The sequence below is a fragment of the Streptomyces flaveus genome, from assembly GCF_014647675.1.
Taxonomy (GTDB): Bacteria; Actinomycetota; Actinomycetes; order Streptomycetales; family Streptomycetaceae; genus Streptomyces; species Streptomyces flaveus.
Genome location: NZ_BMPQ01000005.1, coordinates 228,937 through 285,203, shown reverse-complemented (window position 1 = coordinate 285,203; position 56,267 = coordinate 228,937). Strand labels below are relative to the sequence as shown.

Here is a 56,267-nt window from a genome sequence, read left to right as displayed (position 1 = left end):
GCGGCATCTGCCGGGAAACGCGTTGATCAAGGCGTTGATCTCCATCGTGCTGGTTCTCGCGGTGGTCTATGTGCTGTTCCAGTACGTCTTCCCGTGGGCCGAACCGCTGCTGCCCTTCAACGATGTGACGGTGGACAACCAGTGAGCGCGCGGATTCTCGTCGTCGACAATTACGACAGCTTTGTCTTCAACCTGGTCCAGTACCTGTATCAGCTGGGCGCCGAGTGCGAGGTGCTGCGCAACGACGAGGTATCGACGGCGCATGCCCAGGACGGCTTCGCCGGTGTGCTGTTGTCGCCCGGACCCGGCACTCCGGAGCAGGCGGGCGTGTGCGTCGACATGGTGCGCCACTGCGCGACGACCGGCGTACCCGTCTTCGGGGTCTGCCTGGGCATGCAGTCGATGCAGGTGGCGTACGGGGGTGTGGTGGACCGTGCGCCCGAGCTGCTGCACGGCAAGACCTCGCTCGTCGAGCACGAGGGCCGGGGTGTCTTCGCGGGGCTGCCGTCGCCCTTTACGGCGACGCGTTACCACTCGCTGGCCGCTGAGCCGGGGACCGTTCCGGACGAGCTGGAGGTCACGGCCCGTACGCATGACGGGATCATCATGGGGCTGCGGCATCGTGAACTGCCGGTCGAGGGTGTGCAGTTCCATCCCGAGTCCGTGCTGACCGAGCACGGTCACCGCATGCTGGCCAACTGGCTCGCAGTGTGCGGTGATCCGAGGGCCGTGGCGAGGTCGACGGGGCTTGCCCCAGTGGTGGGCAGGGCTACGGCGTGACCGCCCTGCGCCCCGAGCGCGACAGCGGCGCCCCGTACGGTGAGGACACCGTGTACGGGGCCGCTGGCGCGTATGGAGGCGCTGCGGGGCCGGAGCAGGAGTGGTACGACCCCGAGGGGTATGTGCGGGACTGGTACGGGGAGCAGGCGGCTTCGTCGTCCGCGGAGTCTCAGTCTTCGCCCTCGTATGACGAACCCTCTTACGGCGAGCCCTCGCCCGGGAGGCCTTCGCGCGGGGAGCAGCGGCATGGGGAGGCGTGGCAGGAGGAGGCGTACTCCGAGCCGTACGAGCCCGCTCCGATGCCCCCGATCGATGAAGAGACCGTCGCGCTGCGCGTACCGGACAGCGAGTCCATGCGGGCGGCCAGGTCTGCCACACCCGCCCTTGGCCCCGCCGGCGGCCGTGCGGCCCGGCGTAAGGCCGCCAAGCGGCATGGGCGGCATGGTGGGACGGTGGAGGAGCCGTCGGCGGCGGAGCCGGGCGCGACGCCTCTCTCGCGGGTGGATGCGCGGCGGGCGGCGCGGGCGCAGAGGCCGGGGGCGGCGGTGATGGCCAGCCGGGCGATCGGTGAGGTGTTCATCACCACGGGCGTGCTGATGCTGCTGTTCGTGACGTACCAGCTGTGGTGGACGAACATCCGGGCGGAGGCCCAGGCGGGCAGTGCGGCGAGCAGTCTGCAGAACGACTGGGCGGCCGGTAAGCGGAAGCCGGGGGCGTTCGAGCCGGGGCAGGGCTTCGCCCTCCTGCACATTCCGAAGCTGGATGTGGTGGTGCCGATCGCCGAGGGCATCGACAAGAAGCGGGTGCTGGACCGCGGCATGGTCGGTCACTACGCGGAGGACGATCTGAAGACGGCGATGCCGGAGGCGAAGTCGGGCAACTTCGGACTTGCCGGGCATCGCAACACCCATGGCGAGCCGTTCCGGTACATCAACCGGCTCCAGCCGGGCGATCCGATCGTCGTGGAGACGCAGGACCAGTACTTCGTCTACAAGATGGCGTCGATTCTGCCGGTGACGGCGCCGAGCAACACGGCCGTCCTGGACGAGATCCCCAAGGGATCGGGTTTCACCACGGCGGGCCGCTACATCACTCTGACGACCTGCACTCCCGAGTTCACCAGCAAGTACCGGATGATCGTCTGGGGCAAGATGGTCGAGGAACGGCCGCGCAGCCAGGGGAAGCCCGATGCGCTCGTCAGTTAAGGACAGATGAAGAGTGGCAGCGACGACCGACCACGAAGAGCAGACCGCCGTGCCGGCGCGCTCGCCCGCGCCGCGCCGCCGCGGCCACGGCCGGATCGCGATGGCCGTCAGTGTCTTCGGTGAGCTCCTCATCACGGCCGGACTGATTCTCGGCCTGTTCGTGGCCTACTCGCTGTGGTGGACGAACGTCGTCGCGGACCGCGAGGCGGACAAGCAGGGCAGCAAGGTACGTGACCACTGGGCCGAGGACCGCGGCCCGGTCGGCCTGGACACCAAGGACGGCATCGGCTTCCTGCACGTACCCGCGATGACGAGAGGCGAGGTACTGGTCAAGAAGGGCACCGACGCGAAGCTCCTCAACGACGGCGTCGCCGGCTACTACACCGCCCCCGTCAAGTCCGCGCTCCCGCAGGACAAGAAGGGCAACTTCTCGCTGGCCGCGCACCGCGACGGGCACGGCGCGAAGTTCCACAACATCGACAAGCTGAAGAAGGGCGACCCGATCGTCTTCGAGACCAAGGACGAGTGGTACGTCTACAAGGTCTACGAGATCCTCCCCGAGACCTCCAAGTACAACGTCGAGGTCCTCGCTCCCGTCCCCAAGGAATCGGGCAAGAAGAAGGCGGGCCGCTACATCACGCTGACGACCTGCACTCCGGTGTTCACCTCCAACTACCGGTACGTGGTGTGGGGGGAGCTGGAGCGGGTGGAGAAGGTGGATGATGAGCGGACGCCGCCGGTGGAGTTGCGCTGAGCGTGACTGAGCTCCTTCAAGGAGCTCAGTCGTCTAGCATGGCGGAGGCCCGAAGCCGCAACTATCTCTTGCGACTTCGGGCCTTTTCCGTGAGGCGCCAGCTGGTCAGCGCAAGGCGGACAGTTCTGTCCCCCTGCTCCATGCCGCGAGCAAGCTTCGGTCCACCAGTGTGATGCCGCCATCAGCCGCGACGTTCATCGCATCGCGAGTGAAGGTGCATGTGGCCACGTAGAGCGCCACGTCCGCGTTGTACAGGACCTTGGCCGCCCCGATGAACTTCTGGACGTGGGAGCTGGTCACGGATACGTAGGGCGCGAATCTCTTGCACTGGACGGCGATGTGTCGGCCGTCGGGGGTACGTCCCGTGATGTCTACGCCCCGGTCTCCACCTCCGCCTCGTACGACGACAGCGGTGCAGCCGTCACGGCGCAGCAGTTGAGCGACGTGCTCCTCGAACTCGCGCCCGCTCATGGCGTCCATGTGGGCCATGAAGCGGGCGAGGGGCCAGTGTCGAGGGCCTTCCAGCCGCTGCAGTCGGGCGTTGTGCTGTTGGAGCTTGCGCTCGATGCGCTGGACGCCGCTGCGCAGGGCGATCAGTTCCCGGCGGTGCTCGCTCGATGTCTCGATCAGGGCGTTGAACATCGGGACGACGGTCCTGCCGAGGACGTGGCTGATGCGTTGATCGATGCGGTCGTCGAGGGAGGGGGAGGCGGCGTCCCTGTGGACAGGGTTATCCACAGGCTGGGTGCGCGCCAGATCCTCCATGTTGAGGAGGTACGTACGTACCTGACGTGCGACTTCGCTGTCGCGGAGAAGCATGGCGACGTTGAGGACGGTGCGGCGGGAGAAGAGCGCGAGGGCTCGGGATCGCGACTGGATCCCACTGGCCCTCTTGAAGAGGGCCAGTGGTGTACCTGTCAGGACCTGGTAGCCATTCGCCTCCAGTTCCTGCTTGTGGTCTTCGATGAGTGACTCGAGTGTCTTCACGCCCACTTCGAAGTACGTCGCGACCATCGCCGTAGTCACATGCATGCCGTCCGGCAGCAGCGACAGTGCCTTGACTCTGTCGAGCACGTCCGTGCGCTCCAGCACGCTGTCGCGCAGGGTCTTCGACTCCAGTAGAGCCGCTTCGTTGATCATGTTCTGTCCTGTCTGCTCGTGGTCCGGCCGTGCGGCCAGGGCGAAGCTCCGATGCCCCACCTCATAGATCAACGAATCGTCACGTATGAAGACACGATCTACGTGCGAGCAGGTGTTCAACGAGGGCGTTCGGTGACACGTCAGAGCCCCGGCACCCAAGTTCAGCTTGGGTGCCGGGGCTCTGACGTATGCGGTTGTACGCGGACGGGGTGGGCGTCAGTCCTCGGTGCGGGCGGAGGCGCCGTTGGCGCCGCCCAAGAAGCCGCCGCCTCCGTTGTCTCCGCCGCCGTTGTTCTGGCCGGCGGTGGTCAGGTTGACTGCGGTGCCCTCGGCGACTTGTTGACCGGGGTCCGGGTCCTGATCGAAGACCAACGCGTTGCCGTCTTGAGAGTTGACGTTGCCGACCTTCAGGCCCGCGCCCTCAAGGATCTGCCTGGCGTTGTCGAGGGTCTGACCGACCACGCCCGGAACCTGGACCTGCTGCTCCTCGTCCTCGGCCTCCTTGCCGATCTGGATGTTCACCTGGGAGTTCGGCTCGACCCGGGAGTTGGCGCCGGGGTCGGTGGAGATGACCTTGCCGACCAGGTTGTCGTCCTCGGTCTCCACCTCGGCGCAGACGCCTACGAGGTCGTTGGCCACCATCTGTGCCTTGGCCTCGTCACAGGTCCTGCCCGCGACGTCGGGGACGATCGACTGGTCCCTTTCCTTGGCGATGGTGAGGGTGATCTTCGATCCCTTTTCCACTTCCTCGCCGAATGCGGGGTCCGTCTCCAGGACGGTCCCGGGCTCCTCGTCCGACTCCTTGGTCTTCGTGTCGACGTCGAACTGGTAGCGCTCGTCCTCGAGCTTCGTCGTGGCGGCGTCTTCCTTGTCTCCGATGACGTTCGGCACCGCCACCTTCGGCGCCCCCGTCGACACCGTCAGCGTGATCGTGTCGCCCTTGTTGACCGATTTCTTCGCCTCCGGGTCCTGCGCGCAGACACTGCCCTTCGGAGTGTTCTCGCAGGCCTTCTCGGTCTCCGTCACCTTCAGGTCGACGTTCTTCGCCATGTCCCTGGCGTCCGGCAGGGTCCGGTTGACGAAGTTGGGTGCCGGGAACGACTCGTTGCCCGCGCCGCCCGTCGAGCTGAACACCCACTTCCCGATGAGGACCGCGCCCACCAGGACCAGGACACCCGCGACGACCAGCAGGATCGTAGAGGCGTTGCTCTTCTTCGGTCGGCGGCGGTCGCCTCCGTCGTAGCCGAAGCCGTCGCCGTCCGGGCCCATCGGGGGGAGCATGGATGTCTGCTGGCCGCCGGGGGTGGGGCGCAGGGCCGTGGTCGGCCTGTCGTCCGGGTAGCCGCCGTAGCCGACGGAGCCCAGGGCGGCGGTGGCCGCTACGGGCTGGCCGTCGAGGCAGGCCTCGATGTCGACGCGCATCTCGTCGGCGGACTGGTAGCGGTAGTCCGGGTCCTTGACCAGGGCCTTGAGGACGATGGCGTCCATCTCGGACGTGATCTCGGGGTCGAAGTTGCTCGGCGGCTGCGGCTCCTCGCGTACGTGCTGGTACGCGACGGAGACCGGGGAGTCTCCGACGAACGGCGGCCGGACCGTCAGCAGCTCGTAGAGCAGGCAGCCGGTGGAGTACAGGTCGGACCGGGCGTCGACCTGCTCGCCCTTGGCCTGCTCCGGGGAGAGGTACTGGGCGGTGCCGATGACCGCGGCGGTCTGCGTCATCGTCATGCCGGAGTCGCCCATGGCGCGGGCGATGCCGAAGTCCATGACCTTGACCTGGCCGTTGCGCGTCAGCATGACGTTCGCGGGTTTGATGTCGCGGTGGACGATGCCGTTGCGGTGTGAGTACTCGAGGGCCTGGAGGATGCCGATGGTCATCTCCATGGCGCGCTCGGGCAGCAGTTTGCGCCCGGAGTGCAGCAGCTCTCGCAGCGTGGACCCGTCGACGTACTCCATCACGATGTACGGGATGGAGATGCCCTCGATGTAGTCCTCACCCGTGTCGTACACGGCGACGATCGCGGGATGGTTGAGCGAGGCGGCCGACTGGGCCTCCCGGCGGAACCGGGCCTGGAAGGACGGGTCGCGCGCGAGGTCCGCGCGCAGCGTCTTCACTGCCACGGTGCGTCCGAGCCGTGTGTCATGGGCGAGATGTACCTCCGCCATGCCACCACGGCCGAGCACCTGGCCCAGCTCGTACCGGCCGCCGAGGCGACGCGGCTCTTCCATAGCTACCTACCAGCCCTCTCCGTCGGTTCCGACCGCACCCAGTTGTGTGGTCCGGCGGTGTGCTGTCCGGGCATACCGTACCCGGCTCGCCTTGACTGACCTGGCCACAACCGTCACCCGATACAGGACCGGTATCGCAACGTGCACCGATGTGAAGGGGACGTGAGCGGGGTCACTTGCTGTCGAGTACTGCTTTCATCACGTCCTTCGCGATCGGTGCGGCGAGACCGCCGCCGGAGATGTCCTCGCGTTCGGCCTGGCTGTCCTCGACGACGACGGCGACGGCGACCGGCGAGCTGCCGTCCTCGCCCTTCGCGTACGAGATGAACCAGGCGTACGGCGCCAGCTCGTTGTCGACGCCGTGCTGGGCGGTACCGGTCTTGCCGCCGACCTTGACGTTCGGGATCTGCGCCTTGGTGCCGGTGCCGTCCTCGACGACCGTCTCCATCATCGACTGGAGCTTCTGGGCGTTGTCCGCGGAGAGCGGCTCGCTCATCTTCTCCGGTTCGTGCTGGTCGATGGCGTCCAGGCTCGGGGCCGTCAGCCGGTCGACCATGTACGGCTTCATGAGCGTGCCGTCGTTGGCGATGGCCGAGGCCACCATGGCCATCTGGAGGGGGGTCGTGGCGGTGTCGAACTGGCCGATGGAGCTGAGCGCGGTCTGCGACTTGTCCAGGACGGTCGGGAAGACGGAGGCGCTGGAGCGGGTCGGTACGAACTGCTCCTTGTTGAAGCCGAACTTCTCGGCGGTCTCCAGCATCTTGTCCTTGCCGAGATCGGAGCCGATCTTGCCGAAGACGGTGTTGCAGGAGTACCTGAGGGCGTCGCGGAGTGTGGCGTTCTTACACGGGATGTTGCCCTCGTTCGGCAGCTCGGTGGTGGTTTCCGGCATGATCCACGGGTCCGGCGAGTCCGTCTTCGCGTCGGGGTCCTCGACGAGGCCGTGCTCCAGGGCTGCGGCCGCGGTGACGGCCTTGAAGGTGGAGCCCGGCGGGTAGGTCTCGCGCAGTGCCCGGTTGAGCATCGGGTCGTCGGGGTTCTGCTTCTTCTGGAGCTTGGTCCAGGCCTTGGTGTCGGTGTCCGTGGAGTTCCCGGCGAACGTCGACGGGTCGTACGACGGCGTGGAGGCGAGCGCCAGGATCGCGCCGGTGGACGGGTCGATGGCGGCGACGGCGCCCTTCTTGTCGCCGAGGCCGTCGAAGGCCGCCTTCTGAGCGGCGCCGTTGAGGGTGGTGACGACGTTGCCGCCCTCCTGCTTCTTGCCGGTGATCATGTCGAGGGTGCGGCGGAAGAACAGCCGGTCGTCGTTGCCGGTGAGGATGCCGTCCTCGATGGATTCCAGCTGGGTCGCGCCGAAGGCCTGCGAGGCGTAGCCCGTGACGGGGGCCCACATTTCGCCGTTCTTGTAGGTGCGCTTCCACTTGAAGTCGCTGCTCGAGGTCTCGGTGGAGCCGGTGATCGGCTTGCCGTCGACGATGATGTCGCCGCGCGGCTGGGCGTAGCGCTCGATGGAGACGCGGCGGTTGTTCTTGTGCTTCTGCAGCGCGTCCGCCTGGACGTACTGGATCCAGTTGTCGCGGATGAGCAGGGCCATCACGAGGAGCCCGCAGAAGATCGCGATGCGGCGCAGGGGCTTGTTCACGGGCGGACCACCTGGGTCATTTCGGCGTCGGGGTTGGAGGCGGGGGCCGGTGCCGGGCGGCGTGCGGTGTCGCTGATGCGGAGCAGGATGCCGACCAGGGCCCAGTTGGCGATCACGGAGGAGCCGCCGGAGGCGAGGAACGGCATCGTCATGCCGGTGAGCGGGATCAGGCCCATGACGCCGCCCGCGACGACGAAGATCTGCAGGGCGAAAGCGCCGGAGAGTCCGGTGGCGAACAGCTTGCCGAAGGGGTCGCGGGCGGCCAGCGCGGTGCGGATGCCCCGCTCGATGATCAGGCCGTACAGCAGTAGGAACGCCATGACTCCGGCCAGGCCCAGCTCCTCGCCGACGGTGGCGAAGATGAAGTCGGAGTTGGCGGCGAAGCCGATGAGGTCGGAGTTGCCCTGGCCGAGGCCGGTGCCGAGTACGCCGCCGGAGCCGAAGGACATGATCGACTGGCCGATCTGCTCGCAGGCCCCGGAGGTCTCGTAGCAGCCGAAGGGATCCAGCCAGGCGGTGACACGGACCTTGACCTGGCTGGCGAAGGTGGAGACGACGACCGCCCCGCCGGCGGACATCAGCAGGCCGATGACGATCCAGCTGGTCCGCTCGGTGGCGACGTACAGCATGATCACGAACATGCCGAAGAACAGCAGCGATGTGCCGAGGTCGTTCTCGAAGACGAGGATGAGCAGGCTCACAGCCCAGAGGGTGAGGATCGGGCCGAGGTCGCGGCCTCGTGGCAGGTACAGGCCCATGAAGCGGCGGCTCGCGAGAGCCAGGGCGTCTCTCTTCACCATGAGGTACCCGGAGAAGAAGACCGCGATGATGATCTTCGCGAACTCGCCCGGTTGGATGGAGAAGCCGCCGATGCTGATCCAGATCTTGGCGCCGTTGACGTTGGCGCCGAGGCCGGGAACGAGGGGCAGGAGCAGCAGGACGATGGCGGCGGCCATGGAGATGTACGTGTAGCGCTGCAGGATGCGGTGGTCCTTGAGCAGCATGAGGACCACCACGAACAGCGCGATGCCGAGCGCCGAGTAGAGCAGCTGCTTGGGGGCATCCGGACTGAAAGATCCGAACAGGGATTCAGCACGCTGCTGGAGTCTGGGCGACTGGTCCAGGCGCCAGATGAGCACTAGCCCGAGCCCGTTGAGTAGCGTGGCCAGCGGCAGCATCAACGGGTCCGCATACGGCGCGAACTTCCGTACGACGAGATGGCCGACGGCGGCGAGCAGGCCGAGGCCCAGGCCGTAGCCGAGCAGGCCGGAGGGGACCTGGTCGTTGATGGCCAGGCCCACGTTGGCGTAGGCGAACACCGGGATGACGACGGCGAACACCAGCAGCGCCAGCTCGGTGTTGCGCCGGCTGGGCGCGCCGATGGCGCCGATCGTGGACGTATGGTGCGTCGATGGGTTCGTTGTACTGCTCATCGTGTAACGGGGCCTCTCACAGCGTGCGTTGCTTACTGCTTACCGCACAGCGAGACCAGCTTCTGCTCTTCCTCCGAGAGGCTGGGACCGGGTGTGGGAGTGGGTGCGGTGGGGGACGGGTCGGCGGACGGTGACTTCGACGGGTTCGGCGTCGGTGTCGCCTTCGACGCCACGGAGGTCCTTGTGGTTCCCGTGGTGCCGCCTGCTTCGCCTTCACCCGTCTGAGAGTTATTACGGCTCTCGGCCTGCCTGCGTTCGGCGTCTTTCTTGCAAGCCGACGCCTGCGTCGCCAGATCCTCGATTTTCGACCTGGCGGCGGTGAGGCCGCCCTCGGCGATCGTGGCCTCGACCTGCTTCTGCTGATACGGCGGCAGGTACTTGAGTTCGATCTCGGGGTGGTCCTTCTCCACCTTCGACAGCGAAACCCAGGCCAGGTCCTGGCTGATACCGCGGTACAGCGCGACGTGCTCGCCCTTGGTGCCGACGTAGTACTGAGTCTGTGTCCAGCGGTATCCGCCGTACAGCCCGCCGCCGATGACGGCGAGCGCGAGCACGCCGTAGAAGGATCTTTTCAGCCACTTGCGTCCGCGGCGGGGTTTGACGAAATCCTCGTCGGTGTAATCACCGAAGCCGCCCGTGGGGACGTAACCGGTGGTGTCGCCGCTGCCGGGCGGGCCGAACTCGCCGCCGCCCCCTGAGGGCGCGGGGCGGCCGAGGCTGGAGGCGCGGCCCGCGGGCGTCTGCATCGTGCCGTCGTCGTGCAACTGCTGTTGCTGGTTCTCGGCGACCGCGCCCACGACGACCGGGATGTCGGACATCTGCCCCGCGAGGGTGTCCCCGCCGTCGATGTCGAGTACGTCGGCCACGATCACCGTGATGTTGTCCGGGCCGCCGCCTCGCAGCGCGAGCTCGATCAGCTGCTGCACGGTCTCCTGCGGTCCCTGGTAGCTGGCGAGGGTGTCCTCCATCGTCTGATGGCTGACCACTCCCGACAGACCGTCGGAGCAGATCAAGTACCGGTCGCCGGCGCGGACTTCACGGATCGACAGATCCGGCTCGACGTGGTCGCCGCTGCCCAGCGCACGCATCAGCAGCGAGCGCTGCGGGTGCGTGGTGGCCTCGTCCTCGGTGATGCGTCCCTCGTCGACGAGCCGCTGTACCCAGGTGTGGTCCTGGGTGATCTGCGTCAGTACGCCGTCCCGCAGCAGGTACGCGCGGGAGTCGCCGACGTGCACGAGGCCGAGCCGCTGCCCGGTCCACAGCAGTGCCGTGAGGGTCGTCCCCATGCCCTCGAGCTGGGGGTCCTCCTCGACCATCAGCCGAAGCTGGTCGTTGGCGCGCTGCACGGCTGTGCCGAGCGAGGTCAGGATGTCGGAACCCGGTACGTCGTCGTCGAGCGCGACGATGGTGGAGATCACCTCGGAGCTGGCGACCTCACCGGCGGCCTGGCCGCCCATCCCGTCGGCGATCGCGAGCAGGCGCGGACCGGCATAACCGGAGTCCTCGTTGCCCTCGCGGATCATGCCTTTGTGCGATCCGGCGGCGAAGCGCAGTGACAGACTCATGCGCACCTCGCCCGTCGGCTCCGGGTACATCCGCACGGTGCCCACCCTCCGGTCGGGAGCGCGCCGGGGTCCCCCCAGGGGACCGCCGCTGCGTGCTCGCTCCGCTCGCTCATTGTCGTACTACTTCCGCAGCTCGATGACGGTCTTGCCGATGCGGATCGACGCGCCCAGCGGAATCGGCGTGGGGGTCGTCAGCCGGGTCCGGTCGAGATACGTGCCGTTGGTGGACCCGAGGTCCTCCACGATCCACTGGCCGTCACGGTCCGGGTAGATCCTGGCATGCCTGCTGGAGGCGTAGTCGTCGTCCAGGACGATCGTGGAGTCGTGCGCACGCCCCAGCGTGATGGTCTGGCCCTGCAGCGCGACCGTCGTACCCGTGAGGATGCCCTCGGAGACGACGAGCTTGGTGGGCGCGCCACGGCGTTGACGGCCGCCGCCGCTCGCCTGCTGGCGCTGCTGCGGGGGCGCGGCCTGTTGCCGGGCGGCCTGCTGCGGCCGTCCGCTTTCCCGGCGCGAGCCGCGCTGTGTGACACGCGTTCCGAACAGATCGCTGCGGATGACCTGCACGGCCACGATCACGAACAGCCACAGTACGGCCAGGAAACCCAACCGCATGACCGTGAGGGTCAGCTCTGACATTGCCCCCGCTTCACCCTTCGGCTTGCCGGTAAATGATGGTGGTGTTGCCCACGACGATCCGCGAGCCGTCGCGGAGCGTAGCGCGGGTGGTGTGCTGCCCGTCCACCACGATGCCGTTGGTGGACCCGAGATCCTGGATCGTCGAGGGCGTTCCGGTCCGGATCTCACAGTGCCGGCGCGAGACGCCGGGGTCGTCGATCCGCACGTCGGCGTCGGTGCTGCGGCCCAGCACCAGCGTCGGGCGGGAGATCTGATGGCGGGTGCCGTTGATCTCGATCCAGTGCCGTACGCGCGCACCGGGCAGCGGGCCGGGAGCCGCGGCACCACGGCCCTGGGCCATCGGCGACGCGGGGCCGCCGCGGCCGCCGGGCGGCGGCGCGGACGGCATGGGGGGAGCGCCCGTCGGCTGGGCCGCCGGCGGCGGGTAGCCGTAGCCCCCGGGGCGGCCGGCCGGGCCTCCTGCGGGAGCGCGCTCCGGAGCCTGCTGGCTGGCGGAGGAGGCGAGCGTACGGCTGCGTACCCGATACAGGCCGGTGTCGAGGTCGTCCGCCTTCTCCAGATGGACCTTGATGGAGCCCATGAAGGTGTAGCGCTGCTGCTTCGCGTAGTCGCGCACCATGCCGGCGAGCTCGTCGCCGAGCTGGCCGGAGTAGGGGCTGAGACGCTCGAAGTCCGGCGTACTCAGCTCCACGATGAAGTCGTTGGGGACGACGGTCCGCTCGCGGTTCCAGATCGTCGCGTTGTTGTCGCACTCGCGCTGGAGCGCTCCGGCGATCTCGACGGGCTGGACCTCGGACTTGAACACCTTGGCGAAGGTGCCGTTGACCAGACCTTCGAGGCGCTGCTCGAATTTCTTCAGGACTCCCATGGGGCACCTCCTCCTTCGTCGCTGTCCTGGTACTGCTTACTGATCGTATCCACGCGCCGGGAAATCGGGTGGTTCCCTCTGTCGGCACGGTCGACGGGTGTCGACGCCCACTGAAGTCCCCTCCCGAAGTTCCCTTCGGAGCTCCTCTTCGAACTCCCCCTGGGCACTCCCATGGGAAGGATCGTAGAGGTGGCTTCACCACAGTGTCCCGCACCCGACTGTGGACCCTGCCCCCCTCCTGGGGAGATGGCCGGGACCGGTACGAGGTTGATACGTGAACAGGTTCTGGCCGATACGAACGGGGTGGGTGTGATGGGACACAAGGCACTGTGAGGGGCGGCTGCGCAGGTGATGCCGGGGTCTGCCGCCTCGCCCCTGCCTCGTTGCTGCCCCCGGAAAGGGATGTGAATCCACCCTTGGCAGCGTGCTAATCTTCTGCATGTCGCCAGGCGCTCGCACCCTCGGGTGAGAGACGGACGACACACCCAATGCGCGGGTGGCGGAATAGGCAGACGCGCTGGATTCAGGTTCCAGTGCCCGCAAGGGCGTGGGGGTTCAACTCCCCCCTCGCGCACAGAGAGAAACCGACGGAACGGGTCTCTGCAGGTGACGGAAGTCATCGCAGGGGCCCGTTTCTCGTTTTCATGATCGTTGTGGGGCATCACGCAGCCTGGTCAGGGCACCCAACAGGCCCCGACGCGTGAGCTATCTCACGGGTGGGGCCTGTCTTTGTTGTGCTGCAGCGGCCGGGAGCGGATTGATCTATGCCGCTGGCGCCAGGTGGCCGGTCGGGGTCCAGCTCCTCGGTTCTTTTGTCTGGCGACGGTGGTGGGTGCGTCGGCGGGGGCGCTCGCCGCCGAGCGACAGCGTGTCCAGCCACTTCTTGATCTTGCGGCGGTTGGCGTGGGCGAGCTGGAAGGCGAGCAGGATCGTTTGGGCCGCGATGCCGCGGATACGGCGGGAGCCCGCGGATTCGATGCCCTCGGCGAGAGGGTTCTTGGCGTAGCCGTTGTAGCCCTCGACGCTGTTGCGGAGCCGGAAGTAGATCCTCTGCCATTCCGGGCTGCCGTAGTCCAGGGCTTGCCACTGCTTGGCGCCGGCTTCGGGGTTGACGGTGATCGTGCGCTGGCGGCAGACCTTGAGCGGACCGGCGGGGCTGGGTTCCGGGTCGATGAGAGGCAGGTGGATGCCGCGCCCCAAGGTGTCCGGTTTGATGAGGCACTGGGCCTTGCCCGCCTCGGCGGGACACATCATCCGCTGGTAGCCGTAGCCGTAGGCGTCGGCGTTCTCTTTCGGCATGATGCGGTAGCCGCGACGAGCGGCGATCAGCCGGACCCACGTCTCCCGGTCGATGCGCTCGGCGTGCAGGTCGATGGTGGCGTTGATGAGAGGCTCTGGCATAGACGGGCAGTACCAGCGGCCCTCGACGAGGATCGCGCCCTGCGTTCCGGCCTGCTTGCCGAGCTGGTCCTCCCGGTAGTCGTAGACGGGCTTGTAGCCCATGGCTCGGACGGGGAGCTGCCACTCCTGGGGCTCGGAGTTGTTGTAGGCGCGGTCGCCGGCCAGATAGCCGGGTTTGTATCCACGCTCCCGGAGACGGTTGAGGACCTTCAAGCCGTTGTACGCCGGGCGGTGACCGGGCTTGTCGAGGGCGACGCCGAGGACGAGGGCCGGGAGGACTTCGGGGTTGGGGGTGCCGTCGTCGAGCAGTACGGTGTCGTGTTCTGCGTCTCGGGTCACGATGAGGTGGGCTTCGTAGCCGAAGAGGTACTTCTTCTTGAGCGAGGTCTTCTTCTTGCGCTTGGAAGTCTGGCCCTTGGAGCTCTTGCCTTTGGCCTTCTTGGCGGGCGGTGGAGGCGGGAGCATGGAGTCGGAGACCGGCGCGTCGGGGTCCTTGTGGTCGCCTTCGCGTACGTACCAGCCGGCGTCGGGGTCGGTGGCGAGCTCCGGGCCGTTCGTGCGGCGGCCGCGGGAGAACGTGCGGACGGGGGTGGCGTCCACGCCCAGTGAGACCTCTGCCAGTTCGGTCAGCAGGTTGTGGAGGGGCCGCACGGAGGCGTCCAGCACGAACTCGGTGAACAGGGCCAGACGCCGCTCGCGCTCGGCCAGGTCGTCGATGTCCGCCGCTGCGGTCAGGTCGTGGGCTTCCTCACGGGAGAGGTGCCCGTTGGGCGGCAGCGGGGACGGGTTCATCGCGTCCTTCATCGCGTGGAAGAGACGCCGGACGACGGCGTAGGCCGCCTCGAAGCCCCGGTCGTGGTCTTCGTACTCGGGAATGCCGAGCAGCGAGCGCAGTCGCGGGCTGATGCGGAAGTACAGGATGTCGGTGACGCGCTCCAGCACGATCTTGCCGCCGGTGTCCTGGGTGCACAGGTGGAGGCCGATCAGGAGACTTCTCAAGTGCAGTGTGCGGTGTCGGCCACGCGGGAGATGGACGAACTCCTCGAGCAGCGGGACGAGTTCGCTCTTGTCGACCTCGTCAATGGCCGCTTCGACGTCGGTGTCGTCGATGTACCTGCGCTCCGCGCGCATCGCCATCAGGCGCTCGTGGCGGTCGCTGGGCAGCCCGTGGAAGGTCGTCATTGGCCGCCTCGCAGCAAGCGGGCCGCTTCGTCGGCGGGGACCGCGGTCAGGAACGGCAGGATGCGCGAGAGGCCGTGGAGGGTGTCGACGCCGGCGGCCGCCACGATGACGGTGATGGGGAGCCGTTCCTCGAAGAGTTCGACCAGCCAGTTGGACCTGAGGCGGCCCATGACCAGGCGGGGGACCTCCGGGCTGGACTTGGTGCGGTCCAGGAAGTTCGTGACGGTGTTGGTGCCGCGGCTGAAGCAGTTCGGGCGGAACAGGTACTGGGCGGTGCCCGTGGTGTCAAGACGGTCCGCAGCCGAGGCCAGGACGCCTTCCCAAGGACGGCGGCACAGGATCTCTCTCTTCCGGGTTCCGCGAGTGGCCACGACGACTGGACCGCCACCGCTGGAGGTTCGGCGGACGTCGTGGACGCGCAGCGGGATGACCTCCGGTGAATCGAGGCCGACGCCGAGACCGAGCGCCATGAGCGTCTTGCAGCCCCAGCGAAGCTCCTCGGTGGGCTGCCCGCTGGCCCAGCCCCACAGATCCGCGAGTTCAGTCCGGCTGTAGGGGCTGTTGGGAACGGAGGCCGACAGCTTGGCGGGTTTCCCGGTCCGGCATACGCCACCCAGCACGATCTCGTGCAGTCGTAGGAGCCTGGATCGGTAGTTGCCCCGGGTGCTGTCGCGCACGTGGGGGCAGCCGACAGCGATGAACCGCTCGATCGCCTCTCGGGAGAGCCACACCTCGGCTTTCCCGGGCAGGCCCTCGCCGTCGCAGAAGAGCGCCAACTGGGCGAGCGCGGTGAGCAGTTCACGCGCTTTGTGGGGCAGGAGCGGGTCGGCGAGCCGGATCACGCGGCGCACCTCGTCGCCGACGCGGCTCCACCCCGCGGGGGAGCCGGACGGTCGATAGGAATCAATGCGCTGACTCATCACATGCCGCCACACCAACACCCCGGCAGGTGGGGTGCTATTCGAATAACATCTATCCGTGGCAGCAGCCGCGCGCGACCGGGGAGGACCGGATGGGTCAGACTTCACTTCATGCCCCAAGGAGATGCCCGCCGACTGCCGCCGCGCGCGTACTGCGCCGGCGGTGCGTGGCCTGAGGCCGTCATGGAGGAGCACCACGGGGCGCGGGTCGCCCAGGCCATGGCCGCTCGGCTCAAGGCTGCGCTCGCCCAGCGGGGCTGGTCCGTCGCTCAGCTGTCGCGCGAGAGTGGCGTCGCCCGCTACACGATCGCGAAGGCGCTGGCCGGTGAGGCGTGGCCCGACCTGCTGACCATTGCCAACCTGGAAAAGGCGCTGGACTGCGATCTCTGGCCCGGCCGGAATGTATGAAACGGGCCGCTGTACGGAGCCGCCGGTATGCGGACGTGGGGCACGGAATGGCTGTTCGAAGCCGAACATGAGGGCGGTCATCCCTTCGGGCGAAGGGCAGGACCATATTTCGTCGTGCGCTACCGGCGGCCCTCGGCCGCTCGTAAAATGCAACGTGACGAACTGATCCGGCACTGTGGAAGGTTCTAGGTGGGTTCGTCGCCGTTGGCCGTCACCTTGGACTGGACTCCTTGGTGGCGGCCTTCTTTTGTTTAAGGCTGCTGAGGTGATGCGTACTGGTAGAAGGCATTCGGCAGCTTGATCAGAGATCCGGCTTTTGCCAGTTCATCCGCTGCTACTCGAACGCTCTTGATCTTGTCTGCTTCGTTGAGGGCGTTAGCTACTTCCAGTGCTTTCCACTGCCGCAGAGGGTCTTGGGCCATGAGTCGCAAGATGCGGGTCTTGCGGGGCACGGTCTGGAGGCCGCCGGCTGCTGTCGTCGTCTCGGCGTTTTCGGATTCTGTCTCGGGCTGTCGCTGCTCAGGGATGCCTGATGACCGCCACTCGTCCGCGATCTGCATCTGCTTCTTTACCTGACGTACGAGGCGAAGCTCCTGGCGGACCTTGAACGACTCGCGCTGAAGTTCGACCTCCTTCTCCTCCAGGAGCTGGATGTACTTGTCGGGATTACCGGCTACTTCTTCCCATGGAAGGGTTTCGATCATTGCAGAACCCTACCTATGAGAGTGCATAAGTTACCCCGCTCGCAAGGGGTGCTTCACTCGAAGTAGCGACAAGGTCAATTACCTGTCGGGTTACCTGTACGAACAGTGTCGAAAATTCCCGATTTGGTATCCAGGGCCTGTCTGAGGGGGAGGAACGTTTCGCTGTCTCGCTAGAAAGGCAGGACTGCTTTATTCGACTGGCATTTCAGCCCCTGTGGTGCAGAGGTAATTTCCGGAAGGGAGAGGCTGTCTTCGTTTGTAGTTCTCTGTTCCCTGGGCCGGAAACCCCTGTTTCGTTTCGTGGGGCATGGAGAGATAACCCCTGTCGCGGGCAATGTGTCCTGAGCACCATGGCGCGGGTAACTGCTCCGACAGGCAGTAGGGCGAGCTCGGGAGAAGTCCCCCTGCACTTGTCTTGGCGGTGGATAGCCGGTCCGAAGGCCCGGGGGATGTGGGCCGACACCTGGGACAGGTAGGGGCGGTTCGCCAGAGCAGGGCCTGTGTGCGGCGTGGAGGCCTGCCCGAGCCTTGCAGCACACATGGGTTGACCGGCAAGGGGACAGAGCGTTCAGGGTGGCGACGGAGCTGGTCAGCTCGGCATAAACACGGTGGCCTGGGGCACGCCGTTCTTCCGTAGGGCCTGTCCTTCTGGCCCTGGTGTCTCAGCGATCCCTGGGCAGGGGGTAGGTCTCGGGGGCAGAGGCGGCCCTCGGTACGCAGCTGGTGGCGGATGACAGAGACAGGGCTGTGTAAGGAAGACGGGAGCTGATGGCGACGATTTTGACGGCCGTCCCTGTCTGTATGAACGGGGGAAGTAGCCAGGGGTGCCTCAGGAACGGCCAGGCTCAGCCACACAGGGATGAGTGCCGGGTGGGATGCCACCAAGTCCTCAGCAAGTACCCCGTGGCGAGAGGATCCTGTCCGGCTGGCTTGCCAGAACACGCACAGGGACAGCCGACAAGGGAGACAAACATGGGGCAGGACCTGCTCCTCTCGGTCCTGTGCGTTGCACTCAGAGGCTCGATGGGGGGCGCTCCAAGGCGACGGCCTGTAGAGGTGGCGCTGCCTGGTCCGGGGGTTGGCAGCGCTGCACCGGAGTGGAGATCTCTCCGTCAACGGCCTCCAGTCCCACGATCTGCCGGGATCCGCAAGAAGGAGCGCTGCGGATCCCGGCAGCGGCAGGTTCAGGATGCCGGGCCGCAGTTCAGCGCGGTGGGGTCGATCGTTCCAGCCGCACCGCCGGTGTCAGACAGGAGTTGACCCGCCGCCCGTCGACCAGAGATGGTCCAGTTCGTGTGGTTACACGCGCGCTGCTGCGCGTTCACGGCGGCGCCAATGGGTCAAACTGCGGTGATGACCGGCATACGGGAGCGTCAGCTGCCAGCCGTCGTTGTCCGATGTGTGCTGGCCGCCGTCCTGGTCTTTGTGGCCGCCCTCACGGGTGTGCGACAGGCCACGGCAGCGGACAACGACCCTCGTAAAGCCACTCCCTCCGGGTCGGCAGACACGGACGTGACGGTACGCAGTACAGCCGATATCGAGGCGCTCGGCGCATCGCTGCGCGGCGATGTCGCAGCCACCGCATCCACATCGGCTACCGCAACAACGGCCCCGCCGAGACGGTGATCCGGACCGTGTTCATCGCCCCGCCGGGCACCAAGGTGACTCGATGGCCTTACAACCCCGAAGCCGACGAGCAGGGGATCGACCAGCCCTGCGGGACGAACGACCACGGCCGCAGCTACTTCTGCGCCGAGTGGGCTTCAGTCGGCCAAGACTGCTTCTACGAGTTCACGTTGCGTATCACAAGCGAGGACAGCCGTTCCGGCCGCGTGGCCGTCTCTTCCATGAACACCGGGTACGCGCCGGACGCCCCCCGTCTCAAGGACCCCGAGCGGGGCAACACGGTCCCCGTCCAGATAGCGGAGAACGATGGCGTCAGCGGCTGGGCTGTCGCCGCCGGAATCCTGGCCATCGTCGGCTCAGTGCTGCTCGTTGTCAGGTACCGGCGCAGGAAAATCTCCCCTTCCGGTCCAGCGAAAACGGCCTGATGGCTCACCCGTTTTGAACCTGATCCGTGACCCACGTCGGACATCAAGCCCGGAGCATGGTCATGGACCCGAACTGCGGCTACTTCACGGCCGAGAAAGCACCCGTCGATGTCACCAAGGCCCTTCGAGACCTGCTCATCCGGTGAAGACCTTACGGATGCCGTCCCGGTGGCGCGGCCACCAACGAGGATATGACTATGTTTCCCGGAAATTCACGCCGAGTACTCGCCGTTGTGGCCCTGGCCGCGCTCGTGGCCGTTCCCCTGGCCTGTGACTCGCCGCCGGGCAAGGCGAAGCAGGAGGTCCCCGACTTCAACGGTGACGGCTACGCCGACCTCGCGGCTCCCGGCACGCTCAGCACGGTGGACGGCGTCCAACTGGCGGGCGCCGTCTCCGTGGTGTACGGCTCGCGGTCCGGGCTCGACACCGAGCACACCCAGGTGGTCAGCCGGGCCACCAAGGGGGCCCTCGGCCGGCTCGCGGCCCGCGGAACCGGGTTCGGAGAAAGCCCGGTCGCGCGCGACTTCGACGGCGACGGCTTCACCGACCTGGCGGTGACGGTGAGCACCGACGACCATCACGGGACGGTCGTGCTGTGGGGATCGTCCGCGGGCCTGTCCGGCGGCACGACGCTGCCGGGCGGCTGGGGTCTGCACGGCGGCGACTTCGACGGGGACGGCCAGGCCGACCTGCTGCTCGACAGCTACTACGGGGGCGACCGGCGAGACGGCGACGGGCCGACCGTCCTGTACGGCCCGCTCTCCCGCGACGGGAAGGCGCGCCGGAAGGACTCTTTCGGCACAGACAGCTGGGGCGACGACATCGGCCCGCGCGGGATCCTCGTGGGGGACCTGACCGGCGACGGCCGGGACGACCTCGTCACCAGCCAGGGTTTCGAGGAGATGCAGGAGCACGGCCGCTTCTTCAAGGGCGACGAAGACGGCCTGGAACAACACACCAGCGACGACATCAACTCGTACAACTCGAACGGGGTGATCGCCGACTTCGACGGGGACGGGTACAGCGATCTCGTCGTCCGCGACGTCGGCATGGTCTCGGAGGACAGCGCGTACCGGCCGGGCGAACTCCGCGTCTTCCGCGGCTCGGACGACGGCCCCGGCTCCCGCGCACAACGGATCACTCTCAAAACGCTGGACCTGACCGGCACCGACGAGCAGAGCGGGGGCGACGGGTTCGGCGATGTCCTCGCGGCGGCCGACGTCAACGGCGACGGCTACGCGGACCTCGCGGTCGGCCTCCCCGGCGAGGACGCCGGCCAGGTCTCCGACACGGGCGCGGTCGTCCTGCTCCTGGGCGGCAAGAACGGCCTCACCCGCACCGGCGCCCAGGTCATCACCCAGGACACTCCCGGCGTCCCGGGCAGGGGCGAGCAGGGCGACAGCTTCGGTGCGGCGCTGCGGACAGGGGACCTGAACCACGACGGCCACCCCGACCTGGCCGTAGGTGCCCCCGGCGAGAACGGCACGGTGCAGAAGTCGGGTGCCATCTGGATCCTGAACGGCACCGCGAAGGGCCTCTCGACCACGAACGTCACCTCGTTCGGCCCCGCCGCCCTGGGCGCGCCCGAAAAAGGCTACGACGGGACCGACCTCGACGTGAAGGGGACGTACTTCGGCGGGAGCTTCACGGCCAGCGAGGACGACTGCGTGGCCGTCGACACGGCCCCCGCCCAGGAAGGGGAGAACGGCGGCTTCTCCTGCGCCCTGCCCGAAAGCCAAGACATGAGCCGCTGGGCCGTCTCCGCCGGAATCATGGCCGCCGCCGGCTCATTGCTGCTCATTGTCAGGTACCGGCGCAGCAAAGCGCCCCACACTGGTCCAGTGAAAACGCCCTGGTGGGCTCGCTTCGAACGTGAGCCGCAATCCCCTATCGGTCAATGAACAGCGGCCGCCGCCCATGATCCTCTGGCTCGCCGGGTGCAGTGGGAGGTCGAGGCGCTCGACCCGACCGAGCTTCAGCGCCTGGTCCTCGCCGCGATCGTCCCGTACATCGACAACGCCGTACTCGCCGACCGCATCGCGGAGGAAGAACGGCAACGAAGGCGACTCAGGACATGCACCGAAGGGTGGGCGGAGCCCAGCCGTTCGCCGAACGGTAACCGTGACGGTTCCGCGAACGGCGACCCCGCGTAGCGAACCCCCGGAAACGGGTCTTGGCCTGTGGAGATGAGGATCAGAAACAGGATCTGATCTTGTTCATTATCTACCAAGATCTTCCAGGCTTGCCGATGGCCTTAAGGGTTTCGGGGCGTTTGACGGTCTTGCCGACGTCGTAGCGGGACCTGCGCCCTCGGGCAGCCGGTGCGTGACCGGCTCGGTACTGCCAGGGACGACCCATTCTTCGCGAGGCCCGCGAGGTCGTGGTGCCCGTCCCCGTCGAAGTCGCCGCGCACCACGGGCTGAAGGCCCACCTTGAATGGCCCGTTCCGCCACCGCCGCATCCGGTGAGCGGGGCGAGTGCAACGCAGACGGCGCAGACAGCTATGGCTGGAAGGGCGGTACGAGACTTCATACGCTTCACTCTCACAGTTGTTGATCAACCGAACGCGGCGTACCCGATGGGCTGGACACGCCCTCGTCCAGAGCTCTGTGGACGGCGGCCAGGATGGCTTCGGTGTCGGCGCCCAGAGCTCGGGCGGCTGTCGTGAAGTCCCGGGCCAGCGTGGCGAGTCGGTCCGGGTCCAGGTGCTTGGGTTCGGACGGCAGAGCCGCGACCCGGGTGCCCGCGCCGCGGCGGGTGTGGATCAGCTCGGCGGCTTCCAGCTCGCGGTAGGCGCGGGCCACGGTGCCCGGTGCCAGGCCGAGATCGGCGGCGAGTTGACGCACGGTCGGCAGGCGTTCGCCCTCGGTGAGTTGGCCGGTGAGGATCAGGGGGGCGAGCTGGGCGCGGATCTGCTCGTACGGCGGTACCGGGCTGGTGGTGTCGACGCGGACGACGGGGCCGGTCATCGTCGGGTCGCCCGGGGCATGACCACGGTGAACAGGGACCAGGCCAGGGTGAACAGGGCCAGCAGGCCCAGGGGGTAGATCACCAAGGCGGTGACGGTGCCCAGCATGCCGGCGCCGCAGTTCCCGCGCGTCAGAAAGTTGGAGATCAGCAAGAGGACGACCACCAGTTGGGTCGAGACCAGCACTCCCCAGGCTGCGGTAATCGCCAACGAGCGGTCGCGGCGCTGCTGGTCGTCGCCGGGGCGCTGGGCGATACGGTGCAAGGCCCAAGCGCAGGCGACGGTGCCGATGGCGAAAGAGGCGAGGATCTGGCTGCCGTAGAACATGCCGGGCCAGAGGCCGACGGGTGGTCCGGTCACACCGTCGCATTTAGCGAGGGCGGCCCGGACCGCCCGGTCTACGGTGCCGGATGAGGCCGCGGCCCCGATCCCCACCAACCCGACGAGAAATACCGCCTGGAGGAGAAGCAAGGGGGTCATCCGGGGCGGCACGTGGTCTCGGACCCGGCGTGGGGCGAGACCGGCGATGCGTACCGCTTCCCGGGGGCGGGGGGTGAGGGCGTCGCCGAGCAGAACGCCGCCCACCGCACACAGACCGAAAGCCATGACGCCGCCCGCCCAGGGCACGTTGAAACCGTTCTCGTTGCCGAAAGCGCTGATGTCCATGGTGGCCCACAGCGGTGCGGTCACGACGCCCACGGCCAGACCGGCCCAGCGGGCGTAGCGGTCGGCGCGGGGGCGGGGTTCGGGTCGGGCCGTGTCGAGCATATGGGGACCCCAGTGAGTGGTGATGGCGGCGCGGATGGCGCCCAGCGGCAGTGGACGCTGCTTTGCCGCAAACCGAGCTTGTATCAAGTGGCGAGTACAAGATGTCGTGGACGGAATCTTGTGTCAACTACTCGATACAATCGTTTGGTCGGCGGCGGCTCGATACCGGTTGAACCGGCCAGTGAAGGCAGCCTCGGGATGTCATGGCTCGTTGAGACCCAGGGCCCCGGGAACGTACGCGGCGTGACGGTGATGAGATTGATGTGTCCGGTCGGCCGGGCTCACCGCGGCGCCGTCGCCACCATTGCCCTCCCGCGAGACACCCCCTAGCTCATGGCGAGGCGGAACCTCTCGTACGCGGCGATGTCTGGCCGGCACCGGCCTCGCTTCTGGATCAAAACAGGCGGGAAGTCAAGGCGTGGCGAGGCGGGGCAAACCGGCGTTTGAGCCGGTGCCAGTCAGGCTCCGACGGCCGCGCAGGGGGAGGGTAGGCGGGCAAGTGGCGTCGTGGGCACCGTCAGGGTGGGCGTGTGTGAGCCACACCACATGTCAGGGGTGCATAGCGGGGCAGGGGCCAGTGCCTTTATTGAAGGTGTAGGGGCGTGCGGGGGTAAGGGGCAACGCTGATGGGGCAGTTGCGGGCCGACGAGTTCGACCGGTTCGTGGCGGCTCGGTGGTCGGCGTTGCTTCACCTAGCGCGGCTGCTCACCGGCGGAGACCGGCACCGGGCCGAGGATCTGCTGCAGGAGGCGCTGGTCAAGCTGTGGTTTGCCTGGCCGAAGGTGGCCGAGCAGGCGCCCGAGGCATACGTGCGCAGGGTTCTGGCCCGTGCCGCGGCTCGCTCGGCACGGCGTCGCTGGTGGGGCGAGCACCCCGTGGACCAGCTGCCCGACCCGCCCGGGGTGGGGGATGAGACCGCCGCCGTGGATGAACGGACCCGGTTGGAGGCCGTGCTGGCGTTGCTGTCGGCGCGGCAGCGGGCCGCGGTGGTGCTGCGCTACTACCAGGACCTGCCCGAGCGGGACGTCGCCGAGGTGCTGGGGTGCCCGGTGGGTACCGCCCGTTCACTCACGGCACGCGGCGTCGCCCGGTTACGGCAGCTTCTGGCTGAGGCAGTCGAGCCGGTGGAGTGAAGAAGGGAGCCATGGATCACTTCGAGCAGGAGCTGGCACGGATGATGCGTGACAGCCAAGAGGACGCGCCCTATGAGGAGCGGCATCGATACCGGCTGCAGGCCGGCGTTCGCGCCCGACGGCGGGCCCGAATGGCCTGGATGGCCACCGGATCCGCGCTGACCATTGCCGGACTTGGCGTCGGGCTGGTGGTCCTGCCGAGCTCCTTCGCTCAGGGCGGGCCTGCCGGCCCTCAGCCTCGCCCCGTCACCTCTGCCGAGTCGGCCTCGATGCCGTCGACGGCCCGTCCTGCTTCCACTGCCAAGGAGGTGCCGACGTCGACCTGCACGTCAGCCACCGGGCCAGCGCCGATGCCGTCGACGGCCCGCTCCGCCTCCACTGCCAAGGAGGTGCCGATGCCGACCTGCACATCAACTACCAGGCCGGCGCCGATGCCGTACCGCCCCTCACCCCCCGAGACGGCCCCGATGCCGACACGGACCTCAACCACCCGGTAGCGCCTCGGCCAGATGTACACGGTCCCGATGGGGGGCTGTCTGAGCCGGTGTGACGACCGCCGATCGCCGGGCATCTGATCCCCGCTTGTCCCGCGCTCGACGAGCTGAAAGCTGACCACGTGCTCCGTGAGAACGCGCCCGCGTCTGTCGACGTGCCGCAAAAGGCGGCGGATTGCCGGCCGACCTCCTGGGAGCGGCGGCTGCGCCGCTTCGGGTACGTCGAGCGGCCGTGTACGTCCGTGCGCGACCGCCTGGCGGTGCCGTTTCCCGAGCCCGGGTCACGGCTGTGGCGCACGCTCGGGCTGTCCCCGGCAGCAGCGGGCCGGCTGGCGCGCTGGTCAGGATGGGGCGGGCCGCTGCTGGTGGCGTTCCTTGCCGGGCTGCCGCGCTTTTGGCGTCTGGGCCGCCCGTACGACTTCGTCTTCGACGAGACGTACTACGCCAAGGACGCCTGGGCCTTGCTGCGGCTCGGCTACGAGGGCACCTGGCCGGACCGCAAGATCGCCGACCCGCAGATCCTGGCCGACCCCCAGGTGATCCCGCTCTCCGACACCGGGTCCTTCATCGCGCACCCGCCGACGGGCAAGTGGGTGATTGCCCTCGGCGAGTGGATGTTCGGCCTCAACCCGTTCGGCTGGCGCTTCATGACGGCGGTCCTGGGCACGCTGTCGGTGCTGATGCTGTGCCGCATAGGCCGCCGCCTGTTCCGTTCCACCCTGCTGGGCTGCCTGGCCGGCGCGCTGATGGCGGTGGACGGTCTGCACTACGTGATGAGCCGCACCGCTCTGCTCGACCTCGTCGTCATGTTCTTCGTCCTGGCGGCGTTCGGCTGCCTGCTCCTCGACCGGGACAGCACGCGGGCCCGGCTCGCGGCAGCCTTACCGGTGGCTGAAGACGGTCACGTACGCCCGGACCAGGACACCGGCGACCGCGCCGGGACGGGAGTGCGACCGTGGCGGCTCGCAGTCGGCCTCTTCCTGGGACTGGCGGCCTCCACCAAATGGAACGGCCTGTACTTCCTCGCCTTCTTCGTGGTCCTCGCCCTGCTGTGGGACGTCGGCGCCCGCCGTGTCGCGGGGGCACGCCACCCGTACCGTGCGGTGCTGCGCAAGGACCTCGGCTGGTCGGTGCTGTCCCTCGTTCCGGTCGCTGTGGTGACGTATCTGGCGACGTGGACCGGTTGGTTCCTGTCCGACGACGGTTACGGGCGGCACTGGGCGGACGGCCGCGGCGGCACCTGGTCGTGGATCCCAGCCCCGCTCCGCAGCCTGTGGCACTACGAGTACAGCGTCTACCAGTTCAACGTAGGACTGCACACCCCGCACAAATACGAGTCCAACCCCTGGAGCTGGCTGGTCCTCGGCCGCCCCGTGCTGTTCCACTACCAGTCGCCGAAACCCGGCAAGGACGGCTGCCAGGCGACGGCCGACTGCTCGCAGGCGATCCTCGCCCTGGGCACGCCGTTGCTGTGGTGGTCGGCATGCTGCGCACTGGTGTATCTGCTCTATCGCTGGGCGCTGCGCCGCGACTGGCGCGCGGGCGCCGTCCTGTGCGCTGTGGGTGCCGGTTATCTTCCCTGGTTCCTGTACCAGGACCGAACGATCTTCTCCTTCTACGCCGTCGTCTTCGTGCCGTACCTGTGCCTGGCCGTGGCGATGATGCTGGGCGCGCTCCTGGGTCCGCCGGGCATGAATGACAAACGCCGCACACGGGGCGCGGCGGCTGCGGGCACGCTGCTGCTGCTCATCGCCTGGAACTTCATCTACTTCTTCCCGATCTACACGGGCCTGACGATTCCGTATCCCAGCTGGCACACCCGCATGTGGCTCGACACCTGGATCTGAGCTCCGTCCTCACGATCTCCGAAGCGGTGTCGCACCGTGGCTCACCCGGATCGTACGACAGGGCCGCGCCCACGCCTCGCCGGATCGCAGCCGCCTTGAGTTCCTCGGGCCGGCTGCGAAGCTCAGGCGTTTCGGCCTTCAGCAGGACTGTTGCCCTCCCGTTCGCCCTGAGGGGCGGGCGGCGGGGCCGTGGTTCCTCGTGGGATCAGGTGTGTGGGTAGGACGATGTGCTGGCTGAGGTCCGCGTCGGAGTCGTTGATGAGTTCCAGGGCCAGTTCGGCGGCGGCGCGGCCCATGTCGGAGGGGGACTGGGCCACGGTGGACAGGTCGAGCCATTCGGCCATCAGTTGGTCGTCGAAGCCGAGGACGGAGATCCGTTCGGGCACCTCGATCTGGACGGTGCGCAGGCTCAGGATGAGGGAGGCGGCGAGTTCGTCCTGCTCGGCGAAGATCGCTGTGGGTGGTTCGCGCAGGCTCAGTAGATTGCCGACCGCCTGGGTGGTGCCGCGCTTGTCGCGGGGCGGCGTGGTGACGACCAGGTCGTCGTCCAGGGGGATGTCCGCCTCGGTGAGCGCCTGCCGGTAGCCCAGGAGGCGATCGCGTGAACTGAAGCTGAAGCCGCGGGCGTTGACGGTGTGCGCGAAGGCGATCCGGCGGTGTCCGAGGTTGATCAGGTGGCGAGTGGCCCTACAGGCGGCGGCGACATCGTCGACGTAGACGCTGGGGCGGCCCTCGACGTGCTGGCTGATGTAGATGACCGGCACGCCGAGATCGTCCAGCCGGGCGGTCTCCTCCTTGTTGAGGTCGAAGCAGAACACCAGCAGCGCGTCCGCGTTGCGCCGGGCAGGGAGCCGCTCGAAGAACTCGGCCCGCTCGGCCAGATCCGGCACCACGTAGACGGTCATCTCCATGCCCGCGCCGCGCAGCAGCGGGCCCAGGCTGGACAGCGCCGCCCCCATGAACCACGAGTCGAGCGTGGGCACGAGCACCGCCATGACGCCGGTCCTGCCGGTGACCAGGCTCGACGCCTGCCGCGAGATCGCGAAGTTCAGCTCACGGGCGGCTTCCTCGACCCGGGTACGGACCTGCGGTGAGACCGATGTCAGCCCGCGCAGGGTGCGCGAGACGGTGGACGGGGAGACCCCCGCCCGTTCGGCGACGTCGGCCAACGTGGGGTGCCGCTGAGCTGGTGACATGAGCGGAAGTTAACACAGTTTGAGCCTCCGGCGGGACCCCTCGTGACAGCGCTGTCTCAACGGCTTTCGAGGAAGAGATGCCTGTTACACCCAGCACAGAGAGGGCGTGGATTGCGTAAAGCATCCGCGCTACTGCGACGTTACGCATTGACTTCCAGTAAGTGCACTCCTACGGTGCAAGCGTTGTCTCGGCGGAGTCGAAGCCGTCGCCGTGAAGTCATCCTTCGTGGCTTTGAACTGCGCTTTTGATCTACAGAACGCGATGACAGCACAGTCTCGTAACAGAGCCATCCCAGAGGCATCTCGGCAGCTGCTCCCTACCGGGCGACGACGCCGAGACTTCGGTTCCGCACGCCCAGGAGAGACAGTGAACGCCAGAACCACCAGAGTCCTTCAGTGCTCGGCCGTGCTCGTCGCCGCCGGGCTCGTCCTCACCGCCTGCGGCTCCTCCGACGACAGCAGCTCCTCGGAGAAGTCCCCGTCGTTCTCGGGCCGTGGCCCGATCACGTTCGCGGCCGCCAAGGACAGCTCCGGCGTCGTCCAGAAGGTGATCGACAGCTGGAACGAGGAACACCCCAAGGAGAAGGTCACGTTCATCCAGTTGCCGGCGGACGTGAACCAGCAGCGCCAGCAGATGATCCAGAACGCCGAGACGAAGTCCGACGCCTACACGGTGCTCTGGCTGGACGCGGTGTGGACCTCGGAGTTCGCCGCCCACCAGTGGATCGACCAGCTGCCCGCCGCGCAGTTCCCGCTGGACGAAATGCTCAAGCCGGTGGTGGAGACGGCCAAGTACCGCGACAACCTGTACGCGGTCCCGCATCACTCCGACGGCGGCGTGCTGTACTACCGCTCCGACCTGCTGAAGAAGGCCGGCGTCAGCGCCGCCCCGACCACCTGGGCGCAGATGCAGGCCGCCTGCGCCAAGGTCGCAAAGCTGCCCGAGGCCGAGGACATGGACTGCTACGCCGGCCAGTTCCAGAAGTACGAGGGCCTCACCGTCAACTTCTCCGAGGCCGTGAACTCCGCCGGCGGTGTCATCACCGACGCCAACGGCAAGCCGAACGTCGACACCCCCGAGGCCAAGAAGGGCCTGGACTTCCTCGTCGACTCCTTCAAGGACGGCACGATCCCCAAGGAGGCCATCACCTACCAGGAGGAGGAAGGCCGCCAGGCGTTCCAGTCCGGCAAGCTGGTCTTCCTGCGCAACTGGCCGTACGTATACGCCCAGGCCGAGAAGAGCGAGGTCGCGGGCAAGTTCGCGGTCGCGCCGCTGCCCGGCCTGAACGGGGCCGGCTCCTCCACCCTGGGAGGCCACAACGTGGCCCTGTCCTCCTTCGCCAAGAACAAGGCCACGGCGCTGGACTTCATGAAGTTCTTCACCAGCCAGGACAGCGCGAGCACGTTCCTCAAGGACGCTTCCATGGCACCGCCGTACGACTCCCTCTATGGCGACCAGGCGATGGTCAAGCAGTACCCGTACCTCGCCGCGCTGAAGGAGTCGATTCTCAACGCCGTGCCCCGCCCCCAGGTGGTCCAGTACGGCGACGCGACCTCCGCGATCCAGCAGGAGGCGTACGCGGCCCTGAACGGTGACAAGTCCAGCGCGCAGGCGCTGAAGGACCTGCAGTCCGAGCTGCAGAAGCTCGCGACGAAGTGAGGAGGAGGGCCGTGGTGGACGCCAAGACCCCACCCGACGCGGCCGCGGTACGGCCGTCCGGTGCGGCACCACGCCGTGCCGGACGGCCCGCCGCGCCGGTGCGTTTCCGGGGCGGGCAGAAACGGGCGACGGCGGGTTCCGGCCGGATGGCGGCCCTGCTGGTGTCCCCGACCCTGCTGGTGCTGACCGTCGTCGTGCTCTACCCGACGATCATGGCGCTGCGGGAATCGCTGTACGGGGCCAAGGGACTGGACCCGGAGACCGGCTTCATCAGCGACACCGAGCCGTTCGTCGGACTGCAGAACTACGTCGACATCTTCGGCGAGGCCGGCGACCGGTTCTGGAACGCCTTCTGGAACACCACCTTCTTCACCGTCGTCACGGTGGGCCTGGAGACGGTGATCGGTGTCGCCATGGCGCTGATCATGCACAAGGCGTTCCAGGGCCGCGCCCTGGTGCGGGCCAGCATCCTCATCCCCTGGGCCGTGCCCACGGCCATCTCGGGCCTGCTGTGGCGGTGGATCTTCAACAGCGACGGCATCGCCAACGCCCTGATCGGCCAACAGGTCCTGTGGACCACCGAAGGCTTCCACGCCAAGATCGCCGTCATCATCGCCGAGGTATGGAAGACCGCCCCCTTCATCGGACTCCTCGTCCTGGCCGGCCTGCAGGTGATCGGCAAGGAGGTCTACGAGGCGGCCCGCATGGACGGAGCGAGCCCCGTGCGCCAGTTCTGGCACATCACCCTGCCGCTGGTGAAGCCCGCACTGCTGGTGGCGGTCCTCTTCCGCTGCCTGGACGCGCTGCGGATGTTCGACCTGCCCTACCTCCTCGTCGGCGCCCAGAAGAACTCGGTGGAAACCCTGTCCATGCTCGCGCAGAACGAGGCGTCCAACGTCCGCTTCGGGCCGGCCGCCGCCTACGCGGTGATCCTCTTCCTCTACGTCTTCCTCATCGCCCTGGGATTCGTACGACTGCTGGGCGCGGACGTCGTCGGAGACGGCGGCACCGCACGCAAAGCCAAGCGCAAGGGCAGGCTCCGGCGCGCCCCGGCGCCCGGCAGGGCGGAGGTGTCGGCATGACCACCACGGCGAACACGACCACCAAGACGACCATGACCACCCCGGCGAAATGGCGAACCTGGCTGGTGTACGCGGGAGTTGCCCTGGTGGTGGCCTACTGCCTGGCTCCCTTCTACTGGATGCTGGTCTCCAGCCTGCGCCGCACCTCGGACATCTTCGACACCACACTGCTGCCCTCCCCGGTGTCGTTCGACAACTACCGGGCGGTGTTCGACCCCTCCCAGGGCTTCGGCCGCGCCCTGCTCAACAGCCTGATCGTCTCCGGCATCACCACCGTCCTGGCGCTGCTGCTGGCCACGTTCACCGCCTACGCCATGGCCCGGCTGGAGTTCCGTTTCAAGCGGCTGATCCTCACCCTGATCATCGCCACCTCGATGTTCCCGGTGGTGTCGATCGTGGTCCCGCTGCTGAAGCTGTTCACCGACATCGGCTGGATCAACACCTACCAGGCGATGATCGTGCCGAGCATGTCCTTCGCTCTGCCGCTGGCGGTGTGGAACCTGACCACGTTCTTCCGGCAGATGCCCGACGAACTGGAACAGGCCGCCATGATCGACGGCTGCACCCGCGGCCAGGCATTCCGCAAGATCATCGTCCCGCTCGCCGCGCCGGGCATCTTCACCACCGCGATCATCACCTTCATCGCCGCCTGGAACGAGTTCCTCATCGCCCTGTCGATGACCAACCGGCCCAGCATCCAGACCGCGCCGGTCGCCATCTCCAAGTTCGCCGGCGCCACCCAGTTCGACGTCCCCTTCGGCAGCCAGATGGCCGCGGGCGTCCTGGTCACCATCCCCCTGGTGATCATGGTGCTCCTCTTCCAGCGCCGCATCGTCGCCGGCCTCACCGCGGGCGCGGCCAAGTAGCTGTCCCTCTTTGCGGCCGGTTCCCCCACAGCCCCCTCCTCAAAGGACCTTTCAGCACCATGCCCTCCACCACGCCCTCGCCCTGGTGGCGCAGTGCCGTCATCTACCAGGTCTACATCCGCAGCTTCGCCGACGGGAACGGCGACGGCGTCGGCGACATCGCCGGCCTGCGCTCCCGGCTCCCGTACCTCAAGTCGCTCGGCGTGGACGCCCTGTGGATCACTCCCTGGTACAAGTCCCCGATGGCGGACGGCGGCTACGACGTGGCCGACTTCCGCGCCATCGACCCGCTGTTCGGCACGATCGCCGAGGCCGAGCAGCTCATCGCCGAAGCCCACGAGTGCGGGATCCGCGTCATCCCCGACATCGTCCCGAACCACACCTCCGACCAGCACGCCTGGTTCCAGGCGGCACTGTCCGCCGGCCCCGGAAGCCCGGAACGCGACCGCTACGTCTTCCGGCCCGGCCGCGGACCCGACGGCGCCGAGCCGCCCAACAACTGGGTCTCCTGCTTCGGCGGCCCCGCCTGGACCCGGCTGCCCGACGGCGAGTGGTACCTGCACCTGTACGCCCCCGAACAGCCCGACCTCAACTGGCAACACCCCGACGTCCACGCCGAGTTCGAGTCGATCCTGCGGTTCTGGTTCGACCGGGGCGTCGACGGCTTCCGTATCGACGTCGCCCACGGGCTCGCCAAGGACCCCGAACTGCCCGACCTGCGGCCCGAGTCGACGGGCGAGCAGGCCCGGGAGTACGTCGCACACCCGCACTGGGACCGCGACGAGGTCCACGACATCTACCGCGCCTGGCGCAAGGTCGCCGACGAGTTCGACGGCGACCGGGCCTTCGTCGCCGAAGCCTGGTCCGACACCCCCGAACGCCTCGCCGCCTACGTCCGCCCCGGCGGCCTGCACACCGCGTTCAACTTCGACTTCCTCATGGCCAGCTGGGACGCCAAGGACCTCCGCGCGGTCATCGACGACTCTCTCGCCATGCTCAGCGACGTAGGAGCACCCGCCACCTGGGTTCTGTCCAACCACGACGTCATGCGCCACACCAGCCGCTACGCCCGCAAAACCGTTGCCCGGTGGGTGCCCAACGAGCACTACCAGCCCCAGGGTCCCGTCGACCTGGATCTCGGCATCCGCCGTGCCCGCGCCGCGGCCCTCCTCATGCTCGCCCTCCCCGGCGGCGCCTACATCTACCAGGGCGACGAACTCGGCCTGCCCCAAGTCGAGGACCTGCCCGAGTCCGTCCTCCAGGACCCCATCTGGGAACGCTCCGGCCACACCGACCGAGGCCGAGACGGCTGCCGCGTCCCCCTCCCCTGGTCCGGACAGACCGCACCCTTCGGCTTCAGCCCCGAGGAGGCCTACGCCGAACCCTGGCTGCCCCAGCCCGCGAACTTGAGCGAGCGCAGCGTGGAAGCACAGACCGGCGACGAGACCTCGATGCTGGAGCTGTACCGCACTGCCCTCCGCCTGCGCCGCGACACCCCAGCCCTCGGCGACGGCACCATGACCTGGCTCGACGCCCCCGCCGGAGTCCTCGCCTTCCACCGCGACCCAGGCTTCGCTTGCGTCGTCAACCTCTCGAACGAGGCCTACCAACTGCCCGAGCACGCGACGATCCTCCTGGCCAGCAGTCCCATCGAGGACGGACTACTGGAACCCGATCAGGCGGCTTGGCTGGAGGCATAGCGGCCCGCACAGGGGCAACGCCCCCTCCAATCCGCCAGGGCCTGTCCGGTGTCACTCCCCGCTGACCGGACAGGTCCTGGCCCACCGACCGGAAACTGGTGCCACAGTTTCTGTTCGCTGCGGCCGTAGTGCTCGGCTTCACCACAGCCATGGGCTGGACCGCTCATCACACGGCCGAACAGATGCCTGACCGACGCGACGATCCGTGACCACTCACGGATTTCGGCGTACTGGCTGATCTCTCTCGTGAGGCAATATCACGGACTGCGGCAGTGGAGCGCGGCCGACTGGGTCGCTGCCCGAGCCGGACCTGGTGGCGCGCCGACCACTTCGGATGCGCTGGCCGCTCGCGAGCCACAGCGTGCGCGGCCTGCGCCCTCCCCCGCTTCCTATCGCCTCGGGCGTGGATCCGGCCTCGGCCCTTGACGCGGGCGTACCCGCCGCATCCGACGCCAGTGCCGCGGGCAGCACATTGACGAGTCGAACACGGCCCTCGCATTCGAACCGGCATCACCCGACCCATGCGGCCACCGTACGAGCCGACTACTTCCCCGGTCAGAGCCAGCCGCCGAGAATGATCAACCCGCGGTGTACCAGCGGCTCAACGAAGGGATTGGGTCGGAGCGAAGGCCCGTACGCCCACTCCGCCACGTCCATGCGCCATGGCGTACGCCGGTGGTCGAGGAGCCGAAGATCGACGATCCAATCAGCGACCTCGCTGGCGGAGTAGCCGTAGCTCAGAAACCTGTCTGCGGCATAGACGGCGGCCGCCACCCGAAGGGAGTCGGTCCACGGCCTTCTGCCTTTCCTCTGCCGTTGGGAAGTGCCCCTGGGAGAGCGCACCGCGTATCGCAGCAGGGGATCACCGCGCCGCACCATCGACGGCGACAGGAGCGGGATCAGCACGGCCGCCAGGGCCACGAGCTGTCGGTCCTCATGCGTGGGCGTCCCATCGAGCCATGCGTTGACACGCGCCTGCAAGGCCAGAACGGAGTCGTCACTCACCGGCACGGGCTGGCACATTTTCAGCGAGAAGCCGCAAGGTTCTCCAAGGCCGTAAGTCCATTCACCCTCGTCCGTCCAGTTCTCACAGGTTCGCTCAGGAGGGGCGTCATGCCGAAAATCGACGATGCCCCAGCAGGCCTGGCATTCGGTCACCATGAAAACAGCGTGGTCAACGCACGCGAACGACCAGGGAAGTTTCCAGGGCAGGAGCCAGCGCGGACCGTCGTTGCCCCGTAGACACTTTGTGCACCAACGTGCCTGCGAGCGGTGGAACCACGCCCCCTTGTGCCATTGCTGAACCGCCACGCCGTCAGACGAGAACAGCGGCAGATGCGGTAGCGCATTGCCCGCATAGCGCGCCAGGGTCATCGCATGCAGGCGCTCGGCGTCGATCCCGGTCAGCTTCTCCATCCGCCGAACCACAGGATCGGACAACCGCATTTCGGCCCCAGAAAGCCCGCCGAGCCTGTCGAGGTGAAGTTCCCGAAGGAGCGGCTTCATCTCGAAACCCTGTTGCTCGGCGAGCGCACCGATCCAACTGGTCAGAGACTCCCCGGGGATCGGCTGAATCACTGGCTCAGTCAGGGTGCGGCGCGGTTGCCGTCGCTTCTGCGCCGTCTTCTTCGCAGTACTCACGACGCGAATCCTGTGACAGGTGCGCCCTGCTGAACCGTGGCTCGCGAGCGGACCACCGATGTGGGTGACCGTGAAATGCCTTCGTTTACTGGGTCACGGTCCTTGGCGCGTCACCCATCGGGACGCTTGTGGGTGTTATTCGAATAGCACCACGGAAAGGGTGAGGCATGGACGATGCCCACTCGGATGGCCGCGACGTAGTACGTCCCGTTGTCATCGATTCCCCGAAGCGCCTGCTCCTCCTGATCCCGTCCGTGCTCGACCGAGAAATCCGTTGGACGCTACCGACAGTCCCCATGCGCCTCGGTGAGACCAGCCGCCGCGCGGCAACCCGTCACCTGCGTCGCGTCACTCGCCTCCCCGCGCTTCGTATCTCGCCTCTCATCGGCCAGCTCTCCCGCAGGGACGCACCGGCAGGCGTGCAGTACGTCGTCGTGGTGCGCCCTGCAGCGGAAAGCTGGCCGCCGTCCGTCCGCTTCGCGCTCGCCCCGGAAGCCCGCTGGTGGACGACTGCCGAGTTGCGGTCAGCCCGAGCGTTGGTCGAGCCCGCTGAACTGCTCGATTTCATGGACGGCTACTGGGACGGATGGCTGCCGGACGGAGAGATCTCGCTCGAGTAAGGGCCCGACACCGATCTTGGCCCCGGGTGCCGTGAAACCGGCGGCGCCCAGCATCTCGTCCGCCCGAACCCACAACAGGAGAACAAGCAGTGACCGTGTACGCCATCGAGATCACCCTGACCCGCTCCATTGAAGCCGCCGAACTCAAGGCCGCACAGCAGGAAAGCGCCCTGCTCATGGGGGCTGCCGACGACCGGAAACGGCTCGTGGTCCTTGTGCCCGCCAATAACGAACGCCGGGCCATGAGAAAGATCTGGAAACGGTTGGAAGACGCGCTCCCTATCGACGTACTCTGCAGCCTCTTTCCGGGCCCTGACGGCAAGTACCTCATGAGCATTCCCATGGGTGAGGAAGTCTACGAGCGGATCCAGAGGCTCGCTGCGGCCGAGCGCAAGACTCCGGAGGAGTACGTGCAACAAGCGATCGCGCAAGCACTGGCCCGCGACCGTTCCACGCGCCGAGCACAGCTGGAATGCTCGCTGAACGAACTGCTGCGCACCTACAGCCCCGAGGAGGTCACCGGGGCGGCGGCGCGGCGGATCGAGGGGTGAGAGTCCACGCCAAGGTCGAGAACATCGTGGGGTCCGACCCGCCATGAACCGTACCGATGATCGCGATACGTCCGCGAGGGACGAGCCGATGGCGCCCTGTAGGAAGTCCGCCCCGCCGGTCCGGTCCTCGATGCAGCAACCTGAACGGGCAAGAGTTCATCCTCCAGGGCACCATGTCCACCAATAGAATCAACGGCCCCCTGGCTGTATCGGTTCGTCAACTGCGCGATTTCGCCTGGATACACATCCGGGCCTGCTCTTTCGCCATCGCGCTACTGTCCGGGGTCGCAGCGTCCACCGTGCTGCCCCATCTGCCTGTGGCGCGTTATGACCTGCTCGTTGCCTACGGCGCCCTGCTCACCCTGCTTTTTTGGCTGCGTGGCTGGGAAAACGGCCGGGATATCGCTGTCATCGCCGTCTGCCACGTCATCGGCCTGGCTTTCGAGCTGGTGAAGGTGTCCCTCGGCTCCTGGAGCTATCCGGAGCCTGCCGTGCTGAAGTTCGCGGGCGTCCCGCTGTATGGAGGTTTCCTCTACGCGGCTGTTGGCAGCTACGTGTGCCGGGCCTGGCACCTGTTCGACCTGGAGCTGGTCCGCTATCGCCCGCAGGCGACAGCAGTCGTGGCCGCGGCGATTTACGTCAACTTCTTCAGCCACCACTGGCTGCCCGATGTGCGCTGGCTGCTGGCCGGACTGCTTCTGGCGGTCACGGCGGGCACCTCGGTGCGTTATACGGTGCGCGGTGTACGCCGACGGATGCCGCTGGCGTTCTCGTTCGTGCTGATCGGTTTCTTCCTGTGGGTGGCGGAGAACCTGGCCACCTACGTGGGCGCCTGGCGCTACCCGTACCAGCTTGATGGCTGGCAGCCGGTCGCAGTGGACAAGTTCGGGGCTTGGGCCTTGCTGATCAGCATCACCTTCGTCCTGGCGGCGGTTGGCCGGTCCCACAAGGACAGCGTCAGCGGCACGCCACCGAGGCCGGGCGTCCGGATCAATCGAGACGATCGTCCTGAACCATGATTCCGGCATCCTCGAGGTCGCCACGCCCACTACCACCGTCGACCGCTGGTGGGCCACCGTCCCCGTCCCCCGTCGAACGGGACGGCGACCGGGTCCAGCAGGACGACGTCAATGGCGACGGGTACGCCGACTTGGTCGTCAACAACTGGGACATGGAACTGAAGGCCGGGGGTTGGTGGCATAACAACCGATTTGTTGTCTTCGCTGCACCCGGCGGTACGGAGCCGGGCTCGGCCGCCCGCCTCACGGGCCGCTACGTCAAGCCCGATCCCGCGCGCACCCCTTATCCGTTCGCCAACGACCAATCGACGCAGTTCACCGGGGACTTGGACGACGACGGCCACGCCGATGTCGTTGTGCGCAATGCGGTGTTGCGCGGCGCCGAGCAGCACGTCATCTGGGGCGGCCCCGACGGCCCCGCGGGCGCCACCAAGCTGCCTGCCAACGTCCTGCCGGCCACCGCCGCAGGGACTTTGACGGCGACGGCGCCCTCGACCTGCTGACCCTCGCCGAACCGGGCGACGGGTACGACATGAAGCCGCAGCACGCCACCGTCCTGCACGGCCCGCTGAACCGCGACGGCGGCGCGCCCCGCACCACCTCGACCCTCGACGTGGGCCACGGTGGCTGGGCGTCCATAGCCGACACCGTCGTCGGTGGCTTCGACGGCGACGGTCAGGACGATCTGGTGACCAAGGCCGAGTACGACGAGGAGGACGTGCGCTTCGAGGAGGACATGCCGGACGACGTCCTCGACGCTGCGTTCTACCGGGGTACGGCCAAGGGGCTGAAGCCCGCCGGAGACGTACTCGGCATCACCGGCGGCGCCACCCCTGTCGCCGCCGGGGACTTCGACGGCGACGGCCGCGACGACATCCTCGCCCGGCACGACGACGATGAGCCCATCGCCGTCTACGGCAGCGACGAAGGCCCGGGCCGGGGCAGGCCCGGCTCCGGCGGGCTCGGGCTGCGGATGGGGGTCGCCGTCGCAGTCGGCGACAGCAACGGCGACGGTCGCGACGACATCGCCGCCTATCCCTGGGCAAGGCCTCCGGGGTGGCGGTGCTACTCGGCGGCAAGAACGGCCTCAGCGCATCCCGTACATCCCGCAACATCACGATCGACCGATCCGCGATCGGCCTCGACCGCCTCCCAGGGGGGTACGACGACCACTTCGGATGGGACCTGCACCTGGCCGACCTCGACACCGACAGGCGCGATGAGCTGCTGATCGGGACGGTTGGCGTCTCCAAGCCGCTCAGGGACGGCGGTTATTGGATTCTACGCGGAACGCAGGACGGCCCATCGACGACGGACCGCCGCTTCATCAAGATCAAGGACCTCGGCCGGGGCTGACGGGCAACTTCTCGCGCCCGGTCGGCAGGGCTCGCCGCGTTCCGTTGGTCGACAATTGGGCAACGGTCGTTTCGCCCCGCTGGAGTCGGAATGGCGCGGGGTGTGAGGGTGAAGCTCATGGAGTTTCCTACTGCCGTGCCAGCCTTCGCTGTCTGCGCCGTCTGCGTTTGGCCCGCTCCGCGGGCGTCGTACGGTCCTGCGAGCGGTTCAAGCTGATGCCGATGCGGAGGGCACGTGGGGGTATGCGTGTGGGCACACGTTTACGGGGTCTGCGGATCGGCCTGCGTTTCAAGATCGGGATGACGATCGCCGCGACGGCCGCTGTGTCGGCAACGCTGACCGGCACGTTCGTTCCGGGGATCGTCCAGGGCGACCGCCGTGACAGCGTCCTCGCCGAGTACCAGGAGGCCGCACGGCACTACCGGGCCTCCGAGGGCCAGGTCACGGCCGGTCTCGAAGTCGACCCGGTGAAGGTGCCGGAGGACCTGCGGCGCGCCGTTGGACCCGGAGGGGCCAGGTCGGTCACCTATCTGGAAGCGGATGCGTCGGGAACCACCGTCTGGGCCGCGGGCCTCGGTGAAGAGGGCCAACTGCTGGCCTTCCGCCGCCATTTTCCCCAGACCCTTTTCGAGGACCTGGAACACGCCACCCGGAGCGCTGCCGTCGTCGGCGCGCTCGGCGCGAGCATCGTGGGCTTGGGACTGGCGGCCGCGATGGTCCGCCGGCTCCGGCGGTCCACCCGCCAGGCCGACCGGATCAAGGACGGGGAGCTGGATGCCCGACTGCCCGAGCGCGGGCGGGACGAGATCGCCCAGCTCTCCGCAGCTGTCAACGCGATGGCGCAGGCCCTCGCCGCCCGGATCGAGGCCGAACGCGCCGTGACGGCGAACATCGCGCACGAGCTGCGCACTCCGATCGCGGGACTGCTGACCGCGTCGAGTCTGCTCCCGGGGGACGACCGTCCGGCCGAGATGGTCCGCGAGCGCGCTGTACGGCTGCGGGATCTGATGGAGGACGTCCTGGAGGTGGCCCGGATCGACAACGGGGGCGAGCGTGCCGAGCCGCGGGAGGTGGAACTCGCCGCGCTCGCCCGGCGCGTGGTCGCGGGCGTGCGGGCGGACCGGCCGCAGGCGGCGGTGGCAGTGGAGGTCATCCACGGCACCGTGCGGGAGACGGACCCGCGTCGTCTCGATCGTGTCCTCACGAACCTGGTCACCAACGCGCTGCGGCACGGCGCGGAGCCGGTGTTGGTGGAGGTCGACGGCCCCGAACTGCGGGTCCGCGACCACGGCCCCGGCTTCCCGCCCGAGCTGATCGTCCACGGCCCTCAGCGGTTCCGAACGGGCGGCAACGGCGGCCTCGGCCTGGGCCTGGCCATCGCCACCGGACAGGCCGGAGTGATCGGGGCCCGCCTGAGCTGGCACAACCCGCCCGAGGGCGGCGCCGTCGTCACCATCACTCTCCCGCGGACACCCGCGGACGAGGCGAGCCAGACGGTCAGGGGCGACGCCCCTTTTCAATGACCGCCAGAGGCTCGCGGCTCGCGGCTCGCGTTCAAAGCGTGGCCGTTCGAACTCTCAGGCCACCATGATGTGCATGCCCCCAGCCACCGCGAGGAAGGTCCCGATCGCGGCCGGGAGGCCACCCGCTGCCGACACGGCGACGGCCGCCACCGCTGCGACCGCGATGATCACAGCCCAGCGGAGCGAAAGCCGCTCCGGCTGAGGCTCGGGCTCGTGCGAATTGCCACTGTTACGTACGCTCGTCAAAGGCGTATCTCCTTCTTGTTGTCCACTGAGGGGCGAAGCGCCGGATGAGTGGCCCTCGGCTGGTCCCCGGGGGCCATCCGCATGCCTGCGGTCACCGTGCCCGCGCTACTGCTCGGTGCCGCCTGCTTGGTGGCACATTCCTGAGCATGCCTGTGTCGAGGTGGGGAGCGCGAGTACACTGGGAGTGCGTCTTGATCCGCCAGTGACAGCTAACGGTTAATCAAATTGAACGTGTTCACTGGCGGATCAAGACGTTCAGAATAAGAAGGGGAAACTCGTTTCATGATTGTTTTCGCTGACCTTCTGCCGGTGTCTGAGGGCGAGCGCAAGCGATACGAAGCCCGTCGTACGAAGCTCGAGAAGAGCGAGGACGAGGTAGGCAGGGCATGCGAGAAGTTCGCCGAGATCGAGACCGGGAAACTGTTGCGTGTCCGGTCCGAGTTCATGTTCCGTGCTGAGCCCGCCGAACTCGCTGGGGACCCGTCGGACAGGCGTCTTCCGCCGCAGCAGGACCGTCCGCCGGCTACTCGCCTGCCGTCCCCGCGCGGAATCGCGCTGAAGGCGTATCTCACAGCGTTGTTCGTGGTCCAGTCACGAACTCCGGGCACGTACCCGGGCAACACCCTGCCCTTGAACAACGTCGACACAGTGAGCTGGGTCGACTTGATCGCTACGCCTTCGCAGCTGAGCCGCAAGGGCGACAGGAACTACGTCACCGTGCGAGACAAAAAGGTGCGCCAGTTGCACAGCGCGCTCGACCGGCTGTCAGGAGACGCGTTTCAACTCGTCCATCTGCCCAACCGGAACAAGGGCAGAGGGAAGTACGAAGGGTTCCAGCTTCTCCACGAGCGTGGCGCTCCGTACGGGGGCGGCGACAATCCTGACCGCTACATGGTGCCGTCCGACCAGGAGCACCTCCCGTGGCTGCCAGCAGGGCTGTTCCTCAACGGATGGATTCACCTGCTCGAAGACACTGAGATCGGCTTCCTACTGATGCTCGCCTGGCTGCATGCACGGTTCGGTGCCCAGCCGGTATTCGTTGCGAGTGACATCCGGCTCCGGCAGTTCGGCGTTGGCAAGGACGCGTACGAGGCGCACCGGATGCTGAACCGATTCGGTCTGGTCGATGTGGAAGAAGACCCCAACCGGCACCTCGAGGACAGCCGGCTGACCGGGTACAACGAAGGAACCATGCCGAAGCTCCACCGTTTCGAGCTCCGACGCGAGGGCTTCAACGAGCAGGCCGTACCGAAGATTCGTTCAGCGATCGAGCGGCGTTTGCGCTGATCTCGCAGGCCGCGCCCACTTTCAAGCAGGGCATCACTCGGGGAGTGCGCTCAGGCGGAAGGCCCTTCCGTTACGAGCGTGAGCGCGCGCCGGGGACTAGTACCTACGCGCTCCCCGCCGCCTTCGACCGAGGTGATAGTCAGGCCAAAGAGCATCTTGTTCATCTCGTCGACGGTAAGGCCGAGTTCGTCGGCGACGGCGCTGGGGCGAACACCGGTCGAGCGGAGCCCTTGGAAGACCTTAGTCAACACCTGGGAGGTCTCCCTCTTCTTCATCCCTTGCGGCTCATCCGTCCGGTATCCCCGCTTACTCAGTTCGGCACAGGTGGAGCGGTACTGCCAGTCGGTCAGGAGATCAAGGTCGTGCATCCGGTATGTCAGCGCCATGGCGGAGACCTTCCAGATGCTCTTGCCCTTGATGATCTGGTCGACGTGCGCCCCGGCGGGCATGTGCCCGAGCACGCTTGCGGCCGGCATCAGGAAGGCGCTGGCAAAGTCGTTCGCCTGACGCTCAGCCTCTGGTCCCGAGCACTGCCGATCTGATCCGTGCATCACCAGATGACCGAGTTCGTGTGCCGCATCGAATCGGCCACGCTCGACGGACTTCAAGGTGTTGAGGAACACGAACGGCACCGTCCCCCGCCACACCGCGAAGGCATCCACCTCCGCGTAATCGGGGGCGAGCGAGAAGACCCGTACGCCATGGGCTTCAAGCACATGGACCATGTTGGGCGCCGGAGCGTTGCCGAGGCCCCAACGGGTTCGAACCATCTCCGCGGCGGTTTCCGGATCAGGCTTGCCAAGTGACGGGATGTCTGGGCCCGGAAGCCGGAAGTGCCGGTCGATCCAGTCGTAGAGCTGAGCTGCGAGGGTTCCCGCAGCACGGGCTGCCTCCAGCGTGCGCGCGGGCGTCTTGGTCCGAGCACGCCACGAGATCCCCTCGGCGGGCAACTCGTCGAGTTCTGGCCCGCTGAAGAAGGTTTCGGGAAAATCGAGGGACTGAGCCAGGCGCCTGACGGTGTCGCGGCGAGGCTCGGTGCGCCCGGTCTCGTAATTGGACAGGCTCTGCAGGGAGACATCCGCCCGCTGCGAAAGCTCCGCGAGGGTGAGTCCCCGACGCTTTCGTGCCAGCGTGATGCGTGATGGAGTCACCATGGTGAGACTGCCTCGGTTGTAGGTGGTGCAGTGTGCGGCACCAGAAGTCCAATGCCGCACAAGGACGGTGGATCAACGAAACTCGACAGGGATGTCGATCTCGTCGGGGCCATCTTCGTCCAGGCGTTCGATTCCGTCCATTTCCAGGACGGGAAGAGGGATGCGCTTCTTCCACTTCACCACATATCCCCGCTCGACCTTGTCGGGCAGGGAGAGCTCGCTGTGTATGTGCACGGCGTCACCGACCTGGACGCGGTATGCCACCAGGAACCAGATCTGAAGTTGCTCGGACTCCTCCGGGCTGAGGCGGACTTCGTTCCGCGCCACCGGCGCCGAGAAGAGCTCAAGCTGAGCGTTCTGCTCTGCGGCACGCTCAGTGGCAGCGCCTCGTTTGTGCAGGTTCGTGGGGTGCAGTTCCCGATTACCTGTCGCGGCATCCCCGACCATGACCCCGATGGCGATGGTCTTGTCTGCGTTGCAGACCAGCTCCAGATGGTCATGGAGAAGTCGCTTCCACCCTTCCTTCCGGATGTGCATCTCCCTGATGATCCGGACGTGCTCTTGATACGCCCTGGTCCCGGGGGTGTTGGCCGGATGGTTCAGGGTGGCCCCGCGCCGCGCAGCTTCGCCAGCACGCAGCGCCGGATGCAGGTACTCCACCTTGGTGCCGACGGCGGCAAGCTGCGCGTGGACGTCATCGGGTTTGGGGGCAGCAAGGGGTTGGGCGGCCATGTAACCTCCGGGTTCGCGACGCGATCTTATAAGGACGGTACCGCATGTGCGGTGGCAGATTTATAAGAATGGTCATGCGCGCCTGATCGGTAGCGGCGGGCAGCGAGACGCACTGGCTGATCTGCGCGGTGGGAAACGATCTCGGAGAGCATGGGAAACGATCTCTGCAGCCCTTGAGCATTCGCTGACCAGCCCATTCCGTCGGTTCCCCACAGATGAAGCCCCGCAGGTCTTGGACCTGCGGGGCTTTCGCGTTGTCCGGGGTCGGGGCTGAGTGGGCCCGGGTCGCCTCGGGCTCGTCCCGGGTCGCGCCAGGGCGTCTCGGGTGAGGACAATCACAGGGAATACCTGGTGTTTTCCACAGACGTGGAGTTGTCCACAGGGACTCACACGGGTCGGTGCCCGGCTGTACCGTCGTGGCGAGTTGATGTTCGTGCACGGGGGAGGCGGTCGGAATGAGCGAGAGCGGTGGCGCGGTGGCGGCACGGACTGAGCAGGCGGGACGGGCCAGGGGTGCCGGGGTGCGCGGGTTCGCGCAGTGGCCGGCGCAGGGGTTGCCCAAGGAAGAGGGCAAGGCGTTGCGGGAGCGGGTGCCGCGAGCCGCGCATGGCTCTCTCGGCGGGGACGGTGGCCGTCCCGGTGCCGTGACCGCCGTTGAGGAGTCCAACCGCGGCCGCATCCCCGACCTCACGGCGATACGGGTCGGAAGGATGGCGGCCACCCCCTTCGCCTTCCTGCGCGGTTCGGCCGGACTCATGGCGTACGACCTGGCGCGTACGCCCATGACGGGCATCGGCGCGCAGATCTGCGGTGACGCGCACGCCGCGAACTTCGGCCTCTACGCGGACGCGCGCGGCGGCCTCGTCATCGACCTGAACGACTTCGACGAGACGGTGCACGGGCCCTGGGAGTGGGACCTCAAACGGCTCGCTACCTCGCTGGTCCTCGCGGGCCGGGAGGCGGGAGCGGACGAGGACACCTGCCGCAAGGCGGCGCACTACGCGACCGGCTCCTACCGGCGCACCATGCGGCTGCTTGCCAAACTCCCGGTCCTGGACGCCTGGAACGCCATCGCCGATGAGGAACTGGTCTCGCACACCGACGCCCACGACCTGCTGGGCACCCTGGAACGGGTCTCGGAGAAGGCGCGGGCCAACACCAGTGGCCGCTTCGCCGCGAAGTCGACGGAGCCGGTCGAGGGCGGTGGGCGCCGCTTCGTCGATGCGCCGCCGGTGCTGCGGCGCATACCCGACGCGGAGGCCGCCGGGGTGGCGGCGTCGCTGGAGGAGTACCTGACCACGCTCTCCGAGGACCGCCTCCCGCTCCTCGCGCGGTACGCGGTGCACGACGTCGCGTTCCGAGTGGTCGGCACGGGAAGCGTGGGCCTGCGCTCGTACGTGGTGCTCCTGCTGGACCACCGGGACGAAGCTCTCGTCCTCCAGGTGAAGGAGACCCGCCCCTCCGCCCTGCTGCCGCACCTGAGCACGGCGGGCCTGACGGTGCCGGAGGTCGAGCACGAGGGCCGTCGTGTCGTCCTCGGCCAGAAGCGCATGCAGGTGGTGAGCGACATCCTGCTCGGCTGGACCTCGGTGGACGGGCGGCCTTTCCAGGTACGCCAGTTCCGTAACCGCAAGGGCAGCGTCGACCCTGCGGCCCTGGCCGCCGACCAGATAGACGATTACGCCCGCATGACAGGTGCCCTGCTGGCCCGCGCCCATGCCCACAGCGCCGATCCCCGACTGATCGCGGGCTACTGCGGCAAGAGCGAGGAACTGGACGAGGCGATCGCGTCCTTCTCGGTGGCCTACGCGGACCGCACCGAGGCGGACCATGCGGAGTTGGTGAGGGCTGTGCGGGCGGGGAGAGTCGTGGGGGAGTTGGGGGTCTGAGCTTGAGGTGGGGGCGGGGGGGAGGGGGAGCCCCCCCTCGGGCCTGGCCGGCGGACCGGGAATTCCCACACCCACTTGCGCAGCAGACCAAGGCCTTTGACAAGCCGGGCAGCTCAGGACCCCGTGCACGGGTGCTCCGGTGGGCGGTCGGCTCGTGACCTAGGCTGGGTGGGTGATGACCCCGGAAGCTGAGCAGTCCCAGCCCGAGCCGCCTGTTGAGGAGACGTCTCCGGAGCCGTCGGCGGATGATGTCCCGTCGGCCGGGGACGAGGTGACGGCTGGGGACGAAGCACCGGTCGGCGAGGATTCCACCAGCGAGGATTCCGGAGAGCAGCAGGCGCGGCCGGAGGAGCGGTTGGAGCGGGCCGTGCGTGCGGCTGAGCAGGCGTTGATCGAGTACGAGATCGCGGTGGAGACCTTCCGCGTCGAGGTGGAGAACTTCTCCCGGTTGCACCACCAGAGGCTCGGGCCGATGTACGCGCGGCTCGACGAACTGGACGCGCAGATCGCCGAGGCCCGGGCCGCCCGCACCGGCGACCCGGAGGACACGCGCAAGGCGCAGGAGGCGCGAGCCAGGGTCATGCCGATGCCGGGGGTCGAGGAGCTGTTCCATGGCTGGCTCGACTCGGACGGGCTGTCCCCGGAAGCCTCTGCCATGCTGACCGAGCAGCCGGTACGGCCACCGCAGCGCGTGCGCCCGAGCGACGAGGCCCGCAAGCTCTACCGCGAACTGGTCCGCAAGGCGCACCCCGACCTGGCGCAGGACGACGCCGAGCGCCGGCGGCGCGACGAGTTCATCGCCCGGGTCAACGCCGCGTATGCCCGCGGAGACGAGGTCCTGCTCCAGGAGCTGTCCGAGGAGTGGGCCGCCGGGCCCGTACCCGAGGAATGGCGTCCGAGCCGCAGCGAGGAGCTCTACGTTCGCCTCGAATGGCTCGCCCAGCGCAAGGAACTGCTCAGCCTCGTCGCCCGTGATCTGGAGGAGGGCGCGATCGGCGCGATGCTCAAGCTCGCCCCGGACGATCCTGACCGGCTGCTGGAGGAGATCGCCGAGCAGCTGCTGACGCAGGTGAGTGAGCGCGAGGCGGAGCTGGCGGAGTTGCTCGGCTAGCTTCACCGGGCTGCCGGTTGGCTTCACAGGGGCGCGGCTCCCCGTGAGGCACCCCGGACGCAGGTGGTGGATGGGTCGGGTAGCGTCGGGAGTATGCATTTCGGAGCTGGTGTGCCCACGGTCGAGGTCGGAGATCTCGCGGACGGAGCCTTTCTGCTGGACGTCCGGGAGGACGACGAGTGGCAGGCCGGTCACGCGGCGGGGGCGCTGCACATCCCCATCAGTGAATTCGTGGCGCGCTACGGCGAGTTGACCGAGACGGCGCCGCAGGACGGCAGGATCCATGTGATCTGCCGCTCGGGCAGCCGTTCCGCGCAGGTTGCGATGTACCTCGTCCAGCAGGGCATCGACGCGGTGAACGTCGACGGCGGTATGCAGGTCTGGGCAGCCACCGGCCGCCCCGTGGTCGACGACAAGGGTCAGCCGGGCTTCGTGCTTTAGCGCTCCGCTGGGTGAGGCGGTTTGAAGCTGCGGGTGCGTTGTGGCTGGTCGCGCCCCGCGGCGGAGCCGCATATGTCCACAGCCCCGCGCCCCTGAAAGGAAGGCCTGCGGCCTCCTTAGGGCGGTGGCGCAGCGGACTTCAGCAAGTCCGCTCAGCGACGCGTCACGCACGGCGTCCCGCGAGGTGCCCGGCCCTCAGCGGTTCCAGCGACCACGCGCCGCCCTTCGCCGCTCACCCCAGCGCATGCGCCGCCAGCAGATCACCCAGCGTCTCCTCATGGGCTGCTGCCGGGCCGAGGGAGAGTTCCAGGTGCTTGGCCCAGGCGTGGTAGCGGTGCAGTGGGTAGTCGGTGTCGGCGCCGAAGCCTCCGTGCAGATGTTGCGCGGTCTGCACGACGCGTCGTACGCCCTCGGAGGCCCAGATCTTGGCCATGGCGATGTCGCCGGACGCGGGCAGCGCCCCGCCCGCCCGCGAGCTGATCCGCCACGCGGCCTGCCAGAGGGTCGCCTCCATGGCGCGCAGGTCGATATAGCGGTCGGCGGCCTGCACGGCCACCGCCTGGAACGTGGCGACCGGGAACCCGAACTGCTCCCGCTTGCTGGTGTATTCACTCGTCATCCCCAGGACGCCCTCGCCGAGGCCGAGCGCCAGCGCACACGTTCCGGTGGCGAGCAGATCCCGCAGCGATTCCCAAGCGCCGTCGGCGTCGATGACGTCACGGGCGGCGAGGCGTACGGAGTCCAGCCGGAGTTCGCCGAGCCGCTCACCTGTCGTGGAGACCTGCTCGGCGGGTACGGCGCCTTCGTGGCCGCGAGGTACGAGGGCGAGCACGGCGCGGCCCGAACCGGTGCTCAGCGCGGGCACCACGACGAAGTCCGCGTTGTACGCCCAGGGCACCGCTGTCTGCACCCCGTCCAGCACCCACGCGTCGCCTTCCCGGCGTGCGGTGACGGCCAGTTCGGCACCGTCGTGTCCGGTGCGGCCGTTCGCGGCGACGGTCAGCACCACCTCGCCCCGCCCGGCCCGCGCCAGCAGCTCCGCCTTCAACTCCTCACCGCCGTACGTCTGCACGGCCAGCGCCGCCGCACTGCTCTCCAGCAGCGGCACCCGCGCGAGCACCTTCGCCGACTCGCGCAGCACCAGGCACAGCGCGATGGCGTCCAGGCCCGCCCCGCCGTAGCGCGCGTCGAGCAGCAGGCTCAGCAGGTCGGCGTCGGCGAGCTTGGCCCACAGCGCCCGGTCGAAGTCGTCCGCGACGGCGCCCGCAGTGAGCGCGGGTGAGGGCACCCCGTCCGGTGTGACCCCGGCGAACACCGCCTTCGCCGCCTCCACGGCCGCCTGCTGTTCCTCGCTGAAGCTGAAGTCCACGGCCTGTCCTCCCGCGTACCTGATCCATCGGACGGAGCTGATGGACCGACGATGGATCTGACGGAGCGTCAAGGTAGAACAGGTTCTACGAAAAGGGAACGGTGCGACAACAACGGAGCCACCGGCGAGCGCAGCTCACCACCGCCGGAGCCAACTGGGACGAAGCTCACCGGTCGAAGTCCAACTCCACCCTCTCCGTGGCCGGATGGGACTGGCACGCCAGCACATATCCCGCTTCCGTCTCCTCCGGTTCCAGCGCGAAGTTGCGGTCCATCCGCACCTCGCCGGAGACCAGGAACGCCCGGCAGGTCCCGCACACCCCGCCGCGACAGGCGTACGGCGCGTCGGGGCGGTTGCGCAGCACCGTCTCCAGGAGCGGCTCGCCGTCCCGCACGGGCCAGGTGCCCGCGCGCCCGTCGAGCCGCGCGGTGACCGTGCTGTGCGCGGGAGCCGGCACGGTGGCAGCCGGTGCGGCCCCGTCGTCGACATGGAAGATCTCCTCGTGGATACGGCTCCGCGCCACCCCGAGATCGCGCAACGCCCGCTCCGCCCCCTGCACAAGCCCGAACGGCCCGCACAGAAACCAGCCCGCCACCGCGTCGAGGGGCAGGAGCGCCGGCAGCAGCTCCGTGAGCCGCTCCCGGTCGAGCCGCCCGGAGGGCAGGCCGGCCTGCTGCTCCTCCCGGGAGAGCACCGTCACCAGCTGGAACCGCTCCGGAAAGCGGTCCTTCAGATCGGCGACCTCTTCGAGGAACATCGTCGAGGCGGGCGTACGGTCGCTGCGTATGAGGCAGAACCGCGCCTCGGGCTCCCGAACCAGCAGCGTCGTGACGATTGACAGCACGGGTGTGATGCCACTGCCGCCGACCACCGCCGCATACAGCCCGGGTGCCGGTTCGAGCGTGAAGCGTCCGGCCGGTGTCATCACCTCCACCTCGTCGCCCACGCCGATCTCCTTGAGCGCGTACGTCGAGAAGGCCCCGCCCTCCACCAGCCGCACCCCGACCCTCAGCGTCCGGGGGCCGTCGCCGTCCGCGGGCGCCGGCGAGCAGATCGAGTACGTACGCCGTATCTCCGTGCCGTCGACCGTGTGCCGCAGCGCCAGGTGCTGGCCAGGTGCGTACCGGTACTCCTCGCGCAGTTCCGGCGGCACCGCGAAGGCCAGGGCGACGGAGTCGTCGGTGAGCCGGTCGACCGCGGCCACCGGGAGCGTGTGGAACCGGGCCATCACAACTCCTTGAAGTGGTCGAACGGTTCACGGCAGGACAGACAGCGCCGCAGTGCCTTGCACGCGGTGGACGAGAAGCGGCTGAGCAGCTCGGTGTCGGCGGAGCCGCAGTGCGGACAGCGCACGGGGTCCGCCTCCAGGCTCGCATCCGGTGGGGCGTCGGCCATCCTGTCCGGAGCGCGGGCGGCTGTCCGCGTCGGGCCGAGCGATATCGGAACCGGCCCCGTCGCCCGCTGCGTACGTGGCGGTGCTATCCCGAATTCCCGTAGCTTGCGGCGTCCTTCGTCCGAGATGTCGTCCGTCGTCCAGGCAGGGGAGAGGACGGTCTGGACGGTCACCTGCGGCACCCCGTGCTCGTGCAGCACCCTCGCGATGTCCGCCGACATGGCCTCGACGGCCGGGCAGCCGGTGTACGTGGGCGTCAGCTCGACCTCGACCGCACCGCCCCCACGGACATGGACCGCGCGGAGCACGCCCAGCTCCTCCAGGCTGAGGACCGGCAGCTCGGGATCGGGCACGGAACCGGCGAGCCTGCGCAGCTCCTCTTCGAGGACGGTCGTCTCCTCCCCGAGGAGAGTCGCCTCCTCTTCGATGGGCGTCGTCCTGGTCACCATGACGCCCCCGGGTGGCTGCGGTGCAGATGCTGCATCTCGGCGAGCATCCGCCCGAAGGGTTCCGTATGCAGCCCCTGGCGTCCGGCGCCCGCGGTCCACGCCCCGGACCGCGGTCCCTCCGGAACGTCGAGGGTTGCCCGGCGCAGGACGGCGGAGACGGACTCCAGCCAACTGGTCTCCAGATCACTCCAGTTGACGTCCACACCCTCGACCGGCTGGAACATCTCACCGGTGTACCGCCACAGCGCCTCGCACGCCCGCCGCATCCGCTGATGGCTCTCGGCCGTGCCGTCGCCCAGTCGCAGCGTCCACTGCTCGGCGTGGTCCTGGTGGTAGGTGACCTCCTTGACGGCCTTGGCCGCGAGCGGGGCGAACTCGCCGTCTCCGGCGGCCAGTTCCGCGTACAGCAGTCGCTGGTACGTGGAGAAGTACAGCTGGCGGGCGATCGTGTGGGCGAAGTCGCCGTTCGGCTGCTCGACCAGCTGGAGGTTGCGGAAGGCGCGCTCCTCGCGGAGGTACGCCAGCTCGTCCTCGTCGCCAGCCATCGACAGGAGGACCCGCGCCTGGCCCAGCAGGTCGAGGGCGATGTTGGCGAGGGCCACTTCCTCTTCGAGGACGGGCGCCTTGCCCGCCCACTCCCCCAGTCGGTGCGAGAGCACCAGGGCGTCGTCGCCGAGGGCGAGGGCGGCTGCGGAACCGGCGGTGACCGTCACAGGTGCTTCACTCCTTCCGGGATGTCGTAGAACGTCGGGTGGCGGTACGGCTTGTCGGCGGCCGGTTCGAAGAAGGGGTCCTTCTCGTCCGGTGAGGAGGCCGTGATCGCGGTGGACGGGACCACCCAGATGGAGACGCCTTCGCCGCGCCGGGTGTACAGATCGCGGGCGTTGCGCAGCGCCAGTTCGGCGTCCGGCGCGTGCAGGCTGCCGGCGTGGGTGTGCGAGAGTCCGCGGCGCGAGCGCACGAAGACCTCCCACAGGGGCCAGTCGTTGGTGGTCATGCTCGCGCCTCCCTGTTGCCCGAGGCGTGTTTGCCGGCGTACGCCGCGGCCGCGTCCCGTACCCACGCGCCTTCTTCGTGCGCCCGCCTGCGCTGCGTTATCCGCTGTTCGTTGCACGGGCCGTTGCCCTTGAGGACCTCCCGGAACTCCGTCCAGTCGATCGCTCCGAAGTCGTGGTGCCCCCGCTCCTCGTTCCACTTCAACTCCGGGTCGGGGAGCGTGAGTCCGAGGGACTCGGCCTGGGGTACGCAGATGTCCACGAAGCGCTGGCGCAGTTCGTCGTTCGAGTGCCGCTTGATCTTCCAGGCCATCGACTGCGCGGAGTGCGCGGACTCGTCGTCGGGCGGGCCGAACATCATCAGCGAGGGCCACCACCAGCGGTTCACCGCGTCCTGCGCCATCTCGTGCTGCTCCGGCGTGCCGCGGCTGAGGGCCAGCAGCAGCTCGTATCCCTGGCGCTGGTGGAAGGACTCCTCCTTGCAGACGCGGACCATCGCGCGCGCGTACGGACCGTAGGAGCAGCGGCACAGGGGCACTTGGTTGGTGATCGCGGCGCCGTCCACCAGCCAGCCGATGGCGCCCACGTCCGCCCAGGTCAGCGTCGGGTAGTTGAAGATCGATGAGTACTTCTGGCGGCCGGTGTGCAGCTTGTCGAGCAGTTCGTCGCGGCTGGTACCGAGCGTTTCCGCCGCGCTGTAGAGGTAGAGCCCGTGTCCGGCCTCGTCCTGGACCTTGGCCATCAGGATCGCCTTGCGACGCAGGGAGGGCGCGCGCGTGATCCAGTTGGCCTCCGGCTGCATGCCGATGATCTCGGAGTGGGCGTGCTGCGCGATCTGCCTGACCAGTGTCGAGCGGTAGGCGTCGGGCATCCAGTCGCGCGGCTCGATGCGCTCGTCGGCGGCCACGGCGGCGTCGAAGACAGCCTCGTACGCCGCTGTCCGCGCGGCCTCGTCCGCCGTCCCGTCCGCCGGTGCGCGGGCGGTGCGGTGCTCGGCTGCTGTCGCCATATGGTCCCCCTCGACCTCGATCAAGCTACCGACCGATCGTTCGGTTCGTCCGATTCAATGGTGGGACGAGGGCCCTAAGGTGTCAACCGCTGTGGATAACCCGCTGTGGACAACGTCACGGTCGTGGCCGCTGTGTTCGCTGGGGCTGTGCCGGGCGGGCGGCCTTAAGTACCGTGCCGGTGCGAACGTCGCGGCGCGGCACCCCGCGGGCGGTACGGCACCTCGCCGACCGGCGACAGGCATCTGGCGGACATTGGGAAACGGGGCGGAATGGACGCGTACGACCAGGGCTCGAACCCCCGGCACGAGCCGCCGGACGAGCCCGAGCCCGCCGCTGCCGACTCCCACCCGCCGAACGACCGCGCAGCTCCCGCCGAGCCTCCACCGAACCACCCGGCTCTCCCACCGAACGACCCCGCGCCCCCTCCCCCCACCGGCACAGCCGTCCTCTCCATTCGCTACCAGATCGCCGTCGCCCTGGCCCTCGCCGTCGTCACGGTCGCCGCCTGTGTGCACCTCGGCACGATGTTTCTGCACGTCGCGCCCTCGAACACGGTCACCAAGCAGCACGGACAGGCGATCGACGAGTGGGTCTATCCCGAGTTCGAGCAGAACTGGAAGCTCTTCGCCCCCAACCCGCTCCAGCAGAACATCGCGGTCCAGGTCCGCGCCGAAGTGCGCGCCGCGGACGGCGGCATCCGGACGACCCGCTGGTACGACCTCTCCGCGCTGGACGGTGCGGCCATCGACGGCAATCTGCTGCCCAGCCACACCCAGCAGAACGCACTGCGCCGCGCCTGGGACTTCTATGTGGCCACGCACGACGACGAGAACCGTCCCGACGGACTGCGCGGCGCCCTCGCCGAGCGCTATCTGCGCCGCCTCGTGGTGCTGCGTCTGGACCGTGAGCAGGCGGGCGGCAGGGGCGCGGTCGTCCAGCAGGTCCAGATCCGCTCCCGTACGACCAATGTGCCGCCTCCGGAGTGGAGCACGGAGCAGGTGTCCGACAAGCCTGTCTTCCGAGAACTGCCCTGGTGGCCGGTGACCGAGACCGACCGGGCGGCGGGCACGCGCGACATCGGCACAGAGGCGGGGACCCAGTGAGTAGCGACGACCGCATCGGCACCCTCGAGAACAAACCCCGTCTCGACCGGAAACTCGCGCGCGGCATCGCCTGGGTCACAGGCTCGGCGCTCGGCCCGTACCAGACCGCCGTGATACGCATCGGCTTCGCCGCCACCTGGCTGCTGTTCCTGGTGCGGGAGTTCCCGCACCGCCGGGACATGTACGGGCCCGACGGCCCCTGGAGCTGGGACCTCGCCCAGCAGCTCATCGCGGACAACCACGCCTTCACGGCCCTGATGTGGTCCGACAGCCAGACCTGGTTCGAGATCGTCTACGCACTGGCCGTGCTGTCGAGCGCCCTGTTCATGCTGGGCTGGCGCACCCGCGCCATGTCCGTACTCTTCATGATCGGCGTGCTCTCGCTGCAGAACCGCAGCGTCTTCATGGGCGACGGCGGCGACAACGTCATCCACCTGATGGCGATCTACCTGGTGTTCACGCGCTGCGGCCAGGTGTGGTCCCTGGACGAGCGGCGGGAACGCCGCGCGCGTGAGGCACGCGCGCGTGGCGAACGCTGCGGCCCGGACAGGGTGGGTCCCGCCCTGTGGGGCGTGCTCGGATTCCTGCTGGCCGCGGCCACGCTCGCGGGGAAGATCGACGGCGGCTTCCTGGGCGGCTGGCTGACGGTCTTCTGGGGGCTGTGGGCGGTGCAGGGCCTGTGGTGGGTCGTCTCACGCCGTGCGCGGACCGCCGAGCCGCGGATCTTCCTGGACGTCGTCGCCAATCTCGTCCACAACACCGCCCTGTTCGTGATCATGGCCGAGGCGTGCCTGATCTATGCGACCGCCGGTTGGTACAAGATCCAGGGCTCGCGCTGGCAGGACGGCACCGCCGTCTTCTACCCGCTCCACCTCGACTACTTCTCGCCCTGGTCCGCCCTGTCCGGCCTGCTGACCGCGAACGGCACGCTGGTGATGCTGGTGACGTACGGGACGGTCGTCGTGCAGGTCGCCTTCCCCTTCACGCTGTTCAACCGGCGGGTGAAAAACGTCCTGTTGGCAGCCATGATCACCGAGCACGCCGTGATCGCCGTGGTCCTCGGCCTGCCGTTCTTCTCGCTCGCCATGATCGCGGCGGACGCGGTCTTCCTGCCGACGTCCTTCCTGCGACGCCTCGGCGGACGGGCGGCACGCGCGCGCGTGCGGCTGTTTTCCCGCGGCCGCCGCCCTGCGATCCCGGGGCCCCGCAAGGGTGATCAGCGCACCCCGGAGGAGGCCGAGCACCCGCACGTAGGCTTCACCGCATGACGGCCCCCCACGACCCCGTACGCGCCTGGCACCGGCTTGCCAGCACCTCCGTACTGCTCGACGGCTTCCACGCCCTCAAGCACGCCGTACGCTTCCACGCCGAGGTCCCGGTGGCCGTCACCCCCGACCGGCGGGCCGCCCTGACGCTGGCCGAGGAACTGGCCCCGGATGTACGGGACACGCTCGACGGGCTTCTGGCGGAGGTCCCGGAGGACGTCTTCAAAGCCCTCGTACCCCGTCCACACCCCACCGCGGTGGCCGCTTTGGCGGTACGTCCCTCCCGTGCGGCCAACCTGGAGACGCTGGCCCGCGTCCCCCGTCCCGCCCCCGTCGTGGTCCTCGACAATCCGCGCAACCTGGGCAACGCCGGAGCCGTGATCCGCCTCGCCGCCGGCTTCGGGGCGACCGGTGTGGTCACCACGGGCACCCTCGACCCCTGGCATCCCACGGTCGTACGCGGCGGGGCGGGGCTGCACTTCGCTACGGCCGTGGAGCCGCTCGCCGTGCACGAACTGCCTCCGGGCCCGGTGTTCGCCCTCGACCCGGAGGGCGAGGACATCCGTGGCCTCAAGCTCCCGGACGACGCCCTGCTCGCCTTCGGCTCCGAGCGCAGTGGACTGTCGCCCGAACTGCGCGCCTGCGCCGACCACTTGGTGTCCCTGCCGATGCGCCCCCAGGTCTCCAGCTACAACCTCGCCACCAGTGTGGCCATGACGCTGTTCCACTGGAGCGCGGCCGGGGGCGGAGCCGGAAGCGGGCCGGTGCCGGGCGGCCCTGACGTCCGCCCGGCCTGACCGTCCGGAAGGCGACGGCTCACGCCTGCCGGCGCACCTCCACCACCCGGAAGCGGTTCGCCACGAACGCCCCGTCGCACAGCGCCGCGTTCGCCGCCGGGTTGCCGCCCGAGCCGTGGAAGTCCGAGAAAGCCGCCGTCTGGTTGACGTACACCCCGCCGGTCAGGTTCAGCGAGAGCTGGGCGCACTCCTCCAGGCAGGCCTCCTGCACAGTCTGTTCGACCTCCTGGGAGGTCGTGTACGCGCCGACCGTCATCGCGCCCTTGTCCCTGATCGTCCGCCGCAGCAGCTCCACGGCCTCCTCCGCCGAGTCGACCGCGACCGCGAACGAGACCGGCCCGAAGCATTCGCTCATGTAGGCCGCCTCGGCATCGGGCTTGGCGCCGTCCAGCTTCACGATCACGGGCGTACGGACGACCGCGTCCGGGAACTCCGGGTTGCGGATCTCCCGTGAGGCCAGGGCGACTTCGCCGAGGCCCGACGCGGCCTCCAGGCGGGCCTTCACGTCCGGGTTCACGATCGCGCCGAGCAGGGCGTTCGCACGGGCGTCGTCCCCGAGGAGTCCGCCGACCGACTTCGCGAGATCGGCGACCACCTCGTCGTACGACTTGGGGCCCTCCTCCGTACGGATGCCGTCGCGGGGGATCAGCAGGTTCTGCGGGGTCGTGCACATCTGGCCGCTGTAGAGGGACAAGGAGAAGGCCAGGTTCGACAGCATCCCCTTGTAGTTGTCGGTCGACTCCACGATCACCGTGTTGACGCCGGCCTTCTCCGTGTAGACCTCCGCCTGCCGGGCGTTGGCCTCCAGCCAGTCGCCGAACGCCGTCGAGCCCGTGTAGTCGATGATCCGAATCTCGGGGCGGGTGGCCAGGGTCTTGGCGATGCCCTCGCCGGGGCGCTCGGCGGTCAGGGCCACCAGGTTCGGGTCGAAGCCCGCCTCGGCGAGCACCTCGCGCGCCACCTGGACGGTGAGGGCGAGCGGGAGCACCGCGCGCGGGTGGGGCTTCACCAGGACCGCGTTGCCCGTGGCCAGGGAGGCGAACAGACCCGGATAGCCGTTCCACGTCGGGAAGGTGTTGCAGCCGATCAGCAGGGCGATGCCGCGCGGCACCGGCGTGAACTGCTTGTTCAGTGCGAGGGGCTCACGCTTGCCCTGAGGCTTGGTCCACTCCGCGGTGTCAGGTGTGCGGACCTGCTCCACATACGCGTACGCCACCGCCTCCAGGCCGCGGTCCTGGGCATGAGGGCCGCCCGCCTGGAACGCCATCATGAAGGCCTGGCCGCTGGTGTGCATGACGGCGTGCGCGAACTCATGCGTGCGGTCGCTGATCCGCTTGAGGATCTCCAGACACACCACCGCGCGCATCTCCGCGCCCGCGTCACGCCAGGCCCGCTGACCCGCGCGCATGGTGGGCAGCAGAACGTCGATGTCCGCGTGCGGATACGTGACACCCAGCTCGATGCCGTACGGGGAGACTTCGCCGCCCACCCAGTCGTCGGTGCCGGGCTGGCCCAGGTCGAGGCGGGTGCCCAGGAGGGCGTCGAAGGCGGCCTTGCCCTCCGCCATGCCCAGGCTGCCGCTCTCGCCGTACGCCTTGGGGTGCTCGGGGTGCGGGGACCAGTACGCGCGCGTGCGGATCGTTTCCAGCGCCTGATCGAGGGTGGGCCGGTGCTGGGCGATCAG

At 68.2% G+C, this 56,267-nt stretch carries 52 protein-coding genes and 1 tRNA gene (2 of these 53 only partly in view); 28 read left to right on the top strand and 25 right to left on the bottom strand.

All coding sequences use genetic code 11. From position 1 onward, the window contains the following. The 4 genes in view from IEZ21_RS13230 to IEZ21_RS13215 are tightly spaced (at most 13 nt apart) and all read left to right on the top strand, a layout consistent with a single transcriptional unit that may run on beyond the window. Positions 1 to 145, top strand: partial view of a hypothetical protein gene (locus IEZ21_RS13230; protein ID WP_033321333.1) — the 3' portion only. The gene continues 17 nt to the left of window position 1, outside the view; 145 of the gene's 162 nt are visible here — the last part of the coding sequence; the start codon falls outside the window, past its left edge; it ends in the stop codon at positions 143 to 145. Continuing rightward, complete coding sequence (locus IEZ21_RS13225) at positions 142 to 780, top strand: aminodeoxychorismate/anthranilate synthase component II (protein WP_189322068.1); 639 nt, start codon at positions 142 to 144, stop codon at positions 778 to 780. Before IEZ21_RS13230 ends, IEZ21_RS13225 begins: the two co-directional genes overlap by 4 nt. Further along, on the top strand, positions 777 to 1,985 hold the full coding sequence (locus tag IEZ21_RS13220) for a class E sortase (protein WP_189322067.1): 1,209 nt from the start codon (positions 777 to 779) through the stop codon (positions 1,983 to 1,985). Before IEZ21_RS13225 ends, IEZ21_RS13220 begins: the two co-directional genes overlap by 4 nt. Before the next feature lie 13 nt (positions 1,986 to 1,998). Continuing rightward, a complete protein-coding gene (locus IEZ21_RS13215) occupies positions 1,999 to 2,739 on the top strand; it encodes a class E sortase (RefSeq protein ID WP_189322066.1) in 741 nt (246 codons plus the stop codon). Positions 2,740 to 2,844: 105 nt separating this feature from the next. Here IEZ21_RS13215 and IEZ21_RS13210 read toward each other — a convergent pair whose 3' ends face one another. From IEZ21_RS13210 to IEZ21_RS13180, 7 genes are all read right to left on the bottom strand, one after another. Continuing rightward, positions 2,845 to 3,879, bottom strand: coding sequence for a restriction endonuclease (locus tag IEZ21_RS13210; protein WP_189322065.1), 1,035 nt, complete (start codon positions 3,877 to 3,879; stop codon positions 2,845 to 2,847). A gap of 216 nt (positions 3,880 to 4,095) precedes the next feature. After that, positions 4,096 to 6,105: a Stk1 family PASTA domain-containing Ser/Thr kinase gene (gene pknB / locus IEZ21_RS13205; RefSeq protein ID WP_189322064.1), complete on the bottom strand. Its 2,010-nt coding sequence runs from the start codon at positions 6,103 to 6,105 to the stop codon at positions 4,096 to 4,098. 172 nt (positions 6,106 to 6,277) lie between these two features. After that, entirely contained in the window at positions 6,278 to 7,747 is a 1,470-nt protein-coding gene (locus IEZ21_RS13200; protein ID WP_189322063.1) for a peptidoglycan D,D-transpeptidase FtsI family protein, read from the bottom strand. Further along, positions 7,744 to 9,180, bottom strand: coding sequence for an FtsW/RodA/SpoVE family cell cycle protein (locus IEZ21_RS13195; RefSeq protein WP_189322062.1), 1,437 nt, complete (start codon positions 9,178 to 9,180; stop codon positions 7,744 to 7,746). Before IEZ21_RS13195 ends, IEZ21_RS13200 begins: the two co-directional genes overlap by 4 nt. Before the next feature lie 32 nt (positions 9,181 to 9,212). Continuing rightward, on the bottom strand, positions 9,213 to 10,775 hold the full coding sequence (locus tag IEZ21_RS13190) for a Stp1/IreP family PP2C-type Ser/Thr phosphatase (protein WP_189322276.1): 1,563 nt from the start codon (positions 10,773 to 10,775) through the stop codon (positions 9,213 to 9,215). 90 nt (positions 10,776 to 10,865) lie between these two features. Continuing rightward, positions 10,866 to 11,384, bottom strand: a complete 519-nt coding sequence (locus IEZ21_RS13185; RefSeq protein WP_033321341.1) for an FHA domain-containing protein FhaB/FipA — start codon at positions 11,382 to 11,384, stop codon at positions 10,866 to 10,868. 10 nt (positions 11,385 to 11,394) lie between these two features. Further along, the gene (locus IEZ21_RS13180; RefSeq protein WP_033321342.1) at positions 11,395 to 12,252 is read right to left on the bottom strand and encodes an FHA domain-containing protein; all 858 of its coding nucleotides are present in this window, start codon (positions 12,250 to 12,252) and stop codon (positions 11,395 to 11,397) included. Between the two features lie 490 nt (positions 12,253 to 12,742). Between IEZ21_RS13180 and IEZ21_RS13175 the strand changes: the two genes are divergently transcribed. Further along, positions 12,743 to 12,826, top strand: a tRNA-Leu gene (locus IEZ21_RS13175). 188 nt (positions 12,827 to 13,014) lie between these two features. Here IEZ21_RS13175 and IEZ21_RS13170 read toward each other — a convergent pair. After that, positions 13,015 to 14,835 carry a hypothetical protein gene (locus IEZ21_RS13170; protein WP_189322061.1) on the bottom strand — a complete coding sequence of 607 codons (1,821 nt, stop codon included), beginning with the start codon at positions 14,833 to 14,835 and terminating at the stop codon, positions 13,015 to 13,017. Further along, complete coding sequence (locus tag IEZ21_RS13165; protein WP_189322060.1) at positions 14,832 to 15,755, bottom strand: hypothetical protein; 924 nt, start codon at positions 15,753 to 15,755, stop codon at positions 14,832 to 14,834. Before IEZ21_RS13165 ends, IEZ21_RS13170 begins: the two co-directional genes overlap by 4 nt. 111 nt (positions 15,756 to 15,866) lie before the next feature. Here IEZ21_RS13165 and IEZ21_RS13160 point away from each other — a divergent pair, with 111 nt between their 5' ends. Continuing rightward, the gene (locus IEZ21_RS13160; RefSeq protein WP_246567669.1) at positions 15,867 to 16,163 is read left to right on the top strand and encodes a helix-turn-helix domain-containing protein; all 297 of its coding nucleotides are present in this window, start codon (positions 15,867 to 15,869) and stop codon (positions 16,161 to 16,163) included. A 251-nt stretch (positions 16,164 to 16,414) separates the two neighbouring features. Here the strand turns inward: IEZ21_RS13160 and IEZ21_RS13155 are convergent, their stop codons facing one another. Beyond that, on the bottom strand, positions 16,415 to 16,867 hold the full coding sequence (locus IEZ21_RS13155) for a hypothetical protein (protein ID WP_189322059.1): 453 nt from the start codon (positions 16,865 to 16,867) through the stop codon (positions 16,415 to 16,417). A 1,634-nt stretch (positions 16,868 to 18,501) separates the two neighbouring features. Here IEZ21_RS13155 and IEZ21_RS13150 point away from each other — a divergent pair. The 3 genes from IEZ21_RS13150 to IEZ21_RS13140 all read left to right on the top strand — a co-directional run bounded on the left by IEZ21_RS13150 (position 18,502) and on the right by IEZ21_RS13140 (position 21,071). Then, positions 18,502 to 18,918, top strand: a complete 417-nt coding sequence (locus tag IEZ21_RS13150) for a hypothetical protein (RefSeq protein WP_189322058.1) — start codon at positions 18,502 to 18,504, stop codon at positions 18,916 to 18,918. 191 nt (positions 18,919 to 19,109) lie between these two features. Then, the gene (locus IEZ21_RS13145; protein ID WP_246567667.1) at positions 19,110 to 20,819 is read left to right on the top strand and encodes an FG-GAP-like repeat-containing protein; all 1,710 of its coding nucleotides are present in this window, start codon (positions 19,110 to 19,112) and stop codon (positions 20,817 to 20,819) included. A 36-nt stretch (positions 20,820 to 20,855) separates the two neighbouring features. Continuing rightward, entirely contained in the window at positions 20,856 to 21,071 is a 216-nt protein-coding gene (locus IEZ21_RS13140; RefSeq protein ID WP_189322293.1) for a hypothetical protein, read from the top strand. Between the two features lie 390 nt (positions 21,072 to 21,461). Here the strand turns inward: IEZ21_RS13140 and IEZ21_RS13135 are convergent, their stop codons facing one another. After that, positions 21,462 to 21,887 carry a GntR family transcriptional regulator gene (locus IEZ21_RS13135; protein WP_189322057.1) on the bottom strand — a complete coding sequence of 142 codons (426 nt, stop codon included), beginning with the start codon at positions 21,885 to 21,887 and terminating at the stop codon, positions 21,462 to 21,464. After that, positions 21,884 to 22,654 (bottom strand): hypothetical protein, encoded by a 771-nt coding sequence (locus IEZ21_RS13130; RefSeq protein ID WP_189322056.1) that lies wholly within the window; start codon positions 22,652 to 22,654, stop codon positions 21,884 to 21,886. Before IEZ21_RS13130 ends, IEZ21_RS13135 begins: the two co-directional genes overlap by 4 nt. A gap of 626 nt (positions 22,655 to 23,280) precedes the next feature. Here IEZ21_RS13130 and IEZ21_RS13125 point away from each other — a divergent pair. Then, on the top strand, positions 23,281 to 23,787 hold the full coding sequence (locus tag IEZ21_RS13125) for a SigE family RNA polymerase sigma factor (protein WP_033328750.1): 507 nt from the start codon (positions 23,281 to 23,283) through the stop codon (positions 23,785 to 23,787). Between the two features lie 232 nt (positions 23,788 to 24,019). Here the strand turns inward: IEZ21_RS13125 and IEZ21_RS13120 are convergent, their stop codons facing one another. Further along, the gene (locus IEZ21_RS13120; RefSeq protein WP_189322055.1) at positions 24,020 to 24,277 is read right to left on the bottom strand and encodes a hypothetical protein; all 258 of its coding nucleotides are present in this window, start codon (positions 24,275 to 24,277) and stop codon (positions 24,020 to 24,022) included. A gap of 159 nt (positions 24,278 to 24,436) precedes the next feature. On the opposite strand from IEZ21_RS13120, the gene IEZ21_RS13115 reads away from it, so the two are divergent. Further along, complete coding sequence (locus IEZ21_RS13115) at positions 24,437 to 26,128, top strand: dolichyl-phosphate-mannose--protein mannosyltransferase (protein WP_246567706.1); 1,692 nt, start codon at positions 24,437 to 24,439, stop codon at positions 26,126 to 26,128. Between the two features lie 122 nt (positions 26,129 to 26,250). Here IEZ21_RS13115 and IEZ21_RS13110 read toward each other — a convergent pair whose 3' ends face one another. Next, the gene (locus IEZ21_RS13110) at positions 26,251 to 27,324 is read right to left on the bottom strand and encodes a LacI family DNA-binding transcriptional regulator (RefSeq protein WP_308429630.1); all 1,074 of its coding nucleotides are present in this window, start codon (positions 27,322 to 27,324) and stop codon (positions 26,251 to 26,253) included. Between the two features lie 367 nt (positions 27,325 to 27,691). Between IEZ21_RS13110 and IEZ21_RS13105 the strand changes: the two genes are divergently transcribed. The 4 genes from IEZ21_RS13105 to IEZ21_RS13090 are packed head-to-tail and all read left to right on the top strand — an operon-like array spanning position 27,692 to position 32,632. Next, complete coding sequence (locus IEZ21_RS13105) at positions 27,692 to 28,984, top strand: ABC transporter substrate-binding protein (protein WP_246567665.1); 1,293 nt, start codon at positions 27,692 to 27,694, stop codon at positions 28,982 to 28,984. A 14-nt stretch (positions 28,985 to 28,998) separates the two neighbouring features. Next, a complete protein-coding gene (locus tag IEZ21_RS13100) occupies positions 28,999 to 30,066 on the top strand; it encodes a carbohydrate ABC transporter permease (protein ID WP_246567664.1) in 1,068 nt (355 codons plus the stop codon). Then, the gene (locus IEZ21_RS13095) at positions 30,063 to 30,932 is read left to right on the top strand and encodes a carbohydrate ABC transporter permease (protein ID WP_281399426.1); all 870 of its coding nucleotides are present in this window, start codon (positions 30,063 to 30,065) and stop codon (positions 30,930 to 30,932) included. The genes IEZ21_RS13100 and IEZ21_RS13095 overlap by 4 nt, the downstream gene beginning before the upstream one ends. Positions 30,933 to 30,991: 59 nt before the next feature. After that, positions 30,992 to 32,632: a glycoside hydrolase family 13 protein gene (locus tag IEZ21_RS13090; protein WP_189322052.1), complete on the top strand. Its 1,641-nt coding sequence runs from the start codon at positions 30,992 to 30,994 to the stop codon at positions 32,630 to 32,632. A 555-nt stretch (positions 32,633 to 33,187) separates the two neighbouring features. On the opposite strand, the gene IEZ21_RS13085 is transcribed toward IEZ21_RS13090, so the two are convergent. Beyond that, positions 33,188 to 34,273, bottom strand: a complete 1,086-nt coding sequence (locus tag IEZ21_RS13085; protein WP_189322051.1) for a TniQ family protein — start codon at positions 34,271 to 34,273, stop codon at positions 33,188 to 33,190. Positions 34,274 to 34,440: 167 nt separating this feature from the next. On the opposite strand from IEZ21_RS13085, the gene IEZ21_RS13080 reads away from it, so the two are divergent. The 6 genes from IEZ21_RS13080 to IEZ21_RS13055 all read left to right on the top strand — a co-directional run bounded on the left by IEZ21_RS13080 (position 34,441) and on the right by IEZ21_RS13055 (position 39,342). Continuing rightward, positions 34,441 to 34,893, top strand: a complete 453-nt coding sequence (locus IEZ21_RS13080; protein ID WP_189322050.1) for an NUDIX hydrolase — start codon at positions 34,441 to 34,443, stop codon at positions 34,891 to 34,893. A gap of 89 nt (positions 34,894 to 34,982) precedes the next feature. Then, positions 34,983 to 35,444: a hypothetical protein gene (locus tag IEZ21_RS13075; RefSeq protein ID WP_189322049.1), complete on the top strand. Its 462-nt coding sequence runs from the start codon at positions 34,983 to 34,985 to the stop codon at positions 35,442 to 35,444. A 173-nt stretch (positions 35,445 to 35,617) separates the two neighbouring features. Further along, the gene (locus IEZ21_RS13070; RefSeq protein WP_189322048.1) at positions 35,618 to 36,463 is read left to right on the top strand and encodes a DUF817 domain-containing protein; all 846 of its coding nucleotides are present in this window, start codon (positions 35,618 to 35,620) and stop codon (positions 36,461 to 36,463) included. Between the two features lie 131 nt (positions 36,464 to 36,594). Next, positions 36,595 to 36,966, top strand: coding sequence for a hypothetical protein (locus tag IEZ21_RS13065; RefSeq protein ID WP_189322047.1), 372 nt, complete (start codon positions 36,595 to 36,597; stop codon positions 36,964 to 36,966). Between the two features lie 29 nt (positions 36,967 to 36,995). Further along, on the top strand, positions 36,996 to 37,694 hold the full coding sequence (locus tag IEZ21_RS13060; protein ID WP_189322046.1) for an FG-GAP-like repeat-containing protein: 699 nt from the start codon (positions 36,996 to 36,998) through the stop codon (positions 37,692 to 37,694). 373 nt (positions 37,695 to 38,067) lie between these two features. Beyond that, complete coding sequence (locus IEZ21_RS13055; RefSeq protein WP_246567662.1) at positions 38,068 to 39,342, top strand: ATP-binding protein; 1,275 nt, start codon at positions 38,068 to 38,070, stop codon at positions 39,340 to 39,342. A 54-nt stretch (positions 39,343 to 39,396) separates the two neighbouring features. Here IEZ21_RS13055 and IEZ21_RS13050 read toward each other — a convergent pair whose 3' ends face one another. Continuing rightward, the gene (locus IEZ21_RS13050) at positions 39,397 to 39,588 is read right to left on the bottom strand and encodes a hypothetical protein (protein ID WP_189322045.1); all 192 of its coding nucleotides are present in this window, start codon (positions 39,586 to 39,588) and stop codon (positions 39,397 to 39,399) included. Positions 39,589 to 40,218: 630 nt separating this feature from the next. On the opposite strand from IEZ21_RS13050, the gene IEZ21_RS13045 reads away from it, so the two are divergent. Continuing rightward, positions 40,219 to 40,875 (top strand): hypothetical protein, encoded by a 657-nt coding sequence (locus tag IEZ21_RS13045; RefSeq protein ID WP_189322044.1) that lies wholly within the window; start codon positions 40,219 to 40,221, stop codon positions 40,873 to 40,875. A 50-nt stretch (positions 40,876 to 40,925) separates the two neighbouring features. Here the strand turns inward: IEZ21_RS13045 and IEZ21_RS13040 are convergent, their stop codons facing one another. Together IEZ21_RS13040 and IEZ21_RS13035 are read right to left on the bottom strand one after the other, a co-directional pair. After that, positions 40,926 to 42,029: a helix-turn-helix domain-containing protein gene (locus IEZ21_RS13040; RefSeq protein WP_189322043.1), complete on the bottom strand. Its 1,104-nt coding sequence runs from the start codon at positions 42,027 to 42,029 to the stop codon at positions 40,926 to 40,928. 72 nt (positions 42,030 to 42,101) lie between these two features. Further along, a complete protein-coding gene (locus IEZ21_RS13035; RefSeq protein ID WP_189322042.1) occupies positions 42,102 to 42,761 on the bottom strand; it encodes a hypothetical protein in 660 nt (219 codons plus the stop codon). A gap of 455 nt (positions 42,762 to 43,216) precedes the next feature. Here IEZ21_RS13035 and IEZ21_RS13030 point away from each other — a divergent pair, with 455 nt between their 5' ends. The 3 genes from IEZ21_RS13030 to IEZ21_RS13020 all read left to right on the top strand — a co-directional run bounded on the left by IEZ21_RS13030 (position 43,217) and on the right by IEZ21_RS13020 (position 46,202). Further along, on the top strand, positions 43,217 to 44,650 hold the full coding sequence (locus tag IEZ21_RS13030) for a DUF2252 domain-containing protein (protein WP_189322041.1): 1,434 nt from the start codon (positions 43,217 to 43,219) through the stop codon (positions 44,648 to 44,650). A 172-nt stretch (positions 44,651 to 44,822) separates the two neighbouring features. Then, positions 44,823 to 45,761 carry a J domain-containing protein gene (locus tag IEZ21_RS13025; RefSeq protein ID WP_189322040.1) on the top strand — a complete coding sequence of 313 codons (939 nt, stop codon included), beginning with the start codon at positions 44,823 to 44,825 and terminating at the stop codon, positions 45,759 to 45,761. A 111-nt stretch (positions 45,762 to 45,872) separates the two neighbouring features. Next, a complete protein-coding gene (locus IEZ21_RS13020; protein WP_189322269.1) occupies positions 45,873 to 46,202 on the top strand; it encodes a rhodanese-like domain-containing protein in 330 nt (109 codons plus the stop codon). Between the two features lie 232 nt (positions 46,203 to 46,434). On the opposite strand, the gene IEZ21_RS13015 is transcribed toward IEZ21_RS13020, so the two are convergent. From IEZ21_RS13015 to paaA, 6 genes are all read right to left on the bottom strand, one after another. After that, on the bottom strand, positions 46,435 to 47,571 hold the full coding sequence (locus IEZ21_RS13015) for an acyl-CoA dehydrogenase family protein (RefSeq protein WP_189322039.1): 1,137 nt from the start codon (positions 47,569 to 47,571) through the stop codon (positions 46,435 to 46,437). A gap of 166 nt (positions 47,572 to 47,737) precedes the next feature. After that, a complete protein-coding gene (locus IEZ21_RS13010) occupies positions 47,738 to 48,799 on the bottom strand; it encodes a 2Fe-2S iron-sulfur cluster-binding protein (protein WP_189322038.1) in 1,062 nt (353 codons plus the stop codon). Next, on the bottom strand, positions 48,799 to 49,413 hold the full coding sequence (gene paaD, locus IEZ21_RS13005; protein WP_189322037.1) for a 1,2-phenylacetyl-CoA epoxidase subunit PaaD: 615 nt from the start codon (positions 49,411 to 49,413) through the stop codon (positions 48,799 to 48,801). The genes IEZ21_RS13010 and paaD overlap by 1 nt, the downstream gene beginning before the upstream one ends. Then, positions 49,407 to 50,126, bottom strand: a complete 720-nt coding sequence (gene paaC, locus IEZ21_RS13000) for a 1,2-phenylacetyl-CoA epoxidase subunit PaaC (protein WP_189322036.1) — start codon at positions 50,124 to 50,126, stop codon at positions 49,407 to 49,409. The genes paaD and paaC overlap by 7 nt, the downstream gene beginning before the upstream one ends. Then, the gene (paaB, locus tag IEZ21_RS12995; RefSeq protein ID WP_165338871.1) at positions 50,123 to 50,410 is read right to left on the bottom strand and encodes a 1,2-phenylacetyl-CoA epoxidase subunit PaaB; all 288 of its coding nucleotides are present in this window, start codon (positions 50,408 to 50,410) and stop codon (positions 50,123 to 50,125) included. The genes paaC and paaB overlap by 4 nt, the downstream gene beginning before the upstream one ends. Further along, positions 50,407 to 51,417, bottom strand: a complete 1,011-nt coding sequence (gene paaA / locus IEZ21_RS12990) for a 1,2-phenylacetyl-CoA epoxidase subunit PaaA (RefSeq protein WP_033320565.1) — start codon at positions 51,415 to 51,417, stop codon at positions 50,407 to 50,409. Before paaA ends, paaB begins: the two co-directional genes overlap by 4 nt. A gap of 270 nt (positions 51,418 to 51,687) precedes the next feature. Here paaA and IEZ21_RS12985 point away from each other — a divergent pair, with 270 nt between their 5' ends. Genes IEZ21_RS12985 through IEZ21_RS12975 form a run of 3 tightly spaced genes read left to right on the top strand, consistent with a single transcriptional unit; the run spans position 51,688 to position 54,583 of the window. Next, complete coding sequence (locus tag IEZ21_RS12985) at positions 51,688 to 52,521, top strand: DUF5819 family protein (protein ID WP_189322035.1); 834 nt, start codon at positions 51,688 to 51,690, stop codon at positions 52,519 to 52,521. Further along, a complete protein-coding gene (locus IEZ21_RS12980; protein WP_189322034.1) occupies positions 52,518 to 53,789 on the top strand; it encodes an HTTM domain-containing protein in 1,272 nt (423 codons plus the stop codon). Before IEZ21_RS12985 ends, IEZ21_RS12980 begins: the two co-directional genes overlap by 4 nt. Continuing rightward, complete coding sequence (locus tag IEZ21_RS12975) at positions 53,786 to 54,583, top strand: TrmH family RNA methyltransferase (RefSeq protein ID WP_189322033.1); 798 nt, start codon at positions 53,786 to 53,788, stop codon at positions 54,581 to 54,583. The genes IEZ21_RS12980 and IEZ21_RS12975 overlap by 4 nt, the downstream gene beginning before the upstream one ends. Positions 54,584 to 54,602: 19 nt before the next feature. Here IEZ21_RS12975 and paaN read toward each other — a convergent pair whose 3' ends face one another. Beyond that, a protein-coding gene (gene paaN / locus IEZ21_RS12970; RefSeq protein WP_189322032.1) for a phenylacetic acid degradation protein PaaN crosses the window boundary here: on the bottom strand, positions 54,603 to 56,267 show its 3' portion. 30 nt of this gene lie beyond the right edge of the window; the window shows 1,665 of its 1,695 coding nt (coding positions 31-1,695); its start codon lies beyond the right edge, outside the window; it ends in the stop codon at positions 54,603 to 54,605.

What these genes read in the sequence shown, in the direction of transcription:
- IEZ21_RS13210 (WP_189322065.1), bottom strand. Translation starts at nt 3,879, where the DNA reads ATGATCAACGAAGCGGCTCTACTGGAGTCGAAGACCCTGCGCGACAGC.
- IEZ21_RS13110 (WP_308429630.1), bottom strand. Translation starts at nt 27,324, where the DNA reads ATGTCACCAGCTCAGCGGCACCCCACGTTGGCCGACGTCGCCGAACGG.
- IEZ21_RS13080 (WP_189322050.1), top strand. Translation starts at nt 34,441, where the DNA reads ATGGACGATGCCCACTCGGATGGCCGCGACGTAGTACGTCCCGTTGTC.
- IEZ21_RS13165 (WP_189322060.1), bottom strand. Translation starts at nt 15,755, where the DNA reads ATGAGTCAGCGCATTGATTCCTATCGACCGTCCGGCTCCCCCGCGGGG.
- IEZ21_RS13090 (WP_189322052.1), top strand. Translation starts at nt 30,992, where the DNA reads ATGCCCTCCACCACGCCCTCGCCCTGGTGGCGCAGTGCCGTCATCTAC.
- IEZ21_RS13095 (WP_281399426.1), top strand. Translation starts at nt 30,063, where the DNA reads ATGACCACCACGGCGAACACGACCACCAAGACGACCATGACCACCCCG.
- IEZ21_RS13190 (WP_189322276.1), bottom strand. Translation starts at nt 10,775, where the DNA reads ATGTACCCGGAGCCGACGGGCGAGGTGCGCATGAGTCTGTCACTGCGC.
- IEZ21_RS13060 (WP_189322046.1), top strand. Translation starts at nt 36,996, where the DNA reads ATGAAGCCGCAGCACGCCACCGTCCTGCACGGCCCGCTGAACCGCGAC.
- IEZ21_RS13130 (WP_189322056.1), bottom strand. Translation starts at nt 22,654, where the DNA reads ATGCTCGACACGGCCCGACCCGAACCCCGCCCCCGCGCCGACCGCTAC.
- IEZ21_RS13195 (WP_189322062.1), bottom strand. Translation starts at nt 9,180, where the DNA reads ATGAGCAGTACAACGAACCCATCGACGCACCATACGTCCACGATCGGC.
- IEZ21_RS13070 (WP_189322048.1), top strand. Translation starts at nt 35,618, where the DNA reads ATGTCCACCAATAGAATCAACGGCCCCCTGGCTGTATCGGTTCGTCAA.
- IEZ21_RS13030 (WP_189322041.1), top strand. Translation starts at nt 43,217, where the DNA reads ATGAGCGAGAGCGGTGGCGCGGTGGCGGCACGGACTGAGCAGGCGGGA.
- paaA (WP_033320565.1), bottom strand. Translation starts at nt 51,417, where the DNA reads ATGGCGACAGCAGCCGAGCACCGCACCGCCCGCGCACCGGCGGACGGG.
- IEZ21_RS13180 (WP_033321342.1), bottom strand. Translation starts at nt 12,252, where the DNA reads ATGGGAGTCCTGAAGAAATTCGAGCAGCGCCTCGAAGGTCTGGTCAAC.
- paaB (WP_165338871.1), bottom strand. Translation starts at nt 50,410, where the DNA reads ATGACCACCAACGACTGGCCCCTGTGGGAGGTCTTCGTGCGCTCGCGC.
- IEZ21_RS12975 (WP_189322033.1), top strand. Translation starts at nt 53,786, where the DNA reads ATGACGGCCCCCCACGACCCCGTACGCGCCTGGCACCGGCTTGCCAGC.
- IEZ21_RS13135 (WP_189322057.1), bottom strand. Translation starts at nt 21,887, where the DNA reads ATGACCGGCCCCGTCGTCCGCGTCGACACCACCAGCCCGGTACCGCCG.
- IEZ21_RS12985 (WP_189322035.1), top strand. Translation starts at nt 51,688, where the DNA reads ATGGACGCGTACGACCAGGGCTCGAACCCCCGGCACGAGCCGCCGGAC.
- pknB (WP_189322064.1), bottom strand. Translation starts at nt 6,105, where the DNA reads ATGGAAGAGCCGCGTCGCCTCGGCGGCCGGTACGAGCTGGGCCAGGTG.
- IEZ21_RS13035 (WP_189322042.1), bottom strand. Translation starts at nt 42,761, where the DNA reads ATGGCCGCCCAACCCCTTGCTGCCCCCAAACCCGATGACGTCCACGCG.
- IEZ21_RS13010 (WP_189322038.1), bottom strand. Translation starts at nt 48,799, where the DNA reads ATGGCCCGGTTCCACACGCTCCCGGTGGCCGCGGTCGACCGGCTCACC.
- paaD (WP_189322037.1), bottom strand. Translation starts at nt 49,413, where the DNA reads ATGGTGACCAGGACGACGCCCATCGAAGAGGAGGCGACTCTCCTCGGG.
- IEZ21_RS13125 (WP_033328750.1), top strand. Translation starts at nt 23,281, where the DNA reads ATGGGGCAGTTGCGGGCCGACGAGTTCGACCGGTTCGTGGCGGCTCGG.
- IEZ21_RS13185 (WP_033321341.1), bottom strand. Translation starts at nt 11,384, where the DNA reads ATGTCAGAGCTGACCCTCACGGTCATGCGGTTGGGTTTCCTGGCCGTA.
- IEZ21_RS13155 (WP_189322059.1), bottom strand. Translation starts at nt 16,867, where the DNA reads ATGATCGAAACCCTTCCATGGGAAGAAGTAGCCGGTAATCCCGACAAG.
- IEZ21_RS13160 (WP_246567669.1), top strand. Translation starts at nt 15,867, where the DNA reads ATGCCCCAAGGAGATGCCCGCCGACTGCCGCCGCGCGCGTACTGCGCC.
- IEZ21_RS13170 (WP_189322061.1), bottom strand. Translation starts at nt 14,835, where the DNA reads ATGACGACCTTCCACGGGCTGCCCAGCGACCGCCACGAGCGCCTGATG.
- IEZ21_RS13040 (WP_189322043.1), bottom strand. Translation starts at nt 42,029, where the DNA reads ATGGTGACTCCATCACGCATCACGCTGGCACGAAAGCGTCGGGGACTC.
- IEZ21_RS13145 (WP_246567667.1), top strand. Translation starts at nt 19,110, where the DNA reads ATGACTATGTTTCCCGGAAATTCACGCCGAGTACTCGCCGTTGTGGCC.